Source organism: Tannerella serpentiformis, assembly GCF_003033925.1.
Lineage (GTDB): Bacteria > Bacteroidota > Bacteroidia > Bacteroidales > Tannerellaceae > Tannerella > Tannerella serpentiformis.
Genome location: NZ_CP028365.1, coordinates 1,672,472 through 1,730,142, shown reverse-complemented (window position 1 = coordinate 1,730,142; position 57,671 = coordinate 1,672,472). Strand labels below are relative to the sequence as shown.

Sequence of the window (57,671 nt, the reverse complement as noted above, 5' to 3'; positions counted from 1 at the left end):
GGCCGTGACGTCGGCGCAGGTTGCGCAACTCCCAAAGCATTTGCCGCGACGTCTGCGCAGATTGCGCCGCTCTCAAAGCATTGGCCGTGGCATCAGCGATAACTCTAAAGCAATTTCTACCTCTCACGTATAACTACCCATCACAATGACTCCCGAAGTATTTGACTTCCTGCGCGAGCTACGCGCCAACAATAACCGCGAATGGTTTCAGGACAACAAGAAGCGTTATGACGCCCTGCGCGCCGACTTCATCAACGACGTCGGCCAGCTGATCAACCACATCGCCACCTTCGACCCCGAGATCGTCGGACTCGATGCCCGCAGCTGCGTCTATCGCATCTATCGCGACCTCCGCTTCTCACCCGACAAGACGCCCTACAAGACCTATTTCAGCGCCTACATGACCGGCTTCGGCGGCCGATCGAGCGCGTATGGCGGCTATTACATCCATCTCGAGCCCGACGCGCCCCAATTAGCTGGCGGCGTCTGGTGTCCCACCTCGCCCATGCTCAAGCAGCTCCGCCGCGACATCTGCGACAACATGGACGAGCTGACCGCCATCATCGACGCGCCCGCCTTCCGCCACACGTTCGGCACCTTCACCGGCGAACAGCTCACCCGCATGCCCCAAGGCTTCCCAGCCGACACGCCTCGCGGCGAACTATTGCGCTTCAAGAGTTACGTCGTGATGAGCGTCAAGCCCGAATCATACTTCACCGCCCCGGACTGGCTCGACCGCGCCACGGAAGACTTCCGCCTGCTGCAGCCCCTCAACCGTTTCTTGAACTACACCGTCGGCGAGTTCTTCGGTAAAGAGCCATGAGACGCCTTATCGTCCCCCTCTACCGTCGCCTGTTCTGCCGCAAGGGCTACGGCGTTCATTCGCCCTTCGTCTTCGACCTGATCACGAACGTGCTCGAAGAGTCACGCGGTTATTACGCCTACACTCGCCTGCACGCTGCGCACGCTCTTGCCGACCCACACGACCGACTGCCGTTACGCGACGCTCGGTGGCTCTTCCGCTTAGCCAACCGTTTCCACCCGCGGCATCTCGTCATCGTCGGCACCGGTGGCGGATTGACACCGCTCAGCCTGACCGCCTACGTCTCAAGCGGCCTGCACGCCATCGCTTTGGAGGAATGTCCGACTACTGCCGACACCGTCCGCACGCTCTTCCACAATCGCACCACGTCGCCCATTGAAGTGCGTTGCGGCACCTACGAGACGGAACTTCCCAATGCGCTCACCGAATACGGCCACCCAGACTGCATCGTCCTCGACGTCCCCCCAGATCGCCTCGCATCGCTCTTCCACCTCTGCACCGACTACCTATCGGACGAGACCCTGTTACTCATCCGCGGCATCCACGCCACGCCGCTCGCTCGTCGCACTTGGCAAGCCCTCTTCTGCGCCCACCCCTCGGCCACGGTCTGCGTTGACGCCTACACGTGGGGCATTGTCTTCTTTCGCCCCGGCCTACCGCGGCAAGTCTTCCGGCACATCGTCGTCTGACATTCGAGAGCCAGACTTGCGTAAAAAATGTCTCGCCTTATCTTTGCGGCGCATTAGCAAGGAGGGGAAGCGTCCCCTACGACAGCAACTAAACCAAGGAGAGATGGCAGAGTGGTCGATTGCGGCGGTCTTGAAAACCGTTGAACCGAGAGGTTCCGGGGGTTCGAATCCCTCTTTCTCCGCTGGAAGGCTTCAATAGGGCTTCAGAAAGCAAGTCAATTAAGCCTTCAAACTCATAGATAATCGTTGTAAAATCAAGGTTTTACAGCGATTTTTCTTTTGTATATACCTGATTGCCTGACGGCATAACCCCATGTTTTGGCAGTCACCTCTCGGTCATATTCTGCTACACTTCCTGCTACACAAAAACGGCAGCAGCAAAAAATGTAGCAGTGACGGGATTGTGAATACCATATTGACGGCATTAATTCTCTCTGTTTCATTGCACTAAGTTGAACTTTGCGGCCGAAAAGCTGTATAACAAAACGATGCAATATGAGAATGAACTTCAAGGTCTCCTTCTACCTACGCTCGAACTACGAGAACAAAGAGGGAAAGTCGCCCGTCATGCTTCGAGTCTTTCTGGGCGGAGAGATGGCGAACTTCGGTACGACGAAGATTTTCGTGAAGAAGTCCCTTTGGAGCAATGCCACAAGTCGGCTCAGAGGGAGAACAGCCGAAGCCTTGTCGGTGAACGCAGCGCTGGATGCCATCTCCACGACACTCCACGGGATCTATCGCAAGTACGAGAACGACGAGTCGCTGTCATTGGATTTAATCCGGACTGTTTATTTCGGTAAGAACAGGGAGTTCACCTCTTTCCTCCCAGTCTTCGATAAGTTCTTGGAAGACATCAAGCAGCGTGTCGGTAAGACCATCGGTGCGGACAGTTTGCAGAAGTACAGCGTGCTAAGGAGGCACTTTGCTGAGTTTCTCATGTACAAGTATTCTCGGAAAGACATTGGGCTGAATGAGTTTACCCCCGCTGTCGTTCAAGACTTCCATCTCTATATGAGTACGGTCACGGGATGCGCCTACAACACTTCGGTCAAGAAGGTGAAAACGCTCAAGACCATAACCATCTATGCTCAGAAGCGAGGCTTTTTGCTTCATGACCCCTTTGTCAATCACCATTTCCACATGGAGCCAGTAGATAGAGGCTTCCTGACGGACGAAGAGATCCTCCGAGTAGCCAACAAGGATTTGGGTATCCAGCGACTGGAGTTGGTGCGGGACATCTTCATCTTTTCATGCTTCACCGGACTGGCCTACATCGATGTGTCTAACCTCACGCCCGACCACATTGTGACGATGGACGACAAACAATGGATCATGACCAAGCGACAGAAAACAAGCGTGGAGACCAATGTGCTGCTTCTCGACATCCCGAGAGCAATTATTACGAAGTACAGCCACAAGACGTATCGGGACGGTAAGCTCTTTCCCGTCCTGACGAATCAGAAAACCAACTCCTATCTCAAGGAGATCGCGGACCTCTGCGGGATCAAGAAGAAGCTGACCTTCCATCTTGCCCGCCACACCTTTGCCACCATGTCGCTAAGCAAGGGCGTCCCCATCGAATCCGTTTCCAAGATGTTGGGGCATACGAACATCCGCACGACGCAGATCTACGCCCGCATCACGAACAAGAAGATCGAACACGACATGGAGCAACTGTCCGAGAAGCTCGGTAAGTTCAACTCCGCGATGGGGATCTGATACAATAGCTAAGTCACATCAAAAACAGAAACACGATATGAAAACAACAAACAAGAAGGAGTTCTCCTATTACCGACTGCGATTAGCGTCCTATTTGAAAGATTATCACCCCGAACGGCTGGCCGACGAGGCGTTTATCCGCGACCGATCGGACGCCGCGGTGCAGGCCTATGAAGACGCCTTTCGGCAAGGCTATCCTGTTCTCGAAGCCGGGTATATCGCTACGGAAGTCCTTTTCGCAGGACTGCATTTTTCGCCGTATTACATGCTCGAACAGATTATTGAGAACGAGTTCGCCAACGTGGTTCCGCCTGAACGTGCCGCGGATTTTGCGCTGCGGCTGTTGCAGAGTGACACTATCCGCGAGACCATCGCGAAGTACGAGCCGGGCGACGATTTCGACGGCAGTTCGGAGTACGACCAGCTCTACACCGAGCTGACCGGTGTCATCGTCGAACTACTTGAGGCGGACGGCGTGAAGGTGCTCCCGTAGCCTCCGCCCCTTCTGCATCCCGTTTTTCATTCGGCCGTGGCACTCCGCTGCGGCCGTTTTTATACCCCGACACCTAAAATATCCAATTCCGAGGATCTTTCCTCTACGGGTTTCCCTGCTTCCACTTTTTGTTTGCGGCTCGGAGCTGATGTCGGCTCCCCTTTCTTCGGGCGAAGGTCAGCAGACGATAAGGGTGACGTCAAGGCCGAACGCCCCAAAGCCTTCGCCACCGATAAAATCTTCCTGCTTCACAGTGTATTTTATCGGCGTAGAGCCTTGCCTTTTCCCTTCATCGTCTGCCCTTTGTTGCCCTCGAAACGAAACCGGCATACTCCGAGCTTTGAACGCAAAAAAAATGTCAGCACGATGAAAACGGAAAGATCTTATCATCCCCAAAACAGATTTGAAACGAAACGACGCCTCCTCGCATTACCGCAAAAAATCGTTTGGATCGTCATCTGTATTGCGGCGTTGAAAGCCATAGGCACTTCGGAAGAATTGACTGCTATCTTGCTGCTCCTTGCCGTCTTCTATCTCGTGCATACAACACTCCGAATGGTTCTTCGGGTACTATTCTACCTTATTCGATGGATCTGCATTGCTGCTGCATTGGCTTGGGTCGTTTGCCGACTGCTGTTTTGACACGTTCTCCCATAGCAATGACTGGGAGAGGCTCCATCGGAACCCTCCCCGTCACTTTTCATAGAGCAATGCAAGCTCTACGCGACGTCGTAAACGCAGTGCTTTCAGCTCTTTGCCGCGGTATCGGCAGAACGAGGTGTACTCACCTCGGATGTCTCTGTCGCCCGATTCCAACTTCTGAACGAGGCGACTCTTCGGCTGTTTGCCGTAGCCTAAGAGGCGGTATTCACCGACGTTGTATGACAACACGGCAAGCAGTAAGGAGTCACGCCCGAAGCGACGAAACGTGACGAGCCGTTTCTTCAGATCTGCGCGAAGCTGAGAGTCCGCCTGCCGTTTTGTCATCGCACACGAAAGCCGCTCACCGGGCAGCAGACGGTGACCGTAGCCGACATAAGGGTGGTTCTTCGGGCCGTGTAGCCCTTCGTTATGTTTGATGCACGCGACGACGCGCTCGAAGAGCGGAAGGCTGAACAGCCGATCGGCTCCACGCTGTGCCTGCGCGTTGGGCGCGGCGAGCGCTTGGACACAAACAAGGAGCGCGAGCAGGCCGCGTCCGATTTTCGTTTTCATGGGGGTGGTCAGATGTTTTCGGGGTGGATAAAAAAGCAAAAGCACCGATCCGTCGCGGACAGATGCTTTTCATGTCAGGGTTATGAACAAAATAGGCGATGAAAAAAGATTTCGATGGACTCTGGAGAGCGACTCACTGGCTCGCTTTTGATCCAGCGGACTCGGTGAGCGGCCCACCGGGATGCGAAAGCAAAGAATAGCCACTTTCAGCTTCCTTTTCCTTGCTGTTAAAGTCGAAGGCGAGCGTTTGACTCTCGCCGTGGTTGTCTTCGAACACGACTTCGAGCGACTGTCGCTCGGCAGAGAGTGAGTGGTAATAAAGAGTGAAATGTCCCGGCGCGATGGCGTAGCGATCGTTCGGCGTGAGTGACTTACCGCGTCGACCGATGCGCAGCGAGCCCTTGCCGTCGTACTGAAAATAGCGGAGGGTGTAGCGCGTGCCTTTCACGATGCGTTCGGGCGCGAGCGTGCAGCGGATCTCGACTTCTTCGCCCAGCGTGAGGATTTTCGGGGTGGGCATCGTGGTGACTTGGAACGGATAAACCGTTCGCACATCCAGACGGCGATCACAGCCAACCCAGCAAAACCCGGCCAGGAGCAGGACGATGATTGTCCATGCCGCATTACGGATGTTCGTTTTCATGATTCATTGGGGTTAGAGGTTGATGCGGAAACCTGCCGAGATAGCAGGTCGAAAGAGATGTACGTCCGAGCCGAAGAGGAACAGTCCGCGGCCGCCAACGACAAAGAGCAGGTGATCCGACAGGAACAGCTCTACAGTAAGATGCAGCCCGCCGCCTCCGACAAGGCGCGAACCGCCTTGTGCTCTTTATCGATGTCGACCTTCGATTGGAGGACGTTGGTGGCTTCCATAAGGATTTTCTCAAGGACGAGCGGCTGGATTAGTCCGGATAAAACCTCTTGTAAACCGGCATGCATACTCAGCGGGCAATAAATAATGTGAATGGGTGGTGGGAGCGGCGAGTAAAACCGTGGAAGTTTCTGCCAGAGGCCTAACAGCCGTTGGAGATACCGTGGAAGTTTCTGCCAGAGGCTCAACAGCCGGTTGAAGTGCCGTAGAAGTTTCTGCCAGAGACTTTACAGCCGTTAGAGATACCGTGGAAGTTTCTGCCAGAGGCCTATCTTCCGTTGGGGGTACCGTGGAAGTTTCTTCCAGAGACCAAACAGCGGTTGAGGATACCGTGGAAGTTTCTTCCAGAGGGCTAACGGCAGTTAGGGACAGCGCGGCTCATGCCTTGATACAGGTTGCCGGTAGAGCGCATCTGCGTGCGCAACGTGTCGGTACTTGTAGCGAAGGTTGTGGTGATGAATTCGCAGCAAAGGATGGCGGATAGGAGGAGTTTTTTCATGGGAATCAGATGATGAAATGAGGATTACTTGGCTTGGACGAGGAAGAGTCGGTGACCGCTTTTGACTGTCACCTTGATCGTACGGAGTTTCTTTTGGAGGAGCTGACTGGCGCCCTGCATCACGCCTCGGGCGGCCTCGGCGATGAGTTGGTCTTTGGCCGACGAGGCGAAGGTGAAGCTCGTTCCGATTGTTCCACCGACGCCTGCGCCTACTTCTTTGAGGGCCGAGACCTCCTCAGAGCCGGGGATGGATAAGCCTTCTTGCCCGTCGAGGTCGAAGGCGGAGAGCTTGACGGCGAGGATACGACCGGCGTGTTCTACACTCGTGACATGGAGCTTCATCCGGTTGCCGTCGATTGTAGATTGCGCAATAAGTACCGTGTTAGAGGGCAGCGTCATGCCCTCAATGCGGGCCGATTCTGCGAGACGGAGACGGGCGGGGAACGCCCCGCGGCGAAGTTTGCCAGACCCTCGATCTATGTTAGTTATCGACCATTAAAACCTTGGGAAACGCCGGGGCACGCTACTGTACACGATGCTTGTACGCTACCGTACAAGGCGCTTGTGCACTACTGTATAGGTACTATGGAACTTCCACAAACACCACGATGATTGTGGGACGTCCTTGTTCAGTCCTTGCTCCGCGGCCGACTGTTCATCGGCGGACGGTTTGAAGATGAACCAGATCGACAGGGTAAACAGCAGCCCCAGCCCCAAGAAGACAAGGGTGCGCTGTAGTTGTTCTTTGCGTTTGGTGCCCATGATAGGTTAGGTCTTTATGGGTTCAATAACGTGGCGATGCAGGCTGTCCCGCTTGATCGGGCTATCGACAATCGTTTGGTCGCTTCTTGTAATGGGTAGCTGACCCTCCTTTTGTGGGAGGAAGAGCTGGGCAATCATGGCTGCTGCGCAAGCGAAATAGACGATGCAAAGCCCGAAGACAATCCGCTTCTGCCACTTGGGACTTAGACGGTCGCATTGTCTGTGCAGCCATACGTGTGCCCGCAAGTAGCGGCGGGTGAGGGTGAATCTTGTGCTCATGGCCTAACGTTTATATGTCTGTATGTCTCGGTTTTCGCGAACAAGGAAGTGCTCCATCAGAAAGCCTTGCGGGTTGTTGTCTGATCGGACGGCGTTTTGCAGTGTGCATGTCGTGATCAGGTTGCGCTCCGTCACGTTGCTCGGACGGACGATGAACTGGCGGGCGTAGGTTGTCACCTCGTACGGGTAGCGATCGAAGTTGCAGCGGATCGAGTCCACCTCCACGCGCTGGTTGATGTTGCCCGAGATGATGCGATTGAAGTAGCCTTTCTCGGCGAGGTCGCGGTAGTAGTCGTATGCCGTTTTGTCGCACAAGAGGAAGGCGCGCTCCATGTTCTTCTCGATGGCGTCCTTGTCAGGTGCGACGGTGAAGAAGAGTTCGTGGAAACGGCGGACGTGCTCGCGCGCCTCCACGGGACGGTTCGCGGCCGCATCCTGACTGAGGGCGAGGATGAGCGACTTGCCGTTGTCCAAGACGTAGATCTTCTCCCGCTGACGGTTGGCAAAGGCGTACGACGAATAGACGACGATGCCTGTAATAACTATGCACAACACAACGAAGGCGGCGGCGTAGAGCCGGATCTGCTTGAATGAGGTCTCTATGTTGGTGAGTGATCTGAACTCCATAATACGTTATCATTTAATGAGTAAACCCTTGATCCGTCCGCCGGCATTGCCGAGTGCGGCACCCGTTCCGGCCATCGTCACCTTGCCGCCGGTGTATGCGCCTTGCACACCACGTTGCGCCGTCTGATTGACATTGCGACCATAGTTGCCGATGCCACCGGCCTCGATGATCCAGCCCGCAACTGTCGGCACGCAGAAGAAGCCCACAATGCCGATGAGGAAGAAGACGATGTAGTACCAGTCGCCGGAGTCGGGGACGTAGCCCGGATTTTGCAGTTCGGCGATGGCGGGGTGCGCCCCGCAGCGAAGTTTGCCGGGTACTTGGGACCTTAGAGAGTCTCACCAAGTCTATGTGTACATATATCTTGGGTTGTTCCTTCGTTAGATCCCTGCTCGTACGTCCTGGGCCCGCTTGTTGGCAGTTCGTCAGACGACGCCTGCGGGGACATCCTTGTTCAGCCCTTGCTCCGTGGCCGACGGTTTATCAGCGGACAGTTTGAAGATGAACCAGATTGATAGAATGTCCCCATGCGTCCTTTCGTAGAGGCGAATGATTATTCGCCCCTACAGGTATATCCGCAGAACGGAAGGAGTATGTGTCGAAGGGAGGCACCTCTCTTGGGTTTGACACACCCTCTAAGTGTTGTTCACCGTTTTGGAGGCGGTGGCGATCTCTTTGATCGTGTTCGCGATGTTGCCTGCCAAGTTGACAGGGTCGGTAACGATCCATTGGGCGTGCGCCGTTCGCGTAAGCAGCAGGCAGCACACGAGGCAGAGGATAAGTTTGTGTTTTATGGGGATTGGGGGATAAGGGAAATGAGGGAATAAAGTAGTTCGGTATTATACGGGTGATCGATTCACTTTTCTGTGATCGAATTTTGATGACGCATGAGCTTTTTGCTATCTCGAGTGATCAAAATTTGATCACGCGCCATCAAAGATTGATCACACGCGAAGAAAGTTTGATCGCGCGTCATCAAAGATTGATCATGCGTGAAGAAGGTTTGATGATGTGTCATCAAAGATTGATGACGTAGAAAACTATTCAGGAATATCCTCCTGTAAAAGAAGAAGTTACTCGGTCGTAGGCATTGGACGGGTAACAAGGTAGAAACGAGCGAAGCGCTTGGGATTGCTAGAATCTGCACAAACAAAGGGCGCTTGTCATTTGAGGGTGCAATGTTACTATGACTATTTGAATTACAGGCGTTTTTGACGCGACTCTCTCGATTCTGCTTTCGACTTGGGAGCGCGTCGTGAACGCAGAGCGGATGGAGGCTAAGGCTCATATCCCCCTCCCTCGCTTCTTCTTTTTCCCGGCTTGGTTTCTTAAGCGTCGCTGCCATGCGATCTCAGCGTAGTCTGTGCCGTGGGTCTGTAGGATTGTTACTTCGCCCACCTCTGAAAGGAGGCTTTCCGCAGTGTCTAAAGCGGAGCTTGCGACTTGTGCGGTAGGTGTACTGTCTTTCGTATGGATCATGGAGGATTGGATGATGGGCTTCTGCGCATTGCCGGTCTCAAACTGTTTCGGCAGGGTGCGGTAGCCGAACTCACGACCGATCTCGGAGGCCTTGAAACTGTGCTCGCCGTAGGTGAACTTCATCCCGTAGACTTTCCCCTGCTTGTTCTTCATGCGGTCGATCGTGACGCCACTTCGGTGGAGTTCGTAGAGGAACATGGAGTGACCCGACAGGCCTTTCCCTCGGTATTTGTCCAGTAGGGCGTAGCAGATGTTTCTAATCTGCTGCTTTGTCCGCTCTCTTGCGGAATAAGCTTGGGCTTTTCGATACGGTCACGCGGAGCGGACTTCGTTGGCAATGGCCAGTCCGTACTCGCGACTGAGTTTTTCGACAACTCTGGCTGCTCGATTGCCAACGAAGGTGGTATCGTAGACCTGTCCGCAGAGGCTGATTCGATTGGCGATGATGTGCATGTTGTCGATGTTTTCTGTGGTGCTTATTCTATGGTTTGGGCCGATGAGAACGGATGTGATTACGGCCCTCTCCACCGACCGACAGGGGCGGGGGAGCAAGCGCAGTTTGTGGGAACAAACTGACGTCTTGCATTACCGTCGTCACGCTTTGGTACAATTCAGGAGTTTCGCCTGTGATCACTGCATGCCATGCATTCAGGCGGTTGCTGATTGCTTGACGTGCATATTGTTCGTGGACTCTTTGACGAGTTAGCGTGCTCGGATTACAGCTTCCGCCACTCCTCGATCTCCTCGGCGTAGTCTTCCAAATGGGCGCGCACGATGTGCTCCACGAAGCTCGAGAGGTTGGCACCCCGATCGCCCAAACGACGGACAACGAAGTCGGCGCGCTCCTGTGTGTCTCTACTCAAATAGACCGCCCGACGATCTGTCAGCTTGACAGGAACAAGGAAGGTTTGCTTGTAAGCCTCCAGTGTCCCTCGCTTCATTTTGGCGCTGAAGCGTTTCGGCGTGGGTGCACTGTCGGCAGAGGTTCGCAGACATCTACCTGGCCCTTTGCCGAGAGAAGGAGGCGCAGAAGGGCAAGACGCTCAGTCCGTCTTCGGTAAGAGGCTACAGAGACAGCTATAAGAGCTTCGTCCGCTGATGGGCAGCGAGCAGACGCAGAGGCTGCGCCGTGCCTTGCGAGTTTGTCCGCCGAGGAAGAGGACGCTAGAGAAAAAGTGACGCTGGCAACTCTGGTTGCCGGTCCGCTGGCTCAAAAGTTTGCTGGCAACTCGATTGCCGAGGCCGCTGGATCGAAAGTGACGCTGGCAACTCTGGTTGCCGGTCCGCTGGATCGAAGGTGAGCTGGCAACTCTGGTTGCTCCAATCACATTATACAACCTCATAACCCAAAAACACCATGCAGATCATCCTTGTAGACGGTAAGGCTTGGGAGCGACATCGCTCCGCCTTTGCCGACTTTATCTACCGCCTCGAGCGGCTCATTGGCAACCCGCCCGAGACCGACGAATGGCTCGACAACGACGCCGTATGCCGCCGGCTGAGCATCAGCCCTCGCACCCTGCAGACCTTGAGAGATACGGGCAAAATCCCCTTCTCCATGGTCGGGCATAAGTGTTATTACAAAGCCGGCGACATCGCCGAATTACTGAATTCAAAAGCTGAATGAACGATGGCAGAGCATGCAATCATTACGGAAGAAAGCCCTCAAATGCAGCTGTTTGTCCAGCTCATGGAGGGCGTATTGAAGAAGCTGGAGCGCTATTGCGCCTCGGCCCGACCCACACTCGCTGGGGAAGTTTACCTCACCGGCGAGGAGGTCTGCGAGCGGCTCAAGCTCAGCACCCGCACGCTACAGGAGTATCGCAGCCGCGGCCTCTTGGCCTTCTACAAAATCGGCGGCAAGATCCTCTTGTAAACAGAGCGACCTGCAAGCGATGCTCGACCGACATTATAACCCCATTCAAAAGCCTTCGGTATGACGATAGAAGAACTACGGCGCGCCAGATTAGCCGCTAAACAGGAAGCGATGGGCGGCATGGGTGGCAATGCCGAAACCAAGCGCAAGGCGGAAGTGGAGGCAGAGGCCAAGGCGGAAGAATCGCTATTCTTTGATCCGCCCGCAGGCGGTAAGATGACAGCAGAACAACGGCAGGCCGTCTTGACCGCCAAACTGAAAAAACTGGGCGACTATGGCGTCAAACGTCACACAGTAGAAGAGTCGCCCTTCTTTGATCCGCCTGTAGAGATTGAGGCGACAAGAAGCACGCTTGATCCTCCTCCGGCGGAAGTTGTTGCGCCCGTTCTCTCCGCTCCACCCTCTCCACCTGCTGCGGCTCCTCGAAAGGCCAAGAGCCACAAGGAGGATTTGGCCGCATTTCGAGACACGTACCTCCAACCCGTACGCATCAGTCACCGCAAGGCGGTCTACGTCTCTGACGAGACTCAGCAAAGGCTAGACTTCGTTGTCCGCCGAATCGGCCTGCGAGGCGCCAGCATCTCGGGCTATGTCGAGCGTGTGCTTCGGGAGCATCTCGACGGGTACAAGGACAGCATCGAACAATGGCGGAAGCTCTGAACACATGCACGCTTAGCGTGCAATGCCCTCCCGAACACTTGCATGTATTGAGTGCAAGTGTTCAGGGTACGGGCACCTTCTATTCTGGGGCCTGGCAAGGTGTGTTTTTGTGACACAAAAACCGTTTTGTGCTACAAAACGCCTTGCCCCCGGAGCGGCCTCCGCGGCGGTTCAGCTCCAAAGTCGCCACCTAAAAACCTCAAATCGAAATGAAAGACAACAGTTCGCGCTGGGACAATTGGCACGTCCGACCGCCGGCTTCTGAAGACCAACAAAAAGCCATCGATCTCTTCCGAAAATCAGGCGCGAAAACGAAGTCCGACTTCGTGCGTGCACGCTTGCTGGGGAAGCCTTTTAAGGTGATCACGGTGGACAAAACGGCCGGTGTCATGCTCTGTAAGTTGGAGGTTTACGCCTCGAACGCTTTCAACGCCTATTTCGCAGGTGCACTGAATCTCTTCTTCGAAATAAGCCGGCCAAAAGAGAAAGAAGAACGGGGGATACAGTGGAGGAGCTGACAGAAAGTCCGAACGACATGTTCTGAACGGAGATTGATCTTAGTTTGCAGGTGCGTGGTGCTGACCTATGTAAATTGGCCTACCAACGTCGACAGAGAAAACTATCTATCAGGCGCTTACGCAGTAAACCGCGGTGAATAGGAAAAGACTGTACCGGGTGTTTAATTACAAACCAAATGGAATAGAATAAATCATAGGCTTAGCTTATATCGCCATATATCTTTGATTTCAGCCATTAAGACAAAAAGTCAAGAGTTCTACTCTTCTTTGTCCCTTACAATCTCCGTTGTCTTTTCATGTGTTTTTTACATTTCGAATGGTGATATGCTTATAAAAATCTTGCTTCATCAGCTTTTTGTAATATGTGGATTTTCACAGATGCTCCTAACGGAAGACTTGATGGTGTACACACTCTGATTGTAGACAACGGTGGGTCCAGAGATGGAGAGGGGGAGTAGGGGCTGTCAGCGCATCGGCATATAACAACATTTCTTTTCTGATACCATTCTGAGATTTGAATAATGCCAACATACGCTCTACTTGCCCCTTTGTAAACAAATTCAGGCATGCATCATCTGTATAGTCCATGTAATTCATGAACATAACTCCAGGTGAAACTTGGATGCAATGATCAGTTTTTGGGAATGAGGCGGTACCCAAAGTTTTTTCTTCTTGATCAGACGTATCTGAAACATAATCGGTACCGAAACTACCCTTTTTATCACCCCAAATATGGCGTAAGTCTAACCAGTGTCCTACTTCATGCGTTGTAGTCCTACCTTTATTATAAGGAGACATGGGGCTGTCATCCCTTCCGAAATATTTGTAATCAATTACCACACAATCAGTGTTGGGCCTCGTTTTAAATTCGAACGGGAATTGAGCATATCCTAGAGATCATCTTTTAGATTACACACCCAAATATTCAAGTAATATCTTGTATTCCAAGCATTAGATCCATCTGTACTGATGAATTTCACATTGTTGGCTTTTGGGGTGAAAACTGCCACCGAAGTTCGGGTTCATATTATACCATCTGTAGGATTTCCATTGGGGTCTACTTTAGCTAATCTGAATTCAATATTTGCGCTTCCAGCAACATTTGAAAATGCTGGTGGCGTATTCTCCTTGTCTGCGTTCTTTCTTTGAAAATCTTCATTCAGCACCTGTATTTGAGAATGAATCTGAGCATTGCTGATATCCTGTGGTGTGCTACTATATACCACATGCACAACGACAGGGATGATAATTTTGTTGACAGAGGAGTATTTCATTGAACTGCGCAGATTTTGTTGTACTGCGCTCTCCTAAGCGATTATTCTTCTGTATTTCACGGGATCAGTCTGACGAATATATTCCATATTCAGCTCGGAACCACATGTTCGTTGCGAATAGCCACTAACCCATAGTGCTAACGCAGATATGAAGATTATTGTTTTTTACAATCGTTTCTTTTTATGGTTGACAATTTAACAAAGTAAGCCGGGCCCGTTTTATTTCCGGCTTAATGTATTCACTGCAATCGAAAACCTCTCCGCTTATAACAATAGATATTCCATCTTTCCTGTACCTCTCCGGAATATGACAACCTCGCGGGATGAGGTAATGTTCAGGAATAATCTCCTTATCATCTAATACTATAGTGATATCATCTTCCGAAATTCTGATATGGGCCGTTTCATCCCTGAGCGTTACGATTGGAATCTTTTCTTCTTCACATTCGCATGAACAACATATTTTTCTCTCCTTTTCGCATCCTGCTCCCATCCACAATAACAGAAAGAGTGCGCTAATCCATAAAATGAACTTCGTCTTCATTTCTCATCATGTTTTTCGTTAATCACAAGCTCCGCTTCCGGATCAATTTATCTTGCTACGCCTCCGGGGTGCGGTTCCTAAGGGCGCCCTGACAAGTCTGGCGAAGTATTATCTATGGTTTTCATACGACTGGCCTGTTAAATATTCGACGTAAATATCGTGGATACAATCGTAATACGAAACTTGCTTTCTGTGATTCTTGGCATTTTATCCCTAAAAAACTCTCTTTCCTGCAAATCAAACTTTTTAATCAAAGAAAACCTCACTCTCCCTCGATTCCTGCTTCTCGTATCCTATGAAACTTGCAGAGAGGAAAAACTTTCTGATAAGTGATCATTTGTCAGGCGCTCGTCAAATCCGATATGAACGCAAGAGGAAATGCCTTTCGCCATCGATAGCATTTCGACAAGGATTTGCTATCTGATCATTGAGGGGTGGGCCTTCGTAACCGTTTCGGGGTTTCTGCAGGCTCCGAAACTTTTGCTGTTACGTTTGTTAGAGAATTTGACACCTTTACGGGCGAGAAATGAGATGTCTTATGACTACTTCAAAGAGATGAAAGCAGGAGAATCTCGCTCGTTTCTTATTCGTTCCCTTTGGGGGAGTAGAGCTATCAGTATCTACCCATTGACAAACACTCCGTGCACTAAAGAAGAGAAATATGGACTGCCAGCAGAAATTAATGCTTCTAAAACCACAAAACAAAACCCCTAAGGCATTATATGCCTTAGGGGTTTTGTTTTGTGGAGGAGATGGAAGGCTTGAAAAATACACACAAACACGCCTCTTTGCTTACTTTTTTTTCTTAAAAATCAAATTCATCAAAAACAATATAATAATAGCCCCAATAGCCCCTGTCAAGATAGAACCAACCCATCCCTCACCAAGAGAGATGTTAAATACACTTCCTAAAAGCCAGTACCCCAGACCACTCCCAAGAAGGCCAATAATGATATTCCCAACAAGTCCCAATCCACTACCTTTATATATAGTACCCCCTAGCCATCCTGCAATGGCTCCAATAATAAGTGTTGCAATAATACCCATGAAATTCAATGTTAAATTTGAAGGCAAAGATAAGAGAGATCGTCCACAAAAACAAATTATGCGATCTTATAGCCAAACGGAAAAGGAATATGAAATGAAACGGTAAAACGGAATCATCTTTGTATCCTCTATGTCAATCAAACTATCAGTACAAGAAATAGAGGAGCTTCGTAAACTTCAGCGCAATGTTAGTAGGCGTGCGGATTACGTTCGGGTTACTTGTATCTTGATGCTGGCCATGGGCTGCAGTCCTGACTTTGTCGCACAGAGCTTGGGCATAGACGTTGCGACAGTCTATCGTTATAAGAAACTCTATGATCAAGATGGTATCGACGGTCTTTTGGAAGATAGCTATAGGGGCTATTCTGGACGTCTTTATAGTGAACAAATTAGCTTGCTTTGTAAAGAGTTTAAAAGGCATATTTATACAGATGCAAAACGTGTGACTCTATGGGTAAAGAACACCTTCGAGATAGGATTATACACCGGGCGGGATGGTACATCTGTTGAATCGCATAGGCTTCACCTACAAGAAGACAACCGAGGTTCCTTGTGAAGCAAACGCTGAACTTCGTCCAAATGATAAAGACATGCTTCGATGCTAAGAAATAGGGCGATATTTATATTATGTTGATGATACGCATCCGACTCACGACGCACGTTCCACTTATACCTGGATACGGAAAGGCAAACCCTTAGAGCAGCCCACGGTGAGCGGCCGTGACCGTATCAACATCAACGGATTGCTTAATGCTCACGATGTGACGGACGTGATCGCCCATGAGTGTTCGAGCCTCAGTGTCGATTCTACCATAGCGCTTTACAAGGCGACTTTGGAGAAACATCCTAAAGGCCGAAAACATCTACATCATCACCGATAATGCTCGTTAACATAAGCTCGACCTAAGCGACAGACAGGAAAGAGGGATGTACAAACTCCTCAGCAGTATTGATGGAAGGCTTTTTGTCGAAGAAGGAGAAAGCTGCCAACGCCGATAATAGATTGATGATGAAGTTCGGGAAGCATCGATGGCGGGTCAAGCTCTATCTGGCAGATATTCTTTAGTTGATCATTAACGGTTTCAATCGGAGATCTTTTCCGAAGCATGATCTTATCATATTGAAGCATTAAGGCTTTCTTCTTCCTCTTCTTCAAACGTGTAATAAGGTGAACTCCGTCAATGAAGAGTTGCTCGAAGAGATCTTTCGAGATGTAGCCACTGTCTGCGAAAAGCTTGCCGAAGATTCGTTTGTGGAAGTTTATGATTTTCAAGGGCGTTCTGTCGTCTACGTTGTCCGGAGTGAGAAGAAAGCCGGGGAAGTTCTCTCTTGTCATAGATGATCAAGTGCAATTTGAATTCATAGAACCAGCCCAGTGTACTTTTTCTGGCAAATTTCTTGAAGGTCTTATGCGACTTTTCTCTTTTGATATGGCAGCTTCGAATGGGGGTAGAATCGATAAAAGAAATACCGGTGCATTGTCCAAATCTCTCATTTTAAGGAAGAAAACAAGAGGTATACCAACCTTTCGTTGCAGTTCTACGAAGCGGTTGTAAGACACACTATGTGGAAAATCCTTCTTCACTTGTGTTCGAACAAAGAGATAGAAATGCTTTAGATTTCGAAAAGAGGGGAAATGGAAGAGGATAAGAATCGTCATGACCTCGCTACTCTGGACATGGTGAATTTGCGATTCCTCCGTTTCTTTGGGATCCTTCTTCCAAGGAATGACTTTTGATTACGGCGTCATATTCTTTGAAGAATTCGCTGACGATATAGTAGATCTCTACAGTTTTATTAACGGGTATTACTGTGCAATTTACTCTTTATTTTCAGCGCATTAAGACACAAACTATCTCTTGATTTCAGCCTCTTTTCTCCTTTTTCTTACGTCGAACTCACGTTCGTTATTACCGCAATAAGAAGCTCGGAGAATGGGTCGAGGGCACGAAAATCATGCAGGTCATCTTGGTCGCCCTATTCTCCGAACTTGAATCTGATTGAGCGGTTGTGTAAGTTCCTTCGGAAGACATTCATCAGCATGAGGTTTTATCAAACAAAACATAGCCAATAAAATAAAACGCTTAAATTCTTCAACAATATCGCTTTTTGTCAGCTGGAGTTGGAGTTTCTTCTAACTCTTAACTTCCACGTGATTGATTTGCATTCCTTTTTTTTGATTGACTATATATAACCCCATCGTTGATTTGCTCTCTAAGACTGTATGCTTTATTTACAATAAAGCAAAAAATCATAAAAAAAAGAATTCAAGCAGCTATTTGATAGAGATGGTTATTTTTTGATTTTAATTGTTTTTCATCAGGCGGTCAGCATCTTTACAAATAAGAAATAAGGTGTATTATAATATTTCAAACCAAAGAGGATGAGAGAACCGCACTCGTTACCTTTGAAAGAGTAGAGCTATCAGTATCTTTTTATTTACAAATACTTGCAGCATCATCCTTTTGTTTTATTCCAAGGTAAATGTATTTGTTCTATCAGAACAAGTGTTTGTTGAAGTATTGCAAACGGAAGAAAGGGGAAAGGGAGGCGTTAGTAAAGCTCTATCTTTTATGCTTTTATGTTATCAATCTTTTAATCTCCTATAAGATAGAGTTAATTACAAATTCTTTTCGGGCAAAAAACGGCACAACATGAGATTGCAATAGAAGGCATGATTTCTTGACTACACATCAACCCTTCTTCTTTCACCGTATCACCTCCGTTGTAGTCATGTAGTAAGATCGAATCAGTGAAAGGAAAAAGGCATGTTAGGACAGCCGTACAGGGATCACTCTGACGCCGCTTGTTGCTTCCGGATCAACTTGTCCATGTCTTCTGAGATCTTTTTGTCCGTCACCTGCGCATAGATCTGAGTGCTGGATATGGAGGCGTGTCCCATCATCTTAGCGATGCTCTCTATAGGGATGCCGGCACTGAGCGACAAAGTCCCGAACGTGTGACGCGCCATGTGGAAAGAGAGTCGTTGCCTGATGCCACACGCCAGCCCCACAGTGCTCAGTTTGTTATTCATCGCACTACGGCTGCAATCGCGTGGAAAGACAAGGCCGTCACCTTTCTCTTTCACCGTTTGTTCTTCTCTACATCTGCTAAGGATCTCCTCCACGATCGGATGTAACGGTACGACGAATTCCACTTTCGTCTTCTGCCGTTCCTTGCGGATATACCTCCGGCCATCTGCCGCCGTTTGAATATGCGAAAATTTCAGACGTTCCATATCCGCAATGGCCAAACCTGTGAAGCAGGAGAAGATGAACATCTGCCGAGCCTGCTCTGCTTCCCTGTCGTTTACTTTCAGCGCCATGAGCTTGGCTACATCACTCTTTTGCAAGAAGCGAATCTTCCTCTCTTCCTTTTCATAGATGGCATCTTCAAAAGGATTATAGCGAATGATCCTTTTGCTGACTGCACGATACATCAATCGGCTGAACCAGCATAGGTGGCGATTGACCGTCTTCGCTGCAAACCGTTTCTTTTTGAGATAGAAGCGGAACTCTTCAAACAAGTCTTCTGTAACAGCGTGGATGGGCATGTCCTTTCGCTCTTTGTCTGCTATCCACTCGTGAAGCATCTTGTCTGAATAGGTGTGATTTCGATAGGTGCCCGCAGATCTTGACTTACCCACGCATGCTTTTACAGATTGCAGCTCCGCCCTACTCATGGTCAAAAGGGTAGTCGGTGCGGCGGCGACACCCTGCAAGTGATTCTTGAGCAGTTCAGCGCTGACCACGCCGTCCTTCGTAAGCATTTCCGCGTAGGTCTTTTCCACAAGCTCCCTGAACACTGCGAGGCGTTGGTCGATTTTCTTTTCGCCGGTTGTCCCCTGTCTGCTGTTCCATTCGGCCGGCGGACATTCCTCGCCAGTTGTCATGGTCGTGCTTCTGCCATCGATGGTGACACGGCAAAAGATGGCCGTCTTGCCGTCTGTCTTTGTCTTCTGTCTGTTGATGTAGAACAGGATTTTGAATGTACTTCTCATGTCGGCTGTGGTTAAATGGCTAGGTGTAAATCTTCAGTGAAGGCAATCAAGCGGTCGAACTCCTCAAACAGCTTTTGGGGAGTGACTTTCGCATATCGCTCGGTCATGCGCACGGTGCTATGCCCAAGCATCTTGCTCACCGTCTCAATGGGCACGCCCTGCTCCAAGGTGATGAGCGTAGCGAATGTGTGTCGGGCGGTGTGCGTGGTGATGGGCAAAGACAGTCCAGCCCTTAGCGAGATCGCCTTCAGACAAGACAAATAGGTGGCATAGTTCATATAAGGAAGCAGTGTTTCTCTGGCATCGCTGTGTAGCTGCTCCAACAATCGAAGTGCCTCGGGCAATAGTTTTACGCGGCAGAGGACGCCCGTCTTCTGCCTGTTGAACTTCAGCCAAAGGGCGCCCTCGTCGTCGCGGATAAGATGCTCACGGTTCAGTGCCATCAGATCGCAATAGGCCGCGCCGGTGTAACAGGCGAAAAGAAACACATCGCGGGAGGTTTCCATATCCCCGTCCAAGCTGTCCAAACCGTCAAAACGCAGTGCTTTCAACTTGTCTAACGCATCCTTATCGAGCGCTTTGGGCAGTCGGTTATCTCCCTTGTCTACATGCACATTGTCGAACAGCAAGGAGTCTGCCGCTCCTTCGCGATAAGCCAGTTTGCAGACCTTCTTGATAAGGACGATCATGTTATAGCAGGTGCTTTGTTTCAGACCAACTTCTCCGATTACATACTGCTCGAATTGTTTGATGAAGTCCTCCGTCAGCAGCGAAAAGGCCAAGTCGGAAGCGTTATGCTTCGCTCGAATGAACTGCTGCAATCGTGCCCTTGTCTGACGGTACGAGGCCAAAGAATTTTCCTTGATGTCTACACCGACGTGATTCTCCATGTTCTCGATCAAGACGTCGAACCGCTCCAAAAACAGAGTTCGACTCTGCACGCTGCCTTGGAAATGATCCTTGATGTCGGTTGCATCAAATGGCGATCCCTTGGCAAGCAGGGATTGATAAGAGGCTTGAACAGCGAGAAGGAGGTTGTCCAACTTGGCATTAACCTCGACTGCCTCGCGGCTCTTCCCGTTCACTCGGCTTTCGCGCGGGTTCCACAAGTCGGGGTTACAAGATAGCTTGCAGCTAAGCTGTGCAATGGAACGCTCCAGCGTGATGCGTCCCATGATCGGCGCCTTGCCAGACCTGTCGCGACTGCTCTTTTTGAGGTAGAGCAACACCTTCATTTTCTTGTCATCCATACGCTTTGAAAACTGTGGGCAAAATTACCCGGTACAAAGCGCCCGTTACCTGTACAGATTCCTGTATATCAATGCAAAAGAACCATGTGCAAGATATATCCAGTTACCGGCTTTTGCACCATCGTTACCTGTTGCGGAGCGGGGTAATGGTTTGGTAACTGAACTTCTGCTCGGATCCGCACTTTTCAGCCTTTTACGCTCGACGCAATCGGAAGCATATCCACCCCTTTCCGCCTAACAATCAGTCCACTTGCTTCGACATCGGCTCTTCTGCTTTTAAGGGGAATAGTTGATCACGCGCGAAGAAAGATTGATCACGTGTCATCAAAGATTGATCATGCGTGAAGAAGGTTTGATGATGTGTCATCAAAGATTGATCACACACGAAGAATGTTTGATCACGTGTCATCAAAGATTGATCACACGCGAAGAAAGTTTGATCACGCGTCATCAAAGATTGATCACACGTGAAGAAGGTCTGATCACTCGCCAGCTTATTTATCTCTTATGTGATCGAATTTTGTTCGCGCGCCAACCTGCTAATGGCCTGTTCGATGTCTCCGCCGAGGCGGTCGGCCAAGCGCATCACTTCGACCTTCTCCGTCTCCTCGGTCGTGTACGCGAGATACTCCTCGCGCGAGACTTCCGTGGCGTAGACGGCCGACTGCATACCGCCCAGGCCGATCCACACCTCTTTGTAACGCCGCTCGGGGTCGTTGTTTTGATTGATCGAGAGGATCTGGCTTTTCTCCTTTTCCGACAACCCGAGCAGCGCCTGTATGCCGTCGAACTTGGTCATGTACTTCCGCTGGTCGAGCAGGATCTTGCAGTCGGAGTTGTTGATGATCGACTCCTTGACGATGGGCGACGAGATGATGTCGTCGACCTCCTGCGTTACCACGATCGCCTCGCCGAAATACTTGCGGACGGTCTTGTAGAGGTACTTGATATAGTCTGCCATATTGGCCGACGCGATGGCCTTCCATGCTTCTTCAATAAGGATCATTTTCCGCACGCCCTTCAGCCTTCGCATCTTGTTGATGAAGGCCTCCATGATGATGATCGTCACCACGGGGAAGAGGTCTTTGTTGTCCTTCACCGCGTCGATCTCGAAGACGATGAAGCGTTTGGAGAGCAGGTCGATGTTGCGATCGGAGTTGAGCAGGAAGTCGTAACGCCCTCCTACATAGTACTGTTTGAGGGTTGTCAGTAGGTTGTCGATGTTGAAGTCGGAGAGGGTGACGCGGATCTCCCGGCGACCCATCTCCGGGCGGTAGACGTCGCGCAGGTACTCGTAAAACGTATTGAAGCAGGGGGTGATTTTCCGGTTTGTTCGGATCGTTTCGATATACGCATTGACGGCTGAACCTAACTCGCCCGCCTCTGTCTTTGTGACAGGTTCGTCGGCATTTTTCCACAGCGTAAGCAGCAGCGTGCAGATGCTTTCGCGCTTCTCCACGTCGAACACGTAGTCGTCGGTGTAGAAGGGGTTGAAGGAGATCGGCTGGGCATCGGTGTATGTGAAATAGATGCCGTCTGCGCCCTTCGTCTTTCGGTTGATCAGGCCACAAAGTCCCTCGTAGGAGTTGCCCGTGTCGACGAGCAGCACGTGCGCGCCTTGCTCGTAATACTGCCGCACCATGTGGTTCGTGAAGAATGACTTGCCGCTGCCCGAGGGTCCGAGGATGAACTTGTTGCGGTTGGTGATGATGCCTTTCTTCATCGGCAGATCGGAGATGTCGAGATGGATCGGGCGGCCGGAGAGTCGATCGGCCATTTTGATGCCGAAGGGGGAGAGCGAACTGCGGTAGTTCGTTTCGGCGGTAAAGAAGCAGAGCGCCGGGTCGATGAAGGTGTAGAAGGATTCTTCGGCCGGGAAGTCGGCAGCGTTGCCGGGGATGCCCGCCCAGTAGAGCGTCGCCGCGTCGACCGTGTTGTGCCGCGGGCGACATTCCATGAGCGCCAAGGCTGAGCCGACGTCGTTCTTGATTTGGCGCAGCTCCTCCGCGTCGTCGCTCCACGCCAGCACGTTGAAGTGTGCGCGGATGGAGGTCAGTCCTTGCGACCGCGCGAGGTTGAGATACTCCTGAATCCACGCCTCGTTGATCTGATTCGAGCGACTGTAACGCGCTAGCGAGTGCATGTTACGCGCCTGTTTCTCGAAACGGTTCAGGTTCTCTTCGCTGTCCTCGATAAAGAGGTCGAGTAGGTCGGGAGCATTACTGCTCCCGACCCCTCTAAGAACCGTACGTGAGAGTTTCCCCTCATACGGCTCAAGCAACTCAAAGTTTCTATTATGAAACCGGCTCATAAGCTCTAATTTTACGGGTAAGTGTACGACTGCATCTATCGTGGGCGATAAACTTGTATCTGCCGGACTTGTCGGATAATTCCTTGATAGTCCAGATTTTATCCGGTTCGATAATCTCACCGCACAACGGACAACGCTGGTTTTGTTTTTCCCACATTCTGAGGAAGCCCTGTCTTCCTTTGAAAGTGCTTAACATTTTCATTCTGTTACGCATCTCAAAGTATGGACGCCATTCCGGGTCGAATGGGTTGGCTTTACTGCGGATTTTGATAGGCTTGGTCTTCATGTCAATGTCGGATAGATACTTCAGTGTGTACGGGAATGTCTTCCCGTTGTTCTTCAGTGTCGTACCGAATGTCCACGCCCGGCCTTTCTTCGACAGAAAATACTTGTTGTAAACCCAGTTCTTTCCCTTGTGGCGGTGGCGGCGTAATGCCCACGCCCACAGTTTGTAGAAGATTTGTGCGTCTGCGTTCTTGAATGTTTTGGCGGCTACGCAACCTTTGTAATAGTTGCCCCAACCAGTTATGAAAGGATTTAGAAGTCCGATAAGTTTGTCCTGCCTAATAGCTTGATTCTTACGAATAATGCCTTTAATTTTGGCAAGAAACTCCTTAACATTCTTCTTTGACGGCTTAATAAGCAGCGTACCTTTGTATTTCCTGATATTGAAACCCAGAAAATCAAATCCTACCTCGATGTGAGTAACCTTCGTCTTTTCTTCTGATAGGGTAAGCCCCCTTGCTTGAAGAAACTCGCTTACTGCGGGTTTGATTAGCGATTCCAATGTTTCCCTGTCGGAACAGGTAATAATGAAATCGTCTGCGTAACGCACAAGATTTACCATAGGGTTGAAATACCCCTTGTTGATACGTCTTAGCTTGAACTTTTCCGCAAGCATAGCTTGCAGGCCGTCAAGTGCCATATTAGCGAGAGTAGGCGATATAATACCGCCCTGCGGCGTTCCTTCCTCGGTGGGGAATAGTTGTCGGTTGAATACAAATCCACTTTCCAGCCATTTGCGAAGCATGACCTTATCCATAGGGATATTGTCGAGCAACCATTCATGACTGATGTGATCGAAACAACCTTTGATGTCCCCTTCGAGTATCCATTGCGGAGACACCCCTTTTGAAAGTACCGTAAAGCATTGTTCTATCGCATCGACCGTACACCTTTCCTTACGGAAACCGTAAGAGTGCCTGTCGGCGGTAGTTTCTGCCACTGGGTTTAGTGCCATCAGGTATAACGCCTGCATAGCCCTGTCTTTCATCGTGGGTATTCCTAACGGACGGAGTTTGCCGTTACTCTTCTTGATATGTACCCTTCGTAACGGTTGCGGGTTGTAGCCACGCCTTTTCAGGTTGGCGATTGCACCCATTTTTGCGTTGGGAGTAGTCCAGAGAACTTTATCCACTCCCGCAGTGTTCTTACCTTTGTTAGAGGTAACTCGCTTGACTGCCAATGCTTTGGCGTAAAACGAATGGGTCAGTGTCCATTGCAAGGCTTTAACCTTGCCCGGACGACCTTCTTTCTGAGCCTTTACAATACGTCCTTGCAGCTTCTGAACCGCAGTTTCGCATCTGACCCAATCAATGTCGGTCCAGTTGTTCCACTGCCTACGGTCAGCAGGTGCACACGATAAGTTAATCTCGTTCATTTGCATTCCTTCTTTTTGAAAGTTCTACATAGTTTCTTGTAAAGAGTTACTTTGCAGAAGTCTGCCCGCTTTCGCGGCGGAGTAACGTTGAAACTCCTATCCGCCCCGTTACAGGACGGCATTCGCTTTTTCTGCGTTCCCATACCCGCACCCCATTCGGTCTTCCTTGCGGTCGGCTTACCTGCCCATAGGCAGGAGAGATACGGGCTTACCAAGTTTCGTGTAAGTAACAAATGAGCGGGTTAGGTTCTGTCCATTGCGCCGGCAGTGCTTTGTCCGTGTAACCCCACAATACAAGGGGTTATCCGACTGCGTTACCTTTTTGGTTCAAGCCTATCAGCAACTTTGGCTTGTTCATACATTACGACGCTTATAACAGTTCGCTTGTGCTAACCATACCGCCCAGCCTCGCTCCCCAGCTCTTTTGTGCTAAGAGCAGTTGCCGTTCCCTCGCGGTTCAGGCTCCTCCTTGCGGAAGGGCTACTTTGTCCGGCCAGCTTCGCACCCCGCCTTTTGAGCGACGCACGTGACCGTAGGCTACTATTGACGGAACAATAGGTTTAATCTGACTTTAATGACATTTGTTACTTCATTTAATTGTTAAACAATTACTTACACGACTTCTTGTCGCACGTATTGGTTGAAGAGGTGATTGCACGAGAGCATGAGTCCGACGGGCGCGGCGAAGGAGAGGCGGCAGTCGCTGCGGTCGGTCGAGAGGCGCTCGTAGCGGCTGTCGGTGGAGACTACGGCGGGGAGGTCGTCGGTGTCGCTGAGCGTGTGCAGGCAGAGCCGATTGTCGCCCACCCGGACGAGATCGGCGCCGAGGCGGATGTCCTCTAAAGAGGCGTGACCCGTGTCGGAGAGCGAGAAGTAGCGATCGAGCAAACCGCTTTTCTCTTTCGTGCCGACGAGTTCTTCCTCGGTCATGCGCGTCAGGCGGATGCGGTCATCGTCATTGATGATCCGCTCGAACTGGTCGACGGCCTCCATGAACTTGGTCACCTCCTCGCGGTTGCCCACTTCCTTCGGTAGGATCGTTCCGCGACAAAGCGAGGAGAAATTACTTTGCCGAGCCATGCGCTGGCGGGTGGTCTTGGTGAGAAAGAGGTAACAGGCATGATCGAGGAAGGGGCGTTCGTTGAAGTGGCGTTCGGAGGCGCGGGCAAGGAAGCTCAGCTCGCCGTCCGAGAGGCGGCCGGCGTAGCGCTCCTTGACGAACCAATCCTGCTTGTGCACGATGGTGAAGTCGGGCAGCACCTTGACGGCCTTGTGCCACGCGGCATGCATCGCCTCGTATTCTGCCGAGGTGACGGTGAAGAGTTCGGGTAGCTCGACACGGAAGGCGACGGTGATATCGGCGTCCTTCGAGATGATGCACCCTTGCTCGACAGCCAGCAGCGGGAACTTGGATTCTAAGGTGGTGACCTTGGTGGTGTTTTTCATGAATGTTTGCGTGTCGATTTCAGGCAATGAAGAATGTGGCGGACGGAGCGTCGATTCAGGAGATAGCGTGGGTGCATGCGAACGGCGGCGCGTTTCATCAGGCCGTAGCGACCGAATCGGCGGTTCAGCGCGAACGTTTGCCACACCACGAGCGTGGCACCCGTGGCGCCGAGGCCGAGACAGAGGTACTGATCCATGCCACACATGTAGCAGATGACGACAAGGAGGAATGTCGCCAGCAGTCCACCGGCAAAGAGGAAGAGGTACTGCGCCTTGAGCCCCTTGAACTCCACCGTCCGTCCCACGCCTTTATTGATCTCCCACGAAGCCATCAGAGGAAGAAGCTGCGTAAGATCGTAGCGGCCACGATCAGGAAGATGCACGCCCCAAACCACGAGGCGGCGGTCTTGCTGGTGTCTGGGTCGCCGGACGCGAACTTTTGATACACCTTGATCCCTCCGATCAGTCCGATGACGGCACCGATGGCGTAAATGAGTTTCGTCCCCGGGTCGAAATAGGAGGTGACCATTTTCGTGGCCTCGTTGATACCCGACAGCCCGTTGCCCTGCGCAAAGGCGGCAGGGGTGAGAACAGTGGAGAGTAGAAACAGGGATAGCTGCGTGAATTTCTTTTTGTTCATGATGCGGTTTGTTATTCGGTAGATATGCATGGGGTGTTTTTGTTTTCTGGAAAAGGAGGGGAACGGCCGCCGGATCCGGCTCTGTACTTCCATCCGTGTGTAGCCTTCAAGCGGCACGCTCCCTCCTTTCGTTTCTGTTTGGGTCGCTGTTTATAAGTAGTACGACAGTGGTTTGTCGTCTGTGCTCTCGTCCGGAATCGGAGCAGGAACGACTTCTGACGTTTGCACCTCAGCCTCCTCCGACCGTCGGATGGCAGCCAGGAGCTTGCGGTGATCGCGCTCCTGCTCTGCCAAATACGCCTTGTATTTCTCCATCAGGTCGGTGCCGCGTAGACTTTGCAGGGTCGTCCGGACATCGTCTGGCGATTCCTCGTCTAAAGCGTCATCGTTCCGACTCCATCCGTTGACACGCGCCAAATCCCGCGAGAGGATGGCTGTCGGAGAGACCTCGGGTAGCGGTTCGTCGGAGAGCGACAGGTCTTCGCGTATCACTTCGTCTTCATCAATTTCATCGGCTGCATTGGCCTTACCGATTCCATCCGTCGCATACGCTTCGACAAATGTAGATCCACCTCCTTCCGGCGTTGGTTGCGAGGAAACGGCGGGAACTTCCGGGATAGGCGGGGAAACAAACGGCCGACTCTTACCGACTAAATCGTGTAGTTTGGCTTCTTGTGACTCCTCTCCGGAAGCGTTTCCGGAGGTGTCGGACGGATCCTGTTTTTGGCCTCGGGATTGCCATACCTGATAACCGAAGTAGCCCATCCCAAGCAACATCCACACGATGCCCAAGAAGAGAAGCAGATTCAAAAGGAAGGTGGTCATGATTTCTAAGATGAATGCTTTCATAAGTTGATCGTTGGATTGCGCTTGTGTCGGTCGGCCGCTTTATTCAGCAGCGACTGGTGCGTTTTGAGGTGGTCGAGAAGGATGTTCTCGATGTAGGCCGTGAGTGTGATTCGTGCACGAATGTCCCGCAGGACGTCCCGCAACAATTGCAGGATGCTGCTGCGGATCGTGAAGCCCGACTTGCTGCCATCTGTGCGTACGGAGACGAGGAAGCGGGCGCTGTACTGCTCGAAAGACACCCCGGGCGTTGCCGTCGATTCGTCCTTTTTTACTCTCGGTTTCGGGTCTTTGGGCGGAGATGCGGGGGCGGTCTCTTGTTCGGTGATGGCTTGCGGCTGTTCCGCCGCGGTTTCTTCAGGGATCGCTTCCGGCTTCTGGGCATCCTCTATCGCCCCGAGATCTACGGGCGGATCGAAGGAAGGCGACTCCTCGGGCGTACGTGTCTTTACGCCGATGTCACCCATCTCGCGGAGCTTCTCACTCAGGATTTGCTGCCGTCTCTCTTGGATGGAACTCATACGGTGATGGGATTCAAGTGGAGTCTTTCGATCGTTTCCTCAACCCATGCGTCGATGCCAGTCGACGGACGAAGGGTGCGGGCGGGTGGTAGATAGGAGCTTCGGAAGACACCCTTCACACCACCTTGCCCCAGCTCGCGGGCGAAGCGGACGGAGTGGTAGATGCGGGCATTGAAAAGGTTCAGGGATTCGTCCTCGGCATATTGGGTATAATAATCGACAACGGCCATATTGGCGCTGCGGTTAATCTTGTTCCACAACAGAAAGAGGTCTTGAATGCGGGCGTCACCAAAATTGAGACCGAGGTCGCGGATAGTCCGCGCGTAAGCAAAACTAGAGGCCAACGATTGCGGATCGGCTTCGATGGGCGAAATGAGGTAGTCCATTTCAATGGAGAGTTCGAGTAGTTCCTCTGCTCCGGCATGCCCAGGGAAGTCGAAGATGACTAAGGCCGCCGTTTTGTCTGTCTTTTGGAGGAACGTCTCCGTATCGCCAATGGCTCGGCCGGGGCGCGAGCGAATGATGGGGTAGGCCGGCTTTCCGAACCGGGTGAAATGAGCCTTCATCTGGTCGCTCAGTTCCTTGGAATCTTCGATGAGCGCGCGCTCCCGCTCTCTCAGTTTGTAGAACGATTCCTGTGTCCCGTCGCAATCGACAACCAACAAGGGAATCCCCTTTTCGTAGTAAAGGATGGAGGCGAGGGCCTCGGCCAAGCTGCTTTTGCCGACGCCTCCCTTTTGAGAGGCGAAGCCCAAATAGATGGGACTTTCGGGTGTGTTTTGCATCATATATATAAAGGTATAGGGTGTTACTTGTGTGAGGCTTCGACTTATCGACTGACATAGCTCGTTGTGGTCGGTCGATAGGTTGGTTGGTCAATGAGTCGGTCACCAAGTCAGTAGGTCGATAGGTCTGTGAGCCCGTCAGTCGGTCAATAAGTCAGTCACTGAATCAATAGGTCGATAGGTCAATAAGTCATCGAGTCAGCAGGTCAATAAGTCAATCACTGAGTCGGTCGGTCATTGAGTCCGCCAGTCAGTCACTAAGTCAGTCGGTTAGTCAGTAAGTCCGGGGCGAAGTAAGTCGGTAGGTCAGTCACGCCCGACCCCTCAAGGATACAGCGGGAAATCGCGGGAAGAAGTTCAAACAGCCCTTATTACAAGCGGATTGTAGAGTCTGCATAGCTTTGCCGCCGAATTGAAAGTTGAGGAGTTGAGCTGCCCTTTTGGCATACGGCCCAAAGGCCGGGCAAGGTGTGTTTTTGTGACACAAACCGCCGTTTGTACCACGAAAAACCTTGCCCCCGGCCGGGGGGGCGGTTCACTCCAAAGTCGTAACCTAAAAACCAATCGAAATGAAAGACAACAGCCCGCGTTGGGACAATTGGCACGTCCGCCTGCCGGCCCCCGAAGACCAACGAAAAGCCATTGATCTCTTCCAAAAATCAGGCGCAAAAACGAAGTCCGACTTCGTGCGCGCACGCTTGCTGGGGGAGCCTTTTAAGGTGATCGCGGTGGATAAATCAGCCGTCGATTACTACCGCAAACTCTCCGAATTGACAGCGCAAATCCACAAAATCGGCGTGCTGTACAATCAGGCCGTCCGCGCTATCAACTCGTACCATTCTAACCAAGTAGCAAGCGTGCTGCTCGAAAGATTGGAGCGTTACTCTGCCCGAATCGTCCTCTTGCTGGAAGAGGCCGTCCGCCTGACCATAGACTTTCGCAGCCGATGATTGCCAAGATTTCGTCCTCCAACAGCCTCGCTGCGACGTTAGCTTCAAAAAGGTGGAGAAACACGAGGCCTCCGTGCTGCTTGTGCAAGGGCTTTTTCAAGATCGGAACGGGAGATATAGCCGTGCACAGGTGCTCGCCGACATGCTGCGGACGATCCCGGAGCGGTGCCGCACAAAGAAGACGGTCTTCCATTGCTCGCTCAATCCGCACCCGGACGAAAAGCTATCGGATGAGACGCTCTCGCGAATTGCCGCCGAGTACATGGAGGCGCTCGGGTACGGTGCCCAGCCGTACATCGTTTTCCGCCATAATGACATACCCCGCGAGCACATCCACATTGTTTCGCTGCGCGTGGACAGCGAGGGGCGAAAGATCGGCGACCGTTTCGAGCGGCGGCGCAGCAAGCGAATCACTGACGCATTGGAACGGAAGTATGGCCTAATCCCGAGCGGCCACAGCCAAAAGAAGGCGGACGTTTCTGTCAAACCGTCAACTGTCGACATTAATGCAGGGAACATCAAGCGGCAGGTTGCGGCCGCTGTAGAGCACGTGCTCGGGCGGTACGCGTTCCAGTCCGTCGGGGAGATGAATCTGCTGCTTGCGCGCTTCCGCGTGACGGCCGAGGAGGTCAAAACGGAGCGGAAGGGTAGACCCTTCGATGGGATCGTCTACGCGGCAACCGATGCCGACGGACACAAGATCTGCACGCCGAGTAAGGCCTCCGAGATCGGTAGGCAGGTCAGTTACGCGGCGCTTCGTCGCCACTTTGAGCAGTCGAAAGGCGTTGTCCGAGAGCGGTCTGTGGTGATCCGACGTGCGATTGCCGACGTGATGCAGACCTCGCCCGACCGTGCGGCGTTCATCGACCGCATGCGTGGGCACGGCATCGAGACCGTGACCCGAATCAACGCTGCTGGACGCCTGTACGGCATCACGTTTATCGACGATGCGAACGGAATCGCAGTCAACGGTTCGCGCCTCGGAAAGGGCTTTGCGGCGAATGTGTTCAATGCCTATTTCGCGGGCGGCGCGAATCCGTTCATAGATGAAGGCTGGCCAAAAGAGAGAGAAGAACGGGGGGCTGTGGTGGACGAACTGACAGAAAGTCCGAACGACATGCCCCTGACGGAGATCGATCTCAGTTTGCAGGTGCATGGCGCCGACCTCCGAGAATTGGCCTTCCAACGTCGGCTGAGGAACTGCGCCCGCGTGCGCTTACGCCGCAAACTGCGGTAGCAAGCCTGAACCCCGGAGGATTCTGCCCTTCGACGGTCGTCGGAGCACTGAACCCTGAGGGTTTTGCTCTTCGACGGTCGTCGGAGCACTGAACCCTGAGGATTTTGCCCTTCGACGGTCGTCGGAGCACTGAACCCTGAGAGTTTTGCCCTTCGACGGTCGTCGGAGCACTGAACCCTGAGGGTTTTGCCCTTCGACGCTCGTCGGAGCACTAAACCCTCCAGAGTTTAGCCTTCCTTTTTAAGAAGGAGACCATTCATAAAACACTTAGAATCAATAGAATACCAAACAAATTCACACCAACACCCCATGCAAAACGAAGATGATTTGAGAGGCCTCGCCAAGACGATGGACCTCATGCGAGCGATCGCAATCCTTTTTACCGCCATGCACGCGTACTGGTTCTGCTACGCGGCCTTCCGCGACCGGCAGCTCACGCTTGCGGTCGTCGACACTATCCTGCTGAACTTCGACCGTTCCACCGGGCTGTTCGCCTCGCCGCTGTGGACGAAGCTCTTTGCCACTGTCTTTTTGTCACTCTCCTGCCTCGGTACGAAGGGCGTCCGAACGGAGCGGATCACCTGGCCGCGCGTCGGGGCTGTCGCCGTCGCGGGCACCCTGTTGTTCTTCCTAAACGGCTGGACGCTCCGCCTGCCGATCGGAACGGACGCGTGCGCCGGGCTGTATCTCACGACCCTCGCCGCCGGCTTCGTCTGCCTGCTCATGGCCGGCTCGTGGGCGAGTCGCCTGCTGAAGAACAACCTCATGGACGACGTCTTCAATGTGGAGAACGAAAGTTTCATGCAGGAGACTCGCCTGATGACGAACGCGTACTCCGTCAACCTCCCAACGCGTTTCTATTATCGGAAAAAATGGCAGTCCGGATGGATCAATGTCGTCAATCCGTTTCGCGCCACGATGGTGCTCGGCACACCCGGATCGGGCAAGTCGTACGCCATCATAAACAACTACATCAAGCAGCAGATCGAGAAGGCATTCGCGATGTATGTCTATGATTATAAATATCCTGACCTGTCTGAAATCGCTTACAACCATCTGCGCCAGCACCTCGATGCGTACCCCGTCAAGCCGCAGTTTTTCGTCATCAACTTCGACGATCCACGCCGCTCACACCGTTGCAATCCGATCCATCCTGACTTTATGACAGACATCTCCGACGCCTATGAAGCAGCCTACACCATCATGCTCAATTTGAACAAAACGTGGGTGTGACACGAAGTCACATAGATAATTGCTAAGATGTCATATGAGACAGTTTTAGCCCGCTGTTCCGTCAGCGGTAGCCTACGATAGGATGCACCAATAGCGATATGGTGTGTTGAGCCTATCGGACAAGGTACACTTTCCCAAAAGGATGAGACAGAACCGTGAGGGGACGTCAAGGGCGGTTAGTATCGTGCCGCCGAGTGGCTTGGCTGAGTAGTATGGTTAGCACATGCGAACTGTTTACAGCCATCGTGAGGTTTGAAGGAGCCAAAGATGCTGGGCTCTCACCAAAATGGTAAGCAGTCGGATAACCCTTGCCCAATTTGGGGTTACACGGACATAAGCACTGCCGGTGGATTGACAGAACCTAACCTACTCGTACAGTTATCTATGTGGAACGTGGCAAGCCTGTATCTCTCCTGCTTTGGGCAGGTAAGTGAACCGTAAGGCGAACCGAAATGGGGTGCAGGTATAAGATGACGGAAAAAGCGAATGCCGCTCTGTAATGGAGTGGATACGGATTAAGCCTCGGTTACGTGTGGCAGAGACGACATCATCCGACGCGAAAGCGGGCAGACTTCCGTGTGAGGTAACTCTTTACAAGAGAGCTTTCAGAACTTTTCAAAGTAGAATTGCAAATGAACGAGAACAACAAGAAATCGTGTGCGCCTACTGACAGCAGGCCAAGCACTTGGGGCAGTATGGACTGGCTCAGGTGCGAGCAGTATGTCCAAAAGCTACAAGCGCGTATTGTAAAGGCTCAGAAAGAAGGCAGGCATAACAAGGTGAAAGCCTTGCAGTGGCTGCTTACTCACTCCTTTTATGCCAAGGCTTTGGCAGTAAAGCGAGTTACTTCCAACAAGGGAAAGAACACCTCGGGGGTTGACAAGACCCTTTGGGATTCCCCCAAGCGGAAATTCAAAGCAATAAGCGAACTCCGCAGACGCGGCTATAAACCACAACCGCTGAGACGGGTTTGCATCAAGAAAAGCAACGGTAAACTCAGACCGTTGGGAATTCCAACGATGAAAGACAGGGCTATGCAAGCCTTATATCTGATGGCACTTGAACCAATCGCTGAAACGACGGGCGACAGATTCTCCTACGGCTTCCGAAAGAAACGTAGGACGATGGACGCTATTCGACAGATTGATACCGTTCTTAACCGTCAGCACTCCCCCGAATGGATTCTGGAGGGAGATATAAAGGGCTGCTTCGACCATATCAGCCACGACTGGCTGCTATCCCACATCCCTATGGATAAGGGGATTCTTGCCAAATGGCTAAAATGTGGTTTTGTCTTCAAAGGTGGTCTATACCCGACGGAAGAGGGGACACCACAGGGCGGTATTATATCGCCCACGCTTGCGAACATGACACTTGACGGACTTCAGACGCTGTTGGCTGAGAGATTCAAGAGACGTTTCATCAACTACAAGACTTTCCGCTACAAGGTGAATCTTGTACGTTATGCGGACGATTTCATCATCACAGGCTACAGCAAGGAACTCTTGGAGAACGAGGTCAAACCGTTGGTGGTTGATTTCTTAAAGGAGCGTGGACTGACACTTTCCGATGAAAAGACCACCATCACGCACATCCAGGACGGCTTCGATTTTCTCGGATTCAACATCCGTAAGTTCCACAAGAGGTTGTACACGTCACCGTCAAAGAGAGCACAAAAACGCTTTAGGGCGAAGATAAGTGAGGTCGTGAGACGGCATCGGATGTGCAAGCAAGAGTCGCTGATAAGAATGCTCAACCCAATCGTCACGGGATGGGGCAATTATTATCGCTATGGTGCATCAACCGAAGCTTTCCACAACTGTGACTATCACATTTTTAACGTTACGAGGAAATGGGCCTTGCGCCGACACCCAAAGAAGAAAAGGACTTGGGTCAACGACAAATATTGGCACAATCTCCGTGGCAGGAAATGGACTTTCGCTGTAGTATATAAAGGAAAGAAAGGTCATGAGGACTATCTCGCCCTCAAACGACTTGCCGATGTCCACTACACGGAGTACAAGCAAATCAAGGGCGACGCAAATCCGTTTGACCCAGAGTATGACTTGTACTTCCAAAAACGCGAAACGCAGTTGATGCTTGAAACGCTGAAAGGGAGGAAGTCTCTCCTATGTTTATGGAACAAACAGGGACGGACATGTCCGCTTTGTGGCAAGCCCATCGACCGAACAAAAGCATGGAATGTCAATGAAAAAGTGATTGACGGGAAGATTGTTCGCGAACTTGTACACAATACCTGTTATTTGAGAAGTAAACGCAAAAGTTGCAAGTATGAGCCGATTTCTATGTACAAATAGAAGTTATGAGTTGCTTGAGCCGTATGAGGGGAAACTCTCACGTACGGTTCTTAGGGGAGAAAGGGGCAGCAATGTCCCCGCCTTACCCGATGTGCAAAAGCAAGGCGATTTCTTCGTCGAGTCACCGATTATCCTGCTGGCGGCCATCATTTGGTTCCTGAGAATTTACGAGGGCGGACGCTATTGTACTTTCCCACATGCGGTCGAATTTCTGAACCGTCCCTACGCGCAGATTTTCCCAATCCTGACGGCTTACGACGAACTCGCCAACTACCTCTCGCCCTTTATGGACGCGTGGGAAGGCGGCGCTCAGGAGCAGCTCCAGGTGCGCCCGTAAGGGCATATAATAAATATAGCTTTGGCAAGCTATTAGGTTCGTGTTCTTTGAAATAATAACCTATCACTCTGGCCGACTTATCCATTCAACGAAAGACGATGGGGAGTGTAGCATGTCGGCAAAGCCACGAGTGGACGAACTGTCAAGTCTTGGCCCCGGGTGGCGAGGTGAAAAGATAGATATGAGGATAAAGCCTATACTGGTTGAACGATAGTCCGAGCGGCTCGATGGTTAAGCCTTAACGGAAGACAGTTACAGACGTTATGCTGTGATACCCAACTTCTCCTTGGAGGTCGATTGGGCAAAAGAACTTATCACAGAGCAACTACATACATAGTAAAGGACGAAAGTCGTATCCGACAATCTATCATGCCAATAGTTATTATATGCTTTAACGGGGATTGCCTAAGTCTGGGTAAACCCATAGGGCAACAGAGCTTCCGTAAGTAGTCTGAGCAAGGGAAAGCCTTGTACATGGCGAAGGGAAGCAGCTTTATCGTTTAATGTCCAATCTCGGAAAATGTGAGAGACATGAAAAGAAATCCAGAGAAGATATTAAACAGTCTGACGCAACATAGTTCCGACTTGGAATACAAGTTTGAACGTTTGTATCGGATACTGTTTAATGATGAGATGTACTACATAGCCTACCAGCACATATACGCCAAACAAGGCAATATGACAAAGGGAGTTGACGGGAAAACCGTTGACGGCTTCAGTGTGTCCCATATTGAGCAGTTGATTGATACGCTTAAAAATGAGACGTATCAGCCGAAACCCTCACAGCGAGTTTACATCCCGAAGAAAAATGGGAAGAAGAGGCCGCTGGGCATTCCCTCATTGATGGACAAACTTCTTCAGGAGGTTGTCAGAATGATCTTAGAAGCTATTTACGAGGGCAGTTTTGAATACACTTCGCATGGTTTCAGACCACAACGAAGTCCGCAAACTGCACTTTCAAGCATTCAACGATCATTCAACGGTACGAAGTGGTTTATTGAAGGAGACATCAAAGGCTTCTTTGATCACATCAACCACGAAATACTGATAGCCATTCTGTCAGAAAGAATCTCTGATGAGCGATTTTTTCGACTCATCAGAAAGTTCCTGAATGCAGGATATATGGAAGATCAGGTATTCCACAAATCATACAGTGGAACTCCGCAAGGTGGCATCATCAGCCCCATATTGGCTAACATCTACCTTGACAAGTTTGATAAGTATATCAAGGCCTACATCAAGCACTTCAATAAGGGGAAAAGACGCAAGGAAAATCCGATTGTAAAACGTATGGGGCAACGTAAAGCCAAGTTAGTTGCGGAATTACGAAACACAGTTGATGAAACAACACGTCAGCTGTTGTTAGCTAAAATCAGAGGAATTGTCAAAGAGAGACTGAACTATCCTGCCGCCGATGAAATGGATGATCGTATCAAACGACTGAAATACGTAAGATACGCGGATGATTTTCTGATTGGGGTAATTGGCAGTAAACAAGATTGCATCCAAATCAAAGAGGACATAAAGCAATTTATGGCTGACAAATTGAAATTGGAACTATCTGATGAAAAAACGCTGATTACCAATGCAAGAAAACATGCCAAATTTCTTGGATATGATGTTTTTTGCAGAAAGTCCAATGATGCACGCAGAGACAAGAACGGTCATTTGACAAGGTCATTAGACCACAAGATTGTCTTATATGTAACAACTGAGACGATGAGGAAGAAACTTCTTGAATATGATGCTGTAAAGATTGTCAAGCAAAATGGGAAAGAGGTTTGGAAGCCAAAAGGTCGTTCATATATGAGATGTCTTGATGATTTGGAGATTATAAGCCAATATAACGCTGAAATCATGGGGTTCTATAACTACTACTCGATAGCGAACAACAGCCCGGTTATTGACTCGTTCTATCATATTATGGAGTATAGTATGTACAAGACATACGCCGCCAAATACACTACTTCAAAAAAGAAAATTATTGCGAAGTACAAGAAGAACGGCGTGTTCTCCATACCATACACAAATAAAAAGGGATATGAGGTCAGGCGTGAGTTTTACGACAAAGGTTTCAAACGCAAGGAACTACCGAACCGCTATTTGAATGACAAACTACCTAACACAGTCGCTATAACGGGTGGCAGAAATGGGTTGATTGCAAGATTAAATGCACGAGTATGTGAAAACTGCGGAGCAACAGATCATCTTGAAATGCACCATGTACGTAACCTCAAAGACTTGAAAGGTAAAAGTGATTGGGAAATCAAAATGATTTCTCGTAACCGTAAAACATTAGCAGTATGTTCTGCATGTCATCACGAAATACATTCGGGGAGAAAGTTAGACTGAATGATAAGGTGGAGAGCCGTGTACGGGGAGACCTGTATGCACGGTTCGGAGGCGAGTGCTTGGAAACCTACCATTGTAACAAATGGCAAGGCGTCGGGTGCTTAGCCTATGGCCAACTTGCCAGCGCCAAAATCCCGCTTTCGCGCATGATTTCGCCCGCGCTTTATTGGGTGATGACGGGCAACGATTTCACGCTCGACATCAACAATCCCGCGTCGCCAAAGATCTTAGTCGTGGGCAACAATCCCGACCGACAGAATATTTACTCGGCCGCGCTCGGGCTATACAACAGCCGCATTGTGAAGCTGATCAACAAGAAGAAGCAGCTTAAAAGTTCGGTTATCATCGACGAGCTACCGACGATCTACTTCCGCGGTCTCGACAACCTGATCGCCACGGCGCGTAGCAACAAGGTGGCTGTCTGCCTCGGTTTTCAGGACTTCTCGCAGCTCACGCGCGACTACGGTGAAAAGGAAAGTCGGGTGATTCAGAACACGGTCGGGAATGTGTTTTCGGGGCAGGTGGTGGGAGAAACTGCCAAGACGCTCTCCGAACGGTTCGGCAAAGTCCTGCAAAGAAGGCAGTCCGTCTCCATCAATCGGCAGGACGTTTCTACCTCCATCAACACGCAAATGGACAGGATTCCGGCGTCGAAGATCAGCAACCTGACGCAGGGCATGTTTGTCGGCGCCGTGTCCGACAACTTCGACGAACGGATCGAGCAGAAGATCTTCCACGCGGAGATTGTGGTCGATACCGCCCAAGTGTCCGCTGAGATGAAGTCTTACCGCCCGATTCCTATCATCGCTGACTTCCGCGACGCTGCAGGTAACGACACGCTGAAAGTCTCCATCGACGCGAACTATCGCCAAATCAAGCAGGAAGTCCTCTCGCTCGTAGACTCCGAAATCGCCCGCATCAAAGCCGACCCGAAGCTACAGGGGCTGATGAAGGGGTGAGGCCAAAAACGGATCTTTCGAGAAGAAATACACTTTTGTGTAATGCGATTTTCTTTGGTCTTGTAGATTTTTGCGGTAAAAATCAAAGAAATGAAAGAACGATATAGCAGGAACCGCATTTACGTAGATGCGGAAGAGCAGGAACAAGTTCGTGGGTTCCGAGTATTTTTGGGTGGTGCCGGTATCGGCAGCATCATTGCTGAATGTGCGCTCAGATTCGGATTTGAAACGCTTACCATTGTGGATGGAGACAAGGTGGAAGAATCGAATCTAAACCGACAGAATTATCGGATGTGCGACATTGGGAGACCAAAAGTCGAGGCATTGAAAGAGAGGTTGCTAAGCATCAACCCAAACGCAAACATCACAGCCGTGAATGCTTTCATAGCATAAAGACAACATGGTTGAATTACTCGAAGGACATTCCGCGGCCGTTAATGCACTTGATTTCTCATCAAATGTACCATTTCTGTTCGATGCGCATTGTCGGCAATGCAAAATACCAGTATTGCACCCTTACAACCTTGGTTGGGGTGGATTGGTAATGGCAGTGTCACCTGATGGCTCGCAATTGAGTGATCTCTCGGACGATTATCACAATTTTGAAGCACGATTAGTCCAACGTAGAGGATCATTGACTATTTCCGTTTTTGGGGGAGACCCAAACGCTGGCTCGAGGATATAATGGCACGTTACAAAGCAGAAAAAAGTCCTGCTCCTCCACCTCAGTTAGCTGTTGCTTCGTGGATAGTCGGTGGGCTTTGCACCAATCTGTTATTTTGCCTTGCCACCGGATACCGAGTGAAATGGTACCCAGACTTTTATCTCTCATCAATCATAGAAGATCAATGCCTATATTGAATACGTGATATTAGATTAATTTCTTGTTGATTGCCATCATGATAGCTTCCGTGATGTTGCCTACTTCTAACTTTTTAAACACAAATCGACGGTATGATTTGATTGTTTCTGCTGATCTAAGCAACCTATCGGCTATTTTCTCAATAGAGAGTCCCCCTACAGTTAATCGTAGCATTGAACGCTCATTTTCTGTTAATTCAACACCTGGATACTCTTTCCATAGACCGTTCTCAAGCCTCCATAGTTTATTATTTGTTTGACAAGTCATCTCTATATGTCCGGAAGCCGATTCTGATGAAAGTTGTGCGGTGCACAACGCCAACCAAATGTCTCCTTTTGTGGTCAATAAAACTGGGGTGACTTTATGGTTGATAAGGAGAGGCTCTTTATGGGGAGGACATATGTGGAAACTGTAAGAAATCGTATACTTATATCGTTCTTTGGGCTCTACTGTCCTGATAAACTGAAAACCGGCGTGATTTATCTCGATCAACATTTTTTGTTCAACATAAGGTACATAGTTTAGATAGAAATCGAATCCCAATTCCTTTACATCTTTCGGAGAAAGACCACAAAGGAATAGTGGATTGTCCGACACGTATAAGAAGGTTTTCTTATAGTAATCAATGAGATAAATGCTCTTATACGTGGTATTTGCAAATGCTCTCATAAAATGGTCTATATAAGAAGATACTTTTGCGTATTCCTCGTCAGGAACGGCAGAAACTCTATATTCTGTAAAAAAATTCTCTTTCTTGATCATATGCTGTAGTATTACTGCTGATTATTGCTGCAAATAAAAGAAATCTAAGTGAGCACACGAACCAACTGTGCAAAAATGCATTATATTACATATTCCCTAATTCGCTCTACTAAAATAAATATGCAAAATGGATAGACCTACTTTAATGTGCAATCATTACACAATTCGTAAACTTCCCAAATGTAAACTATATCAACTTGCAGAGTTTGTGGTCTATCAAAATTATAGACACCACAAGAAAGAAAAAGAAGTTGACAGAGATTATAAACACGAAATACTCTCGGTCTATAGAGAGGAACTAAGCTATTCGGCACGTTCTCATATATTGGTGGCCACAACCGTTGATGATCAAATTATTGGGTCAATCCGTCTAATGAAGTGGGATCGAAAGCAAAGACTCCCAATACAAACCTATTTCCATCTACCATCTTTTACGCATCTTCTACCCAACGACAAAGCTACCATTTGGCATATAGGACGATTCGCCATCAATTCAGACGCTAACTGCGGATTGATCTTATTTAAACAGCTTATGCACTATGCCATGATACCGATCTATGAAAACAGGAACGATGTTTTATTGGCTGAGTGTGATAATAAGCTACTAAGAGCTATGAAGTTGATGGGTGTACAAGCACAAAAGCTCGGAGAAGGCATAAGCTATTTAGGTTCAGAAACTACTCCGATTTATATTAGACACGACGGATTGTCCGACTTCTTTCAAAGGAACAGGGGACTTCTGCATCGTATTCCCAAATACTTGAAATCATATTGTCATCAAGATCCATTCTTAGAAGGGGAGGAGGTACACAAAAGTGTAATTTTATAGATATAGAAGCGGAATTACACTTTTGTGTAACATCAACAAAAAGTAGAGAGTGCAACTTTGCGGTCGAATTAATGAGGCTGAAGACGCAAAGAGGCGATATAAAGCATGCATTAATACGATCATATTATTCACATTACAATTACGTAGTCATGAAAAGATTATTTTTATTCCTATGGAGCGTTATTGCTTTAACTGCATGCTCTAAAGAAGAGGGCGTTGTATCAAAAGAAGACACAGCGCGAAATGTCAAAGACATTTGATTTTTATATCAACTATGATGCAACACAGCAAAATTGACGTATGAGGACGATTGGACGATATAAATGCAAGAGAAAGGTTGTTTCAACCCTTCTTCTAATTACAGTTTCCCTGTTTGTAATTAAATCTCAGGAGATTAATCACGGTGTGATACTTGGGGGCTCACTCGGATTTATTAGCAACCTTCAATATGATCACAGTGATAACATCAATGGAGGAAGTGCAACCTTCTCTCGTAGGGGAGGTCTCTTTATTGGATATAAATTGCGTATGATTTACCGACAAAAGCCTCTCTTTTATGATGTGGACTTAGTCGCCGGAGGTAGAGCGATGGAATACTCACGTTATTTAATCTCCTCTTTATTAGTAGGTAACACCATTCTTCCTTCTGGACAGATTGCGCTTTATTCACTATCAGCAACACCGAGTATAAACTACCGTTTTTGGAAAGGTCTTTATGCTGGATTCGGTATATCTCCTACTCTTTATTATAGACGTGCAAAAGATGACCGATGGGTTTTTGATACCTCTATTACTCCAAGATTAGGATACACTTTTGGGAAAATAGACGTCGCACTTAGTTATAGATGGGGACTTCTAAACAAATTGTTGGATGTTGACGATTTCAGTGGTGGAAGATTGAGCAGTTTAGATGCCCAATTATTTATATCCTTCTAAAGTTCCCACAGAGTAGATATTGAATGTTCATAAGCGCAAAAGGTGGAGTACACTATCTAAATCACAAACGTCATCCTTCAATAAGAAGGAGATAGTTGATAGATAAAGATAGTATCTTTTCTTTACGCATATATGGTTTGAGTTGGTTTCGACAATGTCTTTGAGACTGTTGAAGCCAACTCATTTTTCGTACAGACATTACTATATCGACGACCCGCTGGCGGGTTTTATCGAAGCGACCGTCAGCGAGACATCGAAAGAACCGGCACCGGCCGATGGTCGGCAAAGGGAAGTCACGAGCCGATTTACTTCTGCCGAACGGCTACATTCGGGCGACGTGATGGATGGCCGGATCATCCTGTCCGACGTCCCTGTCTTGCAGCGTTTTCTGCAATCGGTGGGGATAGGGCGCTAAACACTATCAGTGGAGAGCACCTCCTTTTCTCCTCCCTCCATTTCCCGCCTTCTCCCTCCCAAGCCATACAGAGTCATTCCACATAGCCATCCCGGATCGGGGTGGCTATTTTCGTATCTGTTTCATCTTAAAATCTAATACTACTGTGGAAGACAATTCGGATCGCTATGTGCTCGTGCTGGAGGATCGGAGCGAGACTAAATCGCCGACTGATCTAGGCCGCCTGTCCGTCATTTCGGGGCAGGACGAGAAGGGGAAGATCAAAACCGTAGAACCTACCGAGGAGAATCGGGCAGCTTTTTTGGTGTTCAAGAAGAACGATGGACTGCTGAAGAACTTTATGACGAATCTCTGTCGACAGTTCAATGACCCGACGCATTTCGGCGTTTATCGGATCGTAGCCGATCGAGTAGGTGAGTCGGTGGAGGCGCTGAAGAGCATGCTCACCGCGCGTGATGTACCTCAAAACAAGGCCGCATTAGACAGCATTCGCGTCAGCTCGGACGAGTCGCCGGCTCAAAAGCTGTCTGCCATCGACCCGGAAAAGGTGGATTGGAAGGAGCTGGAGCGCCTCGGCGTGAGTCGGGAGAAACTCGAGGCGGGCGGGAACTTGGATCGACTGTTGAATTGGCAGAAAACGGGGCTTATTAGCCTTGCTGTGCCCTTCGGAGACACTACGATTTATACCGAAGCACGGCTGGCTCTCCGTACAGGGACAGACGGTCGCCTCAGTCTCAACATCCATACGTTGCGACGAGAACCGCAGCTCGATTTCCCCTATATGGGGCACACGTTTTCGCCCGAAGAGAAGGAGCAACTCCTCACTCAAGGTAACCTCGGGAAGACTGTCGAATTATCCCCTAAGAAGGGCGAGCCGTTCCGCGCTTATGTGTCCGTCGACCGGCTGACAAACGAACTCGTTTCGCTGCGGGCTGACCGAGTTCAAATCCCGCACGAAATCAAGGGCGTCCGGCTCTCCGAGGAGCAGCACAGGGCGCTCACCGAGGGACGCCCCGTGCAGGTGGAGGGCATGCTTTCGCGTCACGGAAAACCGTTCGACGCCACGCTACAGGTAAACGCTGAAAAGCGAGGCATCGAATTCATTTTCAAGGACACCCTATCGAACAAAGAGCGCCTGAAATCGTCTGCCAAAGAGGCTCCAGCCGTTCGGCAGACCGAAAACAAACCACAAAAACGGGGGATCGGCAGGTAAATCTTCCCCTATTTATAGCGGATATTAACCGCTAACCTTTCGAGTTATGATTCTACGACAGGAAGTTAAACACAAAACTTACTACTCAATATCCTGTCGCATGAAATTAATCAGCAAGATTGCGACTTCATATCCTGTCGCATGAAGTTAATCAGCAAGCTTACCATTTAATATCCTGTCGCATGAAGTTAACCAGAAAGCTTGCCGCTTAATATCCTGTCACATGAAATTAATCAGCAAGCTTGCTAATTAATATCCTGCGACAGGAAGTTAACTATTAACCTTAGCGGTTAATAATCCAATACTCATTTCCACCTTAAAACCATGACCTACCACAAACAAGAGGCATTGCAGGCCAATCTCGATGCCGTCCGCACCCTGCTGGCCTTAGAAAACACGCGCCGCGCGCCGTCGGAAAGCGATCGGGCGACACTGCAGCGATACAACGGCTTTGGCGGCCTCAAATGCGTTCTCCTTCCGGCCACTGATCCGGCCGACATCGAGCGCTGGCCACGCGCTGAGCATGAGCTATTTCCGCTCGTTCGCGAACTGCGCGAAATCATCAACCAAGGCGCCTCGGAAAGCGATGCCACACGCCTTTGGAACGGCATCAAAAGCAGCGTACTCACTTCGTTTTACACCGACGAACGCATCGTCGGCACCATCGCCGCGGGGCTTGGGATGAGCGGTTTACCCCTCCGCCGCATGCTCGATCCGTCGGCTGGGATGGGTGTCTTTTCCCAAGCGCTGGCGAACGAACAAACGGACGTCGTCTCGTTCGAAAAAGACCTCGTGACAGGGCGCATCTTGCGACTTCTCACGGCTGACAATCCGCGACAAACCGTCCGCATCGAAGGCTTCGAAGAGATCGAGGCACGCGAGGCTGGGCGGTTCGACCTCGTGGCGAGTAACATCCCATTCGGAAATTTCGCCATCTACGATCGGGCGTACAGCAAGGGTAAAGACGCGGCGAAGCGGGAGGCCACGCGCGCCATCCACAATTACTTTTTCGTCAAGGGGCTTGACTGCCTTCGCGAGGGCGGATTGCTGGCCTTCATCACTTCCCGCGGCGTGGCCGACAGCCCGACGAATGCCCCCATCCGCGAGTACTTAATGGAGCATAGTCGGCTCGTCTCCGCGCTCCGTCTGCCCGACGGGATGTTCTCAGAAAACGCGGGAACAGAGGTCGGTAGCGATCTCCTTATCCTTCAAAAGGAGACGGGGAAGGGTGTACAGAATGAGTTGGAGCAGCTCTTTACGCAAAGCGTTTCCATCGAATCGAGCGGAGAGTCATTCATAGAGAACGCCCTGTTTGCCGAAGGCAATCATAACATTGCCACGACCTATCGCATCGGTACGGATGCTTACGGAAAGCCGGCACCGATCTACACCCATGAAGGCGGGATCGAAGGCATCGCACGTGACTTGGAAACACGGATTTCCGCCGATATGGCAGCCCGTTTTGATCGGAAAATCTACCGGAGCGGGCTGTCGGAAGCGGTCGAATCGGAAGCCGTCACTCTTGCCCCTGAGGGCGTACCCGTCCTCACCCTACACCGGCAATATGAGGCGCCCGTGCCAACCAACTCGCAGCCCGATATGGAGCCACCGCGTGAGATGAACGGGCAGACCGTCTATTTCGATGAGGAGCACCATCCGGTGACGGATCGTGAGCGACAGGCTGAAGTCGAGGCGAGTCTGTTTGCCCCCGAAGCGTACGCAGATTGGCAGCAGGACGTGGCGCGGGTCAACCGGGAGATTGCTGAAAAGTCCCAACGGCAAAGTCGGTCTGCCACAGGGTCGACGCCCCGTCGCACGGCGCGCAGAACCGGGAAAGCCACCCCGTCAGACAAGCACCAGCTGTCCTTTCTCGACCTGCTGAGCGAGTCCGAAGCGCCCCCGTCTGCACCCGTCCCTGAAGTCCGACGAACGTTCGACGTCAGCCCGCGCCCTTTCCTTTCACAGCCCGACTCTCATCTCCGCGACGGCTCCATCGTCGTGCAAGGTGGGCAGATCGGCTACCTCTCTAACCTCAATCTCAGCCCGACGTTCCACCCGATGGATCTGCCGCTTTCGCGCATCACGCGCCTCAAGGCATACGTCGAGATCCGCGAGAGTTACCATCGGCTCTACGATTATGAAGCAAACAACCATCTGGCGGACCCGGAGGAGCGCGAGAAGCTGAATCGGCTGTACGATGATTTCGTCCGGCGTTGGGGGCATCTCAATCTCAAGGCAAATGCCGACCTCCTGAAGATGGATGCCACGGGCGCCGAGATGCTTTTCTTGGAGCGAAGTGAGGGGGACGATACATCAAGGCCGACATCTTTGATCACCCGACGGCCTTCGCCCTGACTGAGTCTGTCGTGGCCGACCCGTCAGAGGCGCTTTGCGCATCGCTCAACAAGTTCGGCACGGTGGAGCTACCCTACATGACCTCCCTGCTGCCCAACATGGAAGAGAGCGACATCCTCGCCGCACTCGAGGGGCGCATCTTCTTCAATCCGCTCGCAGACGCCTACGAGATCGCGGATCAGTTCATCTCGGGCAATGTGATCGAGAAGGCCGAACGGATCGACGCATGGCTGCTCGATCACCCGAGGCACGAGATGGCAAAGCAAAGTCTCACGGCACTCCGTGCGGCTATCCCGACGCCCATACCGTTCGCCGACTTGGACTTCAATCTCGGTGAGCGTTGGATCCCGGCTAAGGTCTACGCTCGCTTCGCCTCCGACCTGTTCGGCACAGACGTTGGCGTGTCTTACCTCCCCGACATGGACGAGTATATCCTCTCCTGCGATCGGAAGAATCAAGCCATCTGGCACACCTATGCCGTGCAAGGCGAGTCCAAGCGTTACGACGGCCTTCATCTGCTCAAACACGCGCTCCATAACACGGTTCCCGACATCACCAAGAGCAAGGAGATCACCGACCCCAAGACGGGCGAGAAGGCGACGATCAAGGTGCGCGACGGCCGCGCCATCCAAATGGCAGATACCAAAATCGAGGAGATCCGGCAGGCGTTCGTCAGCTGGCTCGGGCGCACACCGGAGACGTTCAAACAGCAGCTGGCCGACCGTTACAATCGGCTATTCAACTGCTTTGTCCGTCCCGATTTTGATGGGTCTCATCAAACCTTCCCGGGACTGGATTTGAAGGGGCTAAGCTTCCCCGACCTCTATCCGAGCCAAAAGGACGCCGTGTGGATGCTTAAAACCAACGGCGGCGGGATCTGCGATCACGAGGTGGGGGGCGGCAAGACGATGATCATGTGCACGGCGGCCTATGAGATGAAGCGCCTCGGGCTGGCGAATAAGCCGATGATCATCGGACTCAAGGCCAACGTCTTCGACATCGCCGACACGTTCCGCAAAGCCTATCCCAACGCCCGCATACTCTATCCCGGCAAAGAGGATTTCACGGTCAAGAACCGGGCGCGGATTTTCAGCGACATCAAAAACAACGACTGGGATTGTGTCATCCTTACGCACGATCAGTTCAGCGCCATCCCGCAGTCGGCAGAGATCCAAGAGGCGATCATGCAAAAGGAATTGGATTCGGTGCAGGAAAACCTCGACGTGTTAAGGAAGCAGGGACGGGAGATCTCCCGGTCTGCGCAAACGTCTCGGCAAATGCCGCGGAACCCAGCGCAGCCTGCGCAAACGTCTCAGTAAATGCCGCGGAACTTGCGCAACCTGCGCAAACGTCTCGGTAAATGCCGCGGTATTTGCGCAGCCTGCGCAAACGTCTCGGTAAGTGCCGCGGAACTTGCGCGGCTTGCGCAAACGTCTCGGCAAATGCCGCAGTACTTGCGCGGCTTGCGCAAACGTCTCGGCAAATGCCACGGAACTTGCGCGACCTGCGCAAACGTCTCGGCAAATGCCGCGGAACTTGCGCGGCTTGCGCAAACGTGGGACCGATGGGGGGATGCTGTTGTGCCCCTACAGCCTGACGGCAAATCGTTTCACTTCTTATTAGGGCAACCTGATTTGTTGCGCCTTGTCTAAACGTCTATGACAATACGAGATAATTCCAAGTATTTCCAAGGCATCCTGCTCTGATATTTCCCAATGGATTTTGGGCTCATGGGCCGCAGGGTTTCTGAACATAGAGCAGAGGCCTTTCAGCAGATTACAAAATCCGCGATGCTCACTCTTTTCTGAAGGAAGTATGGGAGTAGGGAGCAAGGGAAAGCGAGAAAGGGCGAGAGGGCTGATGGGTAGCGACTTTTGCCGCATCCTGCCGAGGCTTGCACCAGAGGGAAAATGCAGAAAAAGGGGCTTCAAAGAGGGGGTTCAGTTACCTAATCGTTCCCCTTTTTGCCTTTCGGCAAGAGGACGCAAAATGAGGTAACTAAACCGAGGCTTTTTCTCTTGCATTCAGTGTTTTGCGTAGCGACAAGTATCTCTTTTAAGGTTCCACTTTGTAAGCAACAAAACGATGAAAGAAAAAACGTTGAAGCTGCTCTTTTACCTCAAACGGGGGGCAAAGAGCAAGGCGGGCAAAAGCCCGATTATGGCGCGCCTCAGTGTAGGGCGAACGATGGTACAATTCAGTTGTAAGACGGCCTGCTCGCCGTCGCTTTGGGACAGTCGTAAGCACAGGCTCGTCGGGAAAAGTGCCGAGGCGGTGGCCGTAAACGCCGAGCTGGACAGCCTACAAGTCAGCGTCTGCCGAGCCTATGAGGACTTACGGAAGAAGGGAGGCGAGGCTGTGACCGCCGAGGAGGTCAAGGCCCTCGTCTTCGGACTTCGGAGCGACAGCCAAGGCTTGCTCTATCATTTGGAGGAATACCTTGCTCGCTTTCGGGAGCGGGTGGGGGTGGATCGAAGCGAACGCAGGTACAAGTTCCTTCGGGTTTTTCGGGGGCATCTCGCAGCCTTCCTTCGGCATCGCTACCGAGTGAGCGACTTCCCAGTACACAAGGCGGACAAGGCCTTTATCGAGGATCTCAAGGCCTACTTCGCGCAGGAGAAGGCCTTCAAACTCAACACCACCGCCGGCTATCTCACCGTGCTGGCGTCGCTCCTCAAAGACTTGTACAAAAGGCGTGTCATCGACACCTATCCCTTCATGGGCTACTCCATCCGATGGGACGTAGGCACACCGCGCTACATCACCAAAGAAGAGCTGCGGCGCATCATCGACTTGGACGATTCGCAGCTGGGGAGTTACGAGCTTGTCTCCCGAGATATGTTCCTCTTTTCTTGCTTCACGGGCCTCTCTTACACGGACATTTATCACTTGACGCGTGACCATCTGATCGAGGAGGGCGGTATGACTTGGATCCGCAAGCCGCGCGTAAAGACGGGCCGGATGTGCCACATCCCCCTTTTGCCCGAGGCGTCAGCGATCATCGAGCAGTACAGGGGCATCCACACGCGTGCCTTTCGCCATGAGCCTCCCGAGGGTTACCTCCTCCCCATCCCTGGCTGCGACACCGTCAATATCCATCTCAAGAAGATCGCCGCGCTTTGCCATATCCCGAAACGGCTGACCTTCCACATGGCCCGCCACACCTTCGCCTCGCAAATGACCCTTGCCGAAGGGGTGTCGATCGAGAGCGTGTCTAAGATGTTAGGGCATAGTGAGATCAAGACGACGCAGGTCTATGCCGAGACTTCTCCGGAGCGCATTTTCAAGGACATCACGCGCATCCTCCCAGCGATTGCCCATTATCATCTAACCAATTAATACCCCACAAACTCAATGAAAAGTACCTTCTCGATCCTCTTCTACATCGACCGAAGCAAGCCGAGCGGCGAAGGGCTGTGCCTCGTTCGCTGTCGCATCTCGTGCAATGGCCGGACGGCCTCTTTCTCCACCCGGCAACAGACCTCGCCCGATGATTGGCTGGCGAAAAAAGGGAGAGTGGGCCCCACATCCGCGGTGGCTCATGGTGTCAATCATGCGCTGAGTGCCATCGAGCAACGATTGAACGCACTCTATGAGCGCACACTCCGCGAAGAGCAATACATCACGGCCGAGTACCTTAAGGAGCAATACCTGCTTCAGGACAAGCCGCGGCAGACGTTCGCCGACATCTACTTAGCCCTTTGCCGAGAGAAAGAGGCGCAGAAAGGCAAGACGCTCAGTCCGTCTTCGACTAGAGGCTACAGAGACAGCTACAAGAGCTTCGTCCGCTTCCTTGACACGCGCGGGCTGCAGCGCTGTTTGCCCCACGAGGTGGACAAGGCGCTGATAGAAGCCTATCGCCTCTACATGCTGCGCGACTTGGGCTATAAGATGAGTTCGGTGGCCGTCTACCTGAGGCGTCTGCGCCAAGCCTTCCGGCGGGCGATGTTAGAGGCGGGGCTTCGGGAAGATCCGTTTGACCTGATCGACATCGAGACACCGGCCTACGAACGCAACGCCCTCAGTGCCGAAGACCTGCAACGGCTCTTGGCTTATCGCCCGCATCGCTCCGTGGACAACCACGTCCGGCTGATCTTCCTCTTGGGCTGCTTCACCGGCTTGGCCTTCTCCGACCTCAAGAAGCTCCGCATGGAAGACGTCTACACGCTCGGCGACGGGCGCCGATACCTCTCCATCTGCCGTACCAAGACGCAGAACGGCAGCATCGTGCCCTTGCTTCCCATCGCCGAAGAGATACTCGCCTACGTGGGGCAGGGGCGTACTGAGGGACTATGGTTTCGGGAGTTTCCCGTGAACAGCCATTTCAATCACAAGATCCGCGAGCTGCTCGTCAAGGCCGGTTGCTCGCCGCATACCGAGGCCAGTTCGCACACCGCGCGGCACACTTTCGCAACCACCATCTGCTTAGAAAACGGCCTGCCCATCGAGACCGTGAGTCGGATGTTGGGGCATCGTTTTATCTCCACCACCGAGCTATATGCCAAGGTGAGCAAGCAGAAGATCGCCCGAGAGATGCGTCCGCTGATGGGCAGCGAGCAGACGCAGAGGCTACGCCGTGCCCTGCGGATTTGTCCGCCGAGAAAGAGGACGCACGATCAAGAATGACTCTGGCAGGCGGCCTGCCAAAGTGGTCCGACACTCCGGTGACGTTGGCAGGCCGCCTGCCGGGACTATCGGACACTCCGGTGACGTTGGCAGGCCGCCTGCCAGGACTATCGGACACTCTGGTGATGTTGGCAGGCCGCCTGCCAGGGCTATCGAACACTCAGGTGATGTTGGCAGGCCGCCTGCCAGAGTCATCGAACACTCCAGCGATGTTGGCAGGCCGCCTGCCGGAGAATTTCTCACGATTAAGCCCACCTGTTTCCAGCGTTTTCCCTTCTTATCCTCAGTGTTCCATCAATCCATGGCGCAGCGAGTCCTTTCGCCGACTTTTGCTGCCAAAAGAAACAGCAAGCGCGGGCAGTCGCACTGGCTTGCTTCAATCCAATTACGCAACCTCATACTTATAGAAACACCATGCAAATCATCCTTGTAGACGGTAAGGCTTGGGAGCGACATCGCTCCGCCTTTGCCGACTTTATCCACCGCATCGAGCGGCTCATTGGCAACCCGCCCGAGGCCGACGAATGGCTCGACAACGACGCCGTGTGCCGCGGGCTGAGCATCAGCCCTCGCACCCTGCAGACCTTGAGAGATACGGGTAAAATCCCCTTCTCCATGGTCGGGCATAAGTGTTATTACAAAGCCGGCGACATCGCTGAATTACTGAACTCAAAAGCTGAATGAACTATGGAAGAACATGCAATCATTACGGAAGAAAGCCCTCAAATGCAGCTGTTTGTCCAGCTCATGGAGGGCGTATTGAAGAAGCTGGAGCGCTACTGCGCCTCGGCCCGCCCTACGCTCGCTGGGGAGGTTTATCTCACCGGCGAGGAGGTCTGCGAGCGGCTCAAGCTCAGCACCCGCACTCTGCAGGAGTACCGCAGCTGCAGCCTTTTGGCCTTCTACAAAATCGGCGGCAAGATCCTCTACAAACAGAGCGACCTGCAAGCGATGCTCGACCGACATTATAACCCCATTCAAAAGCCTTCGGTATGACGATAGAAGAACTACGGCGCGCCAGATTAGCCGCTAAACAGGAAGCGATGGGCGGCATGGGTGGCAATGCCGAAACCAAGCGCAAGGCGGAAGTGGAGGCGGAGGCCAAGGCGGAAGAATCGCCCTTCTTTGATCCGCCCGTAGGCGGTAAGATGACAGCAGAACAACAGCAGGCCATCTTGACCGCCAAACTGAAAGAACTGAGCGACTATGGCGTCAAACGTCGCACGGTAGAAGAGTCGCCTTTCTTTGATCCGCCCGCAGAGATCGAGCTGGAAAGAAGCCCGCTTGATCCTCCTCCGGCGGATGAGCCTAAGGAAGAAGTCATCTCAGCCGCTCCACCCGCTCCGGTCCATCGAAAGGCCAAGAGCCACAAGGAGGATTTGGCGACGTTCCGAGAGACATATCTCCAACCCGCGCGCATCAGCCACCGCAAGGCGGTCTACGTCTCTGACGAGACCCAGCAGAGATTAGACTTCGTTGTCCGCCGAATTGGTCTGCGAGGCGCCAGCATCTCGGGCTATGTCGAGCGCGTGCTTCGGGAGCATCTCGACGGGTACAAGGACAGCATCGAACAATGGCGGAAGCTCTGAACACATGTACGCTTAGCGTGCAATGCCCTCCCGAACACTTGCATGTATTGAGTGCAAGTGTTCAGGGTACCGGCACCTCCTATTCTGGGGCCCGGCAAGGTGTGTTTTTGTGCCACAAAAACCGTTTTGTGCCACAAAACGCCTTGCCCCCGGAGCCTTCACTCTGCGGCGGTTCGGCTCCAAAGTCGCCACCTAATCCCATACGAAAAACTAACCCCATGAATCGCCCCCAAGAAAACATCCGCGCGCCCCGAAATGGGACGCCCGCATCAAAGCCGACCCGAAGCTAAGGGGGGCGATGAAAGGGAAGTGAAGGGGGCGTTGCCATTCGTCCATACGAAAATCGGGCAGACCCGAGGGACTTTCATCCCTTCGGCCTGCCCGATAACAGTTCGCTAGCATGCTACTTTTACACAGCGAGCCTTCGAGGCTAATTCTTGATCAACTTCTCGGTATAGGTCTGTCCGTCTTTGATCACACGCACGAAATACAGCCCTGCCGGAAGTCCCGCGATCGGGATTTGGAAGGTCAGCTGATTCGTCTTGAACGATCGCAACATCGTCAGCCCATTCCAAAGCTGAATCTCATACGTATTCGTAACGCCCCTTGTAGCCAAAGAGCCTTGACCTTGGGAAGACAAAATGCCATCGTCCGATTCTGTCAGTTTGAGTGTCACTACATCCGTAGCGGGGTTGGGGAAAAGAGAGAATGTGCGGCGATTATATACTCTTACAGTATAGTACACCGTATTTGAACGCCCGCAATCATTCACACCGGTTGCGGATATGATATAAGTGCCCGCTCTCTTAAAATCAAATACTGCACTTGTTTGGAAAGGGGTTATTTCACACCACGTTTTGTCATTACACTCCCAAATACAACTTGTATTACCGGAAACATGCGCTCTATAATATTCAGCCCCTGGAGCAGGCAACGATTCATATCCATCAATACCCCAAATATCCGGCTCTCCAACCCAAATACCTGTTTTTTCTGTATTAATCGTATTTCCATTGATGATTACTTGGGCTCTAATTGCACATTGTCCCTTGCTCCTTTTTGAAAATACGGCTGTTCTTGTCCCTTGCCCGGAGACTAATTGCAGATTATTGTTGCTTGCTCCCCATTGTACACGTACAGAAGTTCCTGAAGGTAGATTTTGAATGGTATACATCCCCTGATTGCAGACAACGGCGGGTCCGGAGATAGAAATAGAAAAAGCCTCTATTCCATCTAATGTTTGAGAATTAGTGCCTTTTGGATCAAGCCAATCTCTCAGGCGACGACGCGAATCTGATGCTCCATTGCCAGTCCATGAAACGCTTATTTTCCCATAATTCGCAATGAAGTCATCTAGACTTTTCCCTCTTTCTTGTCTTTTTTAGAAAAATCAGTAAAATGCGATATAGTTCCATCCCTCCCAACTGGTTTGTGTGGTATCGAACCTGTTGAGCACGCTCCTGTATGAGTCCATCCACACATTGGTCCTTTCAATGCTGTATCTCTCCTTGTAAAGCAGCTCATCAAATAACTCGTCATCTCTCCGCATCCCTCTCCGCTTATTGAAGGCGACGTTTGGGAACACCTCCTGCTGATGGCAACCTCGCCTGAATAGTGCAGAGTCAAAGCCGGCATCTGCATTGAGAAAGAGCCCCGATACGGACAAGCCTGAATCCTTAATCCCTGCGAACAAATCCTGAAGAACCAGGGAGATGTTGTGAAGGTCGTTGTGAGAACCCGAAACAGGTGTGGACATGGCAAGCGGTATGCCTTGCCGGTCTGTGACATAGATGGCATTGGTGGTCGTTCTTTTCTTGCGTCCTTGGTATCCACAGCACTCCCCACCGCGAAGCGTGGTGGTGTGGCTGCCGTCCAAATCCACACTGGACATGTCCAAGAAAGACCTGTGACGGCTCAATATCATGCCCCAAACCTTTTTCCATTCGCCGTTCCTCGACCACTTGCGGAAATGGGCATACACACTCTTGTAGCTCAAAACCCTCCCCGTGAAGATGGCTGAAACGGGAAGCATGTGCCACTGACAGCCCGTTTTCAACTTGTAGAGAATGCACTGAATGACCTCCACCAGGTCACTTTTTGTCACATAACCGCGTTTTGCCACCGATAAAAATGGCAAGATCTCAGATTTTATTGTATCTTTGTCCAGTACTTCGTACATGAGAGGAGTGTTTATCTTGGTTTTTATAGTGCAAAGATAATAAACTCCTCTCAATTTGTAGAGATTTTAAAAGTCTAGATGACTTCAATTATTTTTTTAACTAAAAAAGTTTACACGTGAAAGGTAAAAACAACTTCATTACACCAATGCTTTTCCTTGCTTTCATGTTCTTTACTTGTGGCTTTGCATTGGGAATCAATTCCTTATTAGTACCAGTATTGAAGGTTTCGCTAAGCGTTTCGTCCACAGAAGCATATATGCTTATAGGTGCTACGTTCTTACCATTCCTTATCTTTGGTTATCCAGCAGGCTTATTGATAAGTAAAATTGGATATAAGCGTACGATGGCTGCAGCTTTTGCCATGTTTGCTATAGCCTTCGGAGTGTTTATTCTCTCTGCAGCTGAAAGGAGTTTCATTATCTTTTTATTGGCATCTTTCCTTTGTGGAACAGCTAATACGTTCCTACAAGCTGCCATAAATCCTTATGTAACAATCCTTGGACCAACGGAGAGTGCAGCAAAAAGAATCTCTATTATGGGCATGATAAACAAGTTAGCATGGCCTGTATCACCTTTGTTTATTGCTCTTTTTGCAAGTAATAGTGGAGGTGTTGGCTTGGAAGATCTTGACAAACCGTTCTTGGTTATAATCTGCTTATTTGTAATCTTAGGTGTCGTAGCACTCATGTCACCATTGCCAGAGGTGAAAGCTGCTGGAGAAGATGACGCCGATGCAGATTCAGCAGTATCCGACTACGCAAACAGTAAGCATTCTGTCTTCCAGTTCCCACATCTTGTTCTTGGAGCAATTGCCATATTCTTTTATGTTGGTTCAGAGACCATCGTCTTGGGTACACTTATAGATTATGCAAGTGAATTAGGTCTTCCTCATCCTCATACGTACTCATGGATTACCCCAATCAGCATCAGTATAGGATATATCGCAGGTATTATTCTTATTCCTAAGTATCTTTCACAGACGAAAGCCTTACAGATCTGTTCCTTCGTTGCACTGTTTGGAACGCTACTTGTATTGTTACTCCCGGGTGTTTATAGTATTTATGCTGTAGGTATCATGGCATTAGGCTGCTCATTGATGTGGCCAGCATTCTGGCCTTTGGCTCTTATGGACTTGGGTAAATATACCAAGGAGGGCTCATCACTAATGACAATGGGACTTATCGGTGGTGCTGCTATCACTGTGTTGTTCGGACTTATTAAGGATGTTAGCAACATTCAATATGCGTATGGGATCTGTTTTGTCAGCTTCTCTTATATCCTTTTCTATGCATTCAAGGGCTATAAGTTGAGATAAAAACTTCTTCTTCTATAGCATAAGGATATCGGTAATCTATTTGAGAAGTGATATAAGTTGAATTGAAAACTTCTCCTTCTACAGCTCGTGAAGCTCTTTGTCCTTTTTAAAGGAGGACATAGAGCGTGCGAGCTGAATCTATTAAGTAGCCTCTCAGCTTACTGTATATCCATAATGGTCCATATTATTGGTCATGGTTCTGTCGCTGAAACACAATTAATTCCTTGTAAACTGTCGTTGGAACGTTAAAAAATCACCGACTGAAAGACACATTTTTGATTGCCAATCCCGCCGTTTCTCAGTCTGTTCACCCACCTTTTGAATCGGTAAAGCCGCTACCCCGATGACAAAGCGCACTGACCTTACCTTGAAAAACACAACGGAATGAACAGTAACAAAAATCCTTACACTTCTCACTTCGCTATCTTTCACTTTCCCTACCATACCCCTTCTTTATCACCTTTGTAACCATCAAGATATCAATAGGTTACAAACGGGCTTGTAAAAGGTGCCTTTTACATTCTAAAAGATGCCCTTTTGCACATCAAAAGCGCATCTTTTAGAACACAAAAGGTCGTAGATTAAAAAGCAGATGGGAATAATCTTTACATCTGAACAGTCCTTCCCTCCCTCCGTTCTGCCCTAATGCGAGGAGAGAAAGCGCAGAGATTCCCTAAAAAACAGCTGTTATGAGCGTGTAAATCTTTATATTAAGATTAATGTTCTCACTACTGATGGTATCCGCGTAAAGCCTCTTATAGATCACAGTCTCTCTTGTTTTTGCTTTTATGTTACCGTGATCTCGACAAATTATAAGTGTCTATGGATTTGGTGATTAGTGAAATTCGTTGTAGCATTAAGGAGCTAATATACAAACAGTTATAAATAAAAACCGTAATAATCACCTATGGAGGAGTTACTGAAATATTTTGTATGGTAGTCGATTCCTGCAAGTTTTTTGATGTAATGACGGCAAAATATACGCTAAAACCTACCGGAAAACGAAAGCATCGTCGTGATTCTATGATGTCAAAGACAGAAGTTATGCTGGTAATGATTCCTTTCCACGGTTCTGGTTATCGCTGCTTTATTGAAACGGTGAATGATGAACTTAAGAACATTTCGCAGGTGGAACACTCCATACATAGATACTTTGACCGCTTCATCATCAACTTATTATAGGCAATTACCACCTATTTCCTGTTTCCAAAGAAGCCGTCTATCAATGCACAAAGCCTCATTTACACTCCCCTTACATCGTTCTGAATCCGTCGAACTCACGTTAAATAGATAGTTCGAACGATAGACCGTTTGGACGAACGTAAGAATTATCTATCTCTCTGTGGTTAGATAGATAAATCGTCCGTACGATTAACAGGTAGAATGCTTATTTTATCGCTTGCGTCCAAAGAGCCTGAGTATGCCGTATTCGTTCGGGCATTTCTCTTTGGCGGTCAGCCTACTTTCGCAAGGTTGGAGCGAAAAATACAACCGTACAATAAATTGGACTTGAATGAAAACCGTTCTCGGCAGACAGAAGAGAAAAGCCCTGCGGTGGAGATTTTTCGCTCCATCAGCAGGACTTGACCTTGCAAGAAAGTAAAGGCAACCGCAATATCCTTTGATGGATCTGAACAATTTGGGTTAGGACACGTGCCTGGACCATAAAGTTGCCCGATAACTCTTCTCTGCTGATTCAACAAAGGAGAGCCAGACGATCCACCTTCTGTAACAGAAATTCCATTAGCTGTTCTCATCCAATTTATCTTCCAGAAATTGTAATTTTTTTCTCCTGAAGAGAAGCAATTAGAATTAGAGGGAGTGATGTTATGTGTAGATATTTTCTTCACATCTCCACTCGGATGATGAATACCGACTCCTCTCGTTCCAGGGTACCCAGAACGATCCCAGCCTAAATAGTAAGGTGTTACTCCTCGTTTGTTGCGAGGATCTTCGGCTAGTCTTAACAGTGCAAAATCCGAGGCTTCGTTGTTTGCTATCACTGTAGCTCCTATAGTTGATAAATGAGGCGGTTCTATGGATACATTACCACATTTGGGCGCCTCATAATGCCAATAAAAAGACCAATGATTTAAAGCTGGATTATTGATTGCATCGTATTGGATATAATTATTCCCGGGACCACCTAAACAATGATGTGCCGTTAAAAGCAATGGGCGATTATCGTTTGCTGTAGTATTGATTAGAGAACCAGTGCAATATCGGGTACCGTTTACCAATATCATTGCTACAGCATTCTTTTCCTTCTGTCAGCTTTGTCCTTCCGAACAGTTTACATTTACTTGACAACTTCCCGATGAACCTAAATCTCTTGTTGTCATATTACTGGGCAATTCAATGTATCTGT

At 50.5% G+C, this 57,671-nt stretch carries 43 protein-coding genes, 1 tRNA gene and 19 pseudogenes; 32 read left to right on the top strand and 31 right to left on the bottom strand.

Annotated features, from left to right (window positions below; genetic code table 11):
* The first annotated feature begins 145 nt into the window (after positions 1-145).
* From C7123_RS07300 to C7123_RS12925, 6 genes are all read left to right on the top strand, one after another.
* A complete protein-coding gene (locus C7123_RS07300) occupies positions 146-823 on the top strand; it encodes a DUF2461 domain-containing protein (RefSeq protein WP_069176279.1) in 678 nt (225 codons plus the stop codon).
* A complete protein-coding gene (locus tag C7123_RS07295) occupies positions 820-1,512 on the top strand; it encodes a hypothetical protein (RefSeq protein WP_069176278.1) in 693 nt (230 codons plus the stop codon). The genes C7123_RS07300 and C7123_RS07295 overlap by 4 nt, the downstream gene beginning before the upstream one ends.
* Positions 1,513-1,609: 97 nt before the next feature.
* Positions 1,610-1,694, top strand: a tRNA-Ser gene (locus tag C7123_RS07290).
* 313 nt (positions 1,695-2,007) lie between these two features.
* Positions 2,008-3,231 (top strand): site-specific integrase, encoded by a 1,224-nt coding sequence (locus C7123_RS07285; RefSeq protein ID WP_069176277.1) that lies wholly within the window; start codon positions 2,008-2,010, stop codon positions 3,229-3,231.
* Positions 3,232-3,268: 37 nt separating this feature from the next.
* Positions 3,269-3,724 (top strand): DUF1896 family protein, encoded by a 456-nt coding sequence (locus C7123_RS07280; protein WP_069176276.1) that lies wholly within the window; start codon positions 3,269-3,271, stop codon positions 3,722-3,724.
* 36 nt (positions 3,725-3,760) lie between these two features.
* Positions 3,761-4,366 (top strand): hypothetical protein, encoded by a 606-nt coding sequence (locus tag C7123_RS12925; RefSeq protein ID WP_159049865.1) that lies wholly within the window; start codon positions 3,761-3,763, stop codon positions 4,364-4,366.
* A 51-nt stretch (positions 4,367-4,417) separates the two neighbouring features.
* Here C7123_RS12925 and C7123_RS07270 read toward each other — a convergent pair whose 3' ends face one another.
* From C7123_RS07270 to C7123_RS07220, 11 genes and pseudogenes are all read right to left on the bottom strand, one after another.
* The gene (locus tag C7123_RS07270; RefSeq protein ID WP_069176274.1) at positions 4,418-4,939 is read right to left on the bottom strand and encodes a glycoside hydrolase family protein; all 522 of its coding nucleotides are present in this window, start codon (positions 4,937-4,939) and stop codon (positions 4,418-4,420) included.
* 133 nt (positions 4,940-5,072) lie between these two features.
* Entirely contained in the window at positions 5,073-5,582 is a 510-nt protein-coding gene (locus tag C7123_RS07265; RefSeq protein ID WP_069176273.1) for a DUF3872 domain-containing protein, read from the bottom strand.
* 12 nt (positions 5,583-5,594) lie between these two features.
* A pseudogene (locus C7123_RS07260) lies at positions 5,595-5,753 on the bottom strand (conjugal transfer protein TraO); the annotation flags it as partial.
* A gap of 409 nt (positions 5,754-6,162) precedes the next feature.
* On the bottom strand, positions 6,163-6,309 hold the full coding sequence (locus tag C7123_RS12920) for a hypothetical protein (protein WP_159049864.1): 147 nt from the start codon (positions 6,307-6,309) through the stop codon (positions 6,163-6,165).
* A gap of 24 nt (positions 6,310-6,333) precedes the next feature.
* A pseudogene (gene traM, locus C7123_RS07255) lies at positions 6,334-6,741 on the bottom strand (conjugative transposon protein TraM); the annotation flags it as partial.
* Positions 6,742-7,077: 336 nt separating this feature from the next.
* Entirely contained in the window at positions 7,078-7,350 is a 273-nt protein-coding gene (locus tag C7123_RS07245) for a hypothetical protein (RefSeq protein WP_069176270.1), read from the bottom strand.
* A 3-nt stretch (positions 7,351-7,353) separates the two neighbouring features.
* A complete protein-coding gene (gene traK / locus C7123_RS07240; protein ID WP_069176269.1) occupies positions 7,354-7,977 on the bottom strand; it encodes a conjugative transposon protein TraK in 624 nt (207 codons plus the stop codon).
* Positions 7,978-7,986: 9 nt separating this feature from the next.
* Positions 7,987-8,247 (bottom strand): annotated as a pseudogene (locus tag C7123_RS07235) (conjugative transposon protein TraJ); the annotation flags it as partial.
* A gap of 369 nt (positions 8,248-8,616) precedes the next feature.
* A pseudogene (locus C7123_RS07230) lies at positions 8,617-8,772 on the bottom strand (DUF4141 domain-containing protein); the annotation flags it as partial.
* Positions 8,773-9,262: 490 nt separating this feature from the next.
* Positions 9,263-9,931 (bottom strand): annotated as a pseudogene (locus tag C7123_RS07225) (relaxase/mobilization nuclease domain-containing protein); the annotation flags it as partial.
* 242 nt (positions 9,932-10,173) lie between these two features.
* Positions 10,174-10,425, bottom strand: a pseudogene (locus tag C7123_RS07220) (DUF3408 domain-containing protein); the annotation flags it as partial.
* Positions 10,426-10,814: 389 nt separating this feature from the next.
* Here C7123_RS07220 and C7123_RS07215 point away from each other — a divergent pair.
* The 4 genes and pseudogenes from C7123_RS07215 to C7123_RS13620 all read left to right on the top strand — a co-directional run.
* Positions 10,815-11,084 carry a helix-turn-helix domain-containing protein gene (locus tag C7123_RS07215; protein WP_069176266.1) on the top strand — a complete coding sequence of 90 codons (270 nt, stop codon included), beginning with the start codon at positions 10,815-10,817 and terminating at the stop codon, positions 11,082-11,084.
* Positions 11,085-11,087: 3 nt separating this feature from the next.
* Positions 11,088-11,397 (top strand): annotated as a pseudogene (locus C7123_RS07210) (helix-turn-helix domain-containing protein).
* Entirely contained in the window at positions 11,394-11,993 is a 600-nt protein-coding gene (locus tag C7123_RS07205; RefSeq protein WP_394365895.1) for a DUF3408 domain-containing protein, read from the top strand. The pseudogene C7123_RS07210 and the gene C7123_RS07205 overlap by 4 nt, the downstream one beginning before the upstream one ends.
* A gap of 209 nt (positions 11,994-12,202) precedes the next feature.
* Positions 12,203-12,397, top strand: a pseudogene (locus tag C7123_RS13620) (plasmid mobilization protein); the annotation flags it as partial.
* Positions 12,398-12,895: 498 nt separating this feature from the next.
* Here C7123_RS13620 and C7123_RS13615 read toward each other — a convergent pair.
* The 4 genes and pseudogenes from C7123_RS13615 to C7123_RS07185 all read right to left on the bottom strand — a co-directional run.
* Positions 12,896-13,390: pseudogene (locus C7123_RS13615) on the bottom strand (M43 family zinc metalloprotease); the annotation flags it as partial.
* A gap of 143 nt (positions 13,391-13,533) precedes the next feature.
* Positions 13,534-13,785 carry a zinc metalloprotease gene (locus C7123_RS13515; RefSeq protein ID WP_269467187.1) on the bottom strand — a complete coding sequence of 84 codons (252 nt, stop codon included), beginning with the start codon at positions 13,783-13,785 and terminating at the stop codon, positions 13,534-13,536.
* A gap of 181 nt (positions 13,786-13,966) precedes the next feature.
* The gene (locus tag C7123_RS07190) at positions 13,967-14,329 is read right to left on the bottom strand and encodes a hypothetical protein (protein ID WP_069176264.1); all 363 of its coding nucleotides are present in this window, start codon (positions 14,327-14,329) and stop codon (positions 13,967-13,969) included.
* Between the two features lie 792 nt (positions 14,330-15,121).
* Complete coding sequence (locus C7123_RS07185) at positions 15,122-15,376, bottom strand: GlsB/YeaQ/YmgE family stress response membrane protein (protein ID WP_069176263.1); 255 nt, start codon at positions 15,374-15,376, stop codon at positions 15,122-15,124.
* Positions 15,377-15,506: 130 nt separating this feature from the next.
* Between C7123_RS07185 and C7123_RS07180 the strand changes: the two genes are divergently transcribed.
* Together C7123_RS07180 and C7123_RS13610 are read left to right on the top strand one after the other, a co-directional pair.
* Positions 15,507-15,932: a helix-turn-helix domain-containing protein gene (locus C7123_RS07180; protein WP_083207007.1), complete on the top strand. Its 426-nt coding sequence runs from the start codon at positions 15,507-15,509 to the stop codon at positions 15,930-15,932.
* Positions 15,892-15,981, top strand: coding sequence for a hypothetical protein (locus tag C7123_RS13610; protein WP_394365938.1), 90 nt, complete (start codon positions 15,892-15,894; stop codon positions 15,979-15,981). The genes C7123_RS07180 and C7123_RS13610 overlap by 41 nt, the downstream gene beginning before the upstream one ends.
* A 298-nt stretch (positions 15,982-16,279) precedes the next feature.
* Here C7123_RS13610 and C7123_RS07170 read toward each other — a convergent pair.
* The 11 genes and pseudogenes from C7123_RS07170 to C7123_RS07115 form a co-directional block, all read right to left on the bottom strand.
* A pseudogene (locus C7123_RS07170) lies at positions 16,280-17,184 on the bottom strand (IS982 family transposase).
* Positions 17,185-18,167: 983 nt separating this feature from the next.
* Positions 18,168-19,376 (bottom strand): site-specific integrase, encoded by a 1,209-nt coding sequence (locus C7123_RS07165; RefSeq protein WP_069176261.1) that lies wholly within the window; start codon positions 19,374-19,376, stop codon positions 18,168-18,170.
* A gap of 11 nt (positions 19,377-19,387) precedes the next feature.
* On the bottom strand, positions 19,388-20,626 hold the full coding sequence (locus tag C7123_RS07160; RefSeq protein WP_069176260.1) for a site-specific integrase: 1,239 nt from the start codon (positions 20,624-20,626) through the stop codon (positions 19,388-19,390).
* Between the two features lie 505 nt (positions 20,627-21,131).
* Positions 21,132-22,826, bottom strand: a pseudogene (locus tag C7123_RS07155) (TraG family conjugative transposon ATPase); the annotation flags it as partial.
* Between the two features lie 94 nt (positions 22,827-22,920).
* The gene (ltrA, locus tag C7123_RS07150) at positions 22,921-24,597 is read right to left on the bottom strand and encodes a group II intron reverse transcriptase/maturase (RefSeq protein ID WP_173897005.1); all 1,677 of its coding nucleotides are present in this window, start codon (positions 24,595-24,597) and stop codon (positions 22,921-22,923) included.
* Positions 24,598-25,227: 630 nt separating this feature from the next.
* Positions 25,228-26,043: pseudogene (locus C7123_RS07140) on the bottom strand (TraG family conjugative transposon ATPase); the annotation flags it as partial.
* On the bottom strand, positions 26,040-26,375 hold the full coding sequence (locus C7123_RS07135; RefSeq protein ID WP_037999611.1) for a DUF4133 domain-containing protein: 336 nt from the start codon (positions 26,373-26,375) through the stop codon (positions 26,040-26,042). The gene C7123_RS07135 and the pseudogene C7123_RS07140, both read right to left, overlap by 4 nt.
* Positions 26,375-26,683, bottom strand: a complete 309-nt coding sequence (locus C7123_RS07130) for a DUF4134 domain-containing protein (protein WP_237269296.1) — start codon at positions 26,681-26,683, stop codon at positions 26,375-26,377. Before C7123_RS07130 ends, C7123_RS07135 begins: the two co-directional genes overlap by 1 nt.
* 150 nt (positions 26,684-26,833) lie before the next feature.
* On the bottom strand, positions 26,834-27,532 hold the full coding sequence (locus C7123_RS07125) for a hypothetical protein (RefSeq protein ID WP_237269295.1): 699 nt from the start codon (positions 27,530-27,532) through the stop codon (positions 26,834-26,836).
* Complete coding sequence (locus C7123_RS07120) at positions 27,529-28,050, bottom strand: DUF3408 domain-containing protein (protein WP_069176258.1); 522 nt, start codon at positions 28,048-28,050, stop codon at positions 27,529-27,531. The genes C7123_RS07125 and C7123_RS07120 overlap by 4 nt, the downstream gene beginning before the upstream one ends.
* Positions 28,047-28,835: a ParA family protein gene (locus C7123_RS07115; protein WP_069176461.1), complete on the bottom strand. Its 789-nt coding sequence runs from the start codon at positions 28,833-28,835 to the stop codon at positions 28,047-28,049. The genes C7123_RS07120 and C7123_RS07115 overlap by 4 nt, the downstream gene beginning before the upstream one ends.
* 569 nt (positions 28,836-29,404) lie before the next feature.
* Here C7123_RS07115 and C7123_RS07110 point away from each other — a divergent pair.
* From C7123_RS07110 to C7123_RS07075, 8 genes and pseudogenes are all read left to right on the top strand, one after another.
* Positions 29,405-29,785 (top strand): plasmid mobilization protein, encoded by a 381-nt coding sequence (locus C7123_RS07110; protein ID WP_069176257.1) that lies wholly within the window; start codon positions 29,405-29,407, stop codon positions 29,783-29,785.
* A gap of 52 nt (positions 29,786-29,837) precedes the next feature.
* Positions 29,838-31,022: a relaxase/mobilization nuclease domain-containing protein gene (locus C7123_RS07105; RefSeq protein ID WP_317046559.1), complete on the top strand. Its 1,185-nt coding sequence runs from the start codon at positions 29,838-29,840 to the stop codon at positions 31,020-31,022.
* 309 nt (positions 31,023-31,331) lie between these two features.
* Positions 31,332-32,252, top strand: a pseudogene (locus tag C7123_RS07100) (YWFCY domain-containing protein); the annotation flags it as partial.
* A gap of 635 nt (positions 32,253-32,887) precedes the next feature.
* Positions 32,888-34,573: a group II intron reverse transcriptase/maturase gene (ltrA, locus tag C7123_RS07095; protein ID WP_069176256.1), complete on the top strand. Its 1,686-nt coding sequence runs from the start codon at positions 32,888-32,890 to the stop codon at positions 34,571-34,573.
* A 91-nt stretch (positions 34,574-34,664) separates the two neighbouring features.
* Positions 34,665-34,898: pseudogene (locus tag C7123_RS07090) on the top strand (conjugal transfer protein TraG); the annotation flags it as partial.
* Positions 34,899-35,441: 543 nt separating this feature from the next.
* Positions 35,442-37,262, top strand: a complete 1,821-nt coding sequence (locus tag C7123_RS07085) for a reverse transcriptase domain-containing protein (protein WP_069176460.1) — start codon at positions 35,442-35,444, stop codon at positions 37,260-37,262.
* 110 nt (positions 37,263-37,372) lie between these two features.
* Positions 37,373-38,221 (top strand): annotated as a pseudogene (locus tag C7123_RS07080) (TraM recognition domain-containing protein); the annotation flags it as partial.
* A gap of 90 nt (positions 38,222-38,311) precedes the next feature.
* A pseudogene (locus C7123_RS07075) lies at positions 38,312-39,082 on the top strand (HesA/MoeB/ThiF family protein).
* A 10-nt stretch (positions 39,083-39,092) separates the two neighbouring features.
* On the opposite strand, the gene C7123_RS07070 reads toward C7123_RS07075, so the two are convergent.
* The gene (locus C7123_RS07070) at positions 39,093-39,845 is read right to left on the bottom strand and encodes a helix-turn-helix domain-containing protein (RefSeq protein ID WP_069176254.1); all 753 of its coding nucleotides are present in this window, start codon (positions 39,843-39,845) and stop codon (positions 39,093-39,095) included.
* 1,129 nt (positions 39,846-40,974) lie between these two features.
* Between C7123_RS07070 and C7123_RS12910 the strand changes: the two genes are divergently transcribed.
* From C7123_RS12910 to C7123_RS13645, 5 genes and pseudogenes are all read left to right on the top strand, one after another.
* Positions 40,975-41,610 carry a hypothetical protein gene (locus C7123_RS12910; RefSeq protein ID WP_159049863.1) on the top strand — a complete coding sequence of 212 codons (636 nt, stop codon included), beginning with the start codon at positions 40,975-40,977 and terminating at the stop codon, positions 41,608-41,610.
* Positions 41,611-41,764: 154 nt separating this feature from the next.
* Complete coding sequence (locus C7123_RS07060; RefSeq protein WP_069176252.1) at positions 41,765-42,025, top strand: hypothetical protein; 261 nt, start codon at positions 41,765-41,767, stop codon at positions 42,023-42,025.
* A 145-nt stretch (positions 42,026-42,170) separates the two neighbouring features.
* On the top strand, positions 42,171-43,238 hold the full coding sequence (locus C7123_RS07055; RefSeq protein WP_069176251.1) for a DUF3945 domain-containing protein: 1,068 nt from the start codon (positions 42,171-42,173) through the stop codon (positions 43,236-43,238).
* A gap of 324 nt (positions 43,239-43,562) precedes the next feature.
* A pseudogene (locus C7123_RS13650) lies at positions 43,563-44,420 on the top strand (Eco57I restriction-modification methylase domain-containing protein); the annotation flags it as partial.
* Positions 44,421-45,146: 726 nt separating this feature from the next.
* A pseudogene (locus tag C7123_RS13645) lies at positions 45,147-46,849 on the top strand (hypothetical protein); the annotation flags it as partial.
* 363 nt (positions 46,850-47,212) lie between these two features.
* On the opposite strand, the gene C7123_RS13470 reads toward C7123_RS13645, so the two are convergent.
* On the bottom strand, positions 47,213-47,476 hold the full coding sequence (locus C7123_RS13470; protein WP_262509628.1) for a TIGR02391 family protein: 264 nt from the start codon (positions 47,474-47,476) through the stop codon (positions 47,213-47,215).
* A gap of 202 nt (positions 47,477-47,678) precedes the next feature.
* On the opposite strand from C7123_RS13470, the gene C7123_RS07040 reads away from it, so the two are divergent.
* The 5 genes from C7123_RS07040 to C7123_RS07020 all read left to right on the top strand — a co-directional run bounded on the left by C7123_RS07040 (position 47,679) and on the right by C7123_RS07020 (position 51,808).
* Positions 47,679-48,932, top strand: a complete 1,254-nt coding sequence (locus C7123_RS07040) for a site-specific integrase (protein WP_069176249.1) — start codon at positions 47,679-47,681, stop codon at positions 48,930-48,932.
* Positions 48,933-48,947: 15 nt separating this feature from the next.
* On the top strand, positions 48,948-50,219 hold the full coding sequence (locus tag C7123_RS07035) for a site-specific integrase (protein ID WP_069176248.1): 1,272 nt from the start codon (positions 48,948-48,950) through the stop codon (positions 50,217-50,219).
* Positions 50,220-50,633: 414 nt separating this feature from the next.
* Positions 50,634-50,903, top strand: a complete 270-nt coding sequence (locus C7123_RS07030) for a helix-turn-helix domain-containing protein (protein ID WP_069176247.1) — start codon at positions 50,634-50,636, stop codon at positions 50,901-50,903.
* Positions 50,904-50,906: 3 nt separating this feature from the next.
* Entirely contained in the window at positions 50,907-51,215 is a 309-nt protein-coding gene (locus C7123_RS07025) for a helix-turn-helix domain-containing protein (RefSeq protein ID WP_069176246.1), read from the top strand.
* Entirely contained in the window at positions 51,212-51,808 is a 597-nt protein-coding gene (locus tag C7123_RS07020) for a DUF3408 domain-containing protein (protein WP_394365893.1), read from the top strand. The genes C7123_RS07025 and C7123_RS07020 overlap by 4 nt, the downstream gene beginning before the upstream one ends.
* 430 nt (positions 51,809-52,238) lie before the next feature.
* Here the strand turns inward: C7123_RS07020 and C7123_RS13510 are convergent, their stop codons facing one another.
* On the bottom strand, positions 52,239-52,982 hold the full coding sequence (locus C7123_RS13510; protein WP_083207003.1) for a T9SS type A sorting domain-containing protein: 744 nt from the start codon (positions 52,980-52,982) through the stop codon (positions 52,239-52,241).
* Between the two features lie 175 nt (positions 52,983-53,157).
* Positions 53,158-53,987 (bottom strand): annotated as a pseudogene (locus C7123_RS07010) (IS5 family transposase).
* A 116-nt stretch (positions 53,988-54,103) separates the two neighbouring features.
* Here C7123_RS07010 and C7123_RS07005 point away from each other — a divergent pair.
* Positions 54,104-55,303: an MFS transporter gene (locus C7123_RS07005; protein WP_037996635.1), complete on the top strand. Its 1,200-nt coding sequence runs from the start codon at positions 54,104-54,106 to the stop codon at positions 55,301-55,303.
* Between the two features lie 933 nt (positions 55,304-56,236).
* Complete coding sequence (locus C7123_RS13335) at positions 56,237-56,485, top strand: transposase (RefSeq protein WP_051076970.1); 249 nt, start codon at positions 56,237-56,239, stop codon at positions 56,483-56,485.
* Positions 56,486-56,757: 272 nt separating this feature from the next.
* Here the strand turns inward: C7123_RS13335 and C7123_RS06990 are convergent, their stop codons facing one another.
* Positions 56,758-57,549 (bottom strand): trypsin-like serine peptidase, encoded by a 792-nt coding sequence (locus C7123_RS06990; protein ID WP_083207001.1) that lies wholly within the window; start codon positions 57,547-57,549, stop codon positions 56,758-56,760.
* Positions 57,550-57,671: the final 122 nt, after the last annotated feature.

Bases quoted from the DNA above. Each gene is read 5' to 3' on its own strand.
- C7123_RS07300 (WP_069176279.1), top strand. From the start codon at position 146: ATGACTCCCGAAGTATTTGACTTCCTGCGCGAGCTACGCGCCAACAAT.
- C7123_RS07295 (WP_069176278.1), top strand. From the start codon at position 820: ATGAGACGCCTTATCGTCCCCCTCTACCGTCGCCTGTTCTGCCGCAAG.
- C7123_RS07285 (WP_069176277.1), top strand. From the start codon at position 2,008: ATGAGAATGAACTTCAAGGTCTCCTTCTACCTACGCTCGAACTACGAG.
- C7123_RS07280 (WP_069176276.1), top strand. From the start codon at position 3,269: ATGAAAACAACAAACAAGAAGGAGTTCTCCTATTACCGACTGCGATTA.
- C7123_RS07270 (WP_069176274.1), bottom strand. From the start codon at position 4,939: ATGAAAACGAAAATCGGACGCGGCCTGCTCGCGCTCCTTGTTTGTGTC.
- C7123_RS07265 (WP_069176273.1), bottom strand. From the start codon at position 5,582: ATGAAAACGAACATCCGTAATGCGGCATGGACAATCATCGTCCTGCTC.
- C7123_RS12920 (WP_159049864.1), bottom strand. From the start codon at position 6,309: ATGAAAAAACTCCTCCTATCCGCCATCCTTTGCTGCGAATTCATCACC.
- C7123_RS07245 (WP_069176270.1), bottom strand. From the start codon at position 7,350: ATGAGCACAAGATTCACCCTCACCCGCCGCTACTTGCGGGCACACGTA.
- traK (WP_069176269.1), bottom strand. From the start codon at position 7,977: ATGGAGTTCAGATCACTCACCAACATAGAGACCTCATTCAAGCAGATC.
- C7123_RS07215 (WP_069176266.1), top strand. From the start codon at position 10,815: ATGCAGATCATCCTTGTAGACGGTAAGGCTTGGGAGCGACATCGCTCC.
- C7123_RS07205 (WP_394365895.1), top strand. From the start codon at position 11,394: ATGACGATAGAAGAACTACGGCGCGCCAGATTAGCCGCTAAACAGGAA.
- C7123_RS13515 (WP_269467187.1), bottom strand. From the start codon at position 13,785: ATGAAATACTCCTCTGTCAACAAAATTATCATCCCTGTCGTTGTGCAT.
- C7123_RS07190 (WP_069176264.1), bottom strand. From the start codon at position 14,329: ATGAAGACGAAGTTCATTTTATGGATTAGCGCACTCTTTCTGTTATTG.
- C7123_RS07185 (WP_069176263.1), bottom strand. From the start codon at position 15,376: ATGGGTATTATTGCAACACTTATTATTGGAGCCATTGCAGGATGGCTA.
- C7123_RS07180 (WP_083207007.1), top strand. From the start codon at position 15,507: ATGTCAATCAAACTATCAGTACAAGAAATAGAGGAGCTTCGTAAACTT.
- C7123_RS07165 (WP_069176261.1), bottom strand. From the start codon at position 19,376: ATGAGAAGTACATTCAAAATCCTGTTCTACATCAACAGACAGAAGACA.
- C7123_RS07160 (WP_069176260.1), bottom strand. From the start codon at position 20,626: ATGGATGACAAGAAAATGAAGGTGTTGCTCTACCTCAAAAAGAGCAGT.
- ltrA (WP_173897005.1), bottom strand. From the start codon at position 24,597: ATGAACGAGATTAACTTATCGTGTGCACCTGCTGACCGTAGGCAGTGG.
- C7123_RS07135 (WP_037999611.1), bottom strand. From the start codon at position 26,375: ATGGCTTCGTGGGAGATCAATAAAGGCGTGGGACGGACGGTGGAGTTC.
- C7123_RS07130 (WP_237269296.1), bottom strand. From the start codon at position 26,683: ATGAACAAAAAGAAATTCACGCAGCTATCCCTGTTTCTACTCTCCACT.
- C7123_RS07125 (WP_237269295.1), bottom strand. From the start codon at position 27,532: ATGAAAGCATTCATCTTAGAAATCATGACCACCTTCCTTTTGAATCTG.
- C7123_RS07120 (WP_069176258.1), bottom strand. From the start codon at position 28,050: ATGAGTTCCATCCAAGAGAGACGGCAGCAAATCCTGAGTGAGAAGCTC.
- C7123_RS07115 (WP_069176461.1), bottom strand. From the start codon at position 28,835: ATGCAAAACACACCCGAAAGTCCCATCTATTTGGGCTTCGCCTCTCAA.
- C7123_RS07110 (WP_069176257.1), top strand. From the start codon at position 29,405: ATGAAAGACAACAGCCCGCGTTGGGACAATTGGCACGTCCGCCTGCCG.
- ltrA (WP_069176256.1), top strand. From the start codon at position 32,888: ATGAACGAGAACAACAAGAAATCGTGTGCGCCTACTGACAGCAGGCCA.
- C7123_RS07085 (WP_069176460.1), top strand. From the start codon at position 35,442: ATGAAAAGAAATCCAGAGAAGATATTAAACAGTCTGACGCAACATAGT.
- C7123_RS07070 (WP_069176254.1), bottom strand. From the start codon at position 39,845: ATGATCAAGAAAGAGAATTTTTTTACAGAATATAGAGTTTCTGCCGTT.
- C7123_RS12910 (WP_159049863.1), top strand. From the start codon at position 40,975: ATGAGGACGATTGGACGATATAAATGCAAGAGAAAGGTTGTTTCAACC.
- C7123_RS07060 (WP_069176252.1), top strand. From the start codon at position 41,765: ATGTCTTTGAGACTGTTGAAGCCAACTCATTTTTCGTACAGACATTAC.
- C7123_RS13470 (WP_262509628.1), bottom strand. From the start codon at position 47,476: ATGCGGCAAAAGTCGCTACCCATCAGCCCTCTCGCCCTTTCTCGCTTT.
- C7123_RS07040 (WP_069176249.1), top strand. From the start codon at position 47,679: ATGAAAGAAAAAACGTTGAAGCTGCTCTTTTACCTCAAACGGGGGGCA.
- C7123_RS07035 (WP_069176248.1), top strand. From the start codon at position 48,948: ATGAAAAGTACCTTCTCGATCCTCTTCTACATCGACCGAAGCAAGCCG.
- C7123_RS07030 (WP_069176247.1), top strand. From the start codon at position 50,634: ATGCAAATCATCCTTGTAGACGGTAAGGCTTGGGAGCGACATCGCTCC.
- C7123_RS07025 (WP_069176246.1), top strand. From the start codon at position 50,907: ATGGAAGAACATGCAATCATTACGGAAGAAAGCCCTCAAATGCAGCTG.
- C7123_RS07020 (WP_394365893.1), top strand. From the start codon at position 51,212: ATGACGATAGAAGAACTACGGCGCGCCAGATTAGCCGCTAAACAGGAA.
- C7123_RS13510 (WP_083207003.1), bottom strand. From the start codon at position 52,982: ATGTATACCATTCAAAATCTACCTTCAGGAACTTCTGTACGTGTACAA.
- C7123_RS13335 (WP_051076970.1), top strand. From the start codon at position 56,237: ATGGTAGTCGATTCCTGCAAGTTTTTTGATGTAATGACGGCAAAATAT.
- C7123_RS06990 (WP_083207001.1), bottom strand. From the start codon at position 57,549: ATGATATTGGTAAACGGTACCCGATATTGCACTGGTTCTCTAATCAAT.